Annotated in this window: 50 protein-coding genes, 1 tRNA gene and 1 pseudogene (1 of these 52 running past the window's edge); 27 read left to right on the forward strand and 25 right to left on the reverse strand. The window is 43.3% G+C overall.

The window, feature by feature from the left end; genetic code table 11:
* Nucleotides 1-216 precede the first annotated feature (216 nt).
* The 3 genes from G9Q97_RS19470 (at nucleotide 217) to G9Q97_RS19480 (ending at nucleotide 3863) form a co-directional block, all read left to right on the forward strand.
* Nucleotides 217-918 carry a hypothetical protein gene (locus tag G9Q97_RS19470; RefSeq protein ID WP_166149933.1) on the forward strand — a complete coding sequence of 234 codons (702 nt, stop codon included), beginning with the start codon at nucleotides 217-219 and terminating at the stop codon, nucleotides 916-918.
* Nucleotides 919-989: 71 nt separating this feature from the next.
* Nucleotides 990-2120: an FG-GAP repeat domain-containing protein gene (locus G9Q97_RS19475; RefSeq protein ID WP_166149935.1), complete on the forward strand. Its 1131-nt coding sequence runs from the start codon at nucleotides 990-992 to the stop codon at nucleotides 2118-2120.
* Between the two features lie 165 nt (nucleotides 2121-2285).
* Nucleotides 2286-3863 carry a calcineurin-like phosphoesterase C-terminal domain-containing protein gene (locus G9Q97_RS19480; protein ID WP_166149937.1) on the forward strand — a complete coding sequence of 526 codons (1578 nt, stop codon included), beginning with the start codon at nucleotides 2286-2288 and terminating at the stop codon, nucleotides 3861-3863.
* Between the two features lie 104 nt (nucleotides 3864-3967).
* Here the strand turns inward: G9Q97_RS19480 and G9Q97_RS19485 are convergent, their stop codons facing one another.
* From G9Q97_RS19485 to G9Q97_RS19495, 3 genes are all read right to left on the reverse strand, one after another.
* Nucleotides 3968-5128 (reverse strand): DUF922 domain-containing protein, encoded by a 1161-nt coding sequence (locus G9Q97_RS19485; protein WP_222852035.1) that lies wholly within the window; start codon nucleotides 5126-5128, stop codon nucleotides 3968-3970.
* 34 nt (nucleotides 5129-5162) lie between these two features.
* Nucleotides 5163-6251 (reverse strand): Ldh family oxidoreductase, encoded by a 1089-nt coding sequence (locus G9Q97_RS19490; protein WP_166149939.1) that lies wholly within the window; start codon nucleotides 6249-6251, stop codon nucleotides 5163-5165.
* 92 nt (nucleotides 6252-6343) lie between these two features.
* On the reverse strand, nucleotides 6344-6976 hold the full coding sequence (locus G9Q97_RS19495) for a 3-keto-disaccharide hydrolase (RefSeq protein ID WP_166149941.1): 633 nt from the start codon (nucleotides 6974-6976) through the stop codon (nucleotides 6344-6346).
* Nucleotides 6977-7273: 297 nt separating this feature from the next.
* Between G9Q97_RS19495 and G9Q97_RS19500 the strand changes: the two genes are divergently transcribed.
* The 7 genes from G9Q97_RS19500 to G9Q97_RS19530 all read left to right on the forward strand — a co-directional run bounded on the left by G9Q97_RS19500 (nucleotide 7274) and on the right by G9Q97_RS19530 (nucleotide 13012).
* A complete protein-coding gene (locus G9Q97_RS19500; protein WP_166149943.1) occupies nucleotides 7274-7657 on the forward strand; it encodes a TraR/DksA family transcriptional regulator in 384 nt (127 codons plus the stop codon).
* Between the two features lie 2 nt (nucleotides 7658-7659).
* Nucleotides 7660-8220, forward strand: coding sequence for an SMC-Scp complex subunit ScpB (gene scpB, locus G9Q97_RS19505; protein ID WP_166149945.1), 561 nt, complete (start codon nucleotides 7660-7662; stop codon nucleotides 8218-8220).
* Between the two features lie 129 nt (nucleotides 8221-8349).
* Entirely contained in the window at nucleotides 8350-9399 is a 1050-nt protein-coding gene (locus tag G9Q97_RS19510; protein WP_166149948.1) for a pseudouridine synthase, read from the forward strand.
* Between the two features lie 59 nt (nucleotides 9400-9458).
* Nucleotides 9459-9740: a DUF427 domain-containing protein gene (locus G9Q97_RS19515; protein WP_166149950.1), complete on the forward strand. Its 282-nt coding sequence runs from the start codon at nucleotides 9459-9461 to the stop codon at nucleotides 9738-9740.
* A gap of 6 nt (nucleotides 9741-9746) precedes the next feature.
* A complete protein-coding gene (locus G9Q97_RS19520; protein WP_166149952.1) occupies nucleotides 9747-11141 on the forward strand; it encodes a mercuric reductase in 1395 nt (464 codons plus the stop codon).
* Nucleotides 11142-11156: 15 nt separating this feature from the next.
* The gene (locus G9Q97_RS19525; protein WP_166149954.1) at nucleotides 11157-11615 is read left to right on the forward strand and encodes a YciI family protein; all 459 of its coding nucleotides are present in this window, start codon (nucleotides 11157-11159) and stop codon (nucleotides 11613-11615) included.
* A gap of 131 nt (nucleotides 11616-11746) precedes the next feature.
* Nucleotides 11747-13012, forward strand: coding sequence for a 6-bladed beta-propeller (locus tag G9Q97_RS19530; protein WP_166149956.1), 1266 nt, complete (start codon nucleotides 11747-11749; stop codon nucleotides 13010-13012).
* Nucleotides 13013-13825: 813 nt separating this feature from the next.
* Here the strand turns inward: G9Q97_RS19530 and G9Q97_RS19535 are convergent.
* Nucleotides 13826-14980, reverse strand: a complete 1155-nt coding sequence (locus tag G9Q97_RS19535) for a DUF4221 family protein (protein ID WP_166149958.1) — start codon at nucleotides 14978-14980, stop codon at nucleotides 13826-13828.
* A 190-nt stretch (nucleotides 14981-15170) separates the two neighbouring features.
* On the opposite strand from G9Q97_RS19535, the gene G9Q97_RS19540 reads away from it, so the two are divergent.
* Together G9Q97_RS19540 and G9Q97_RS19545 are read left to right on the forward strand one after the other, a co-directional pair.
* Nucleotides 15171-15380, forward strand: coding sequence for a hypothetical protein (locus tag G9Q97_RS19540; protein ID WP_166149960.1), 210 nt, complete (start codon nucleotides 15171-15173; stop codon nucleotides 15378-15380).
* Nucleotides 15352-15831 carry a nucleotidyltransferase gene (locus G9Q97_RS19545; RefSeq protein ID WP_166149962.1) on the forward strand — a complete coding sequence of 160 codons (480 nt, stop codon included), beginning with the start codon at nucleotides 15352-15354 and terminating at the stop codon, nucleotides 15829-15831. The genes G9Q97_RS19540 and G9Q97_RS19545 overlap by 29 nt, the downstream gene beginning before the upstream one ends.
* Nucleotide 15832: 1 nt before the next feature.
* On the opposite strand, the gene G9Q97_RS19550 is transcribed toward G9Q97_RS19545, so the two are convergent.
* The gene (locus G9Q97_RS19550) at nucleotides 15833-17032 is read right to left on the reverse strand and encodes a DUF4221 family protein (RefSeq protein WP_166149964.1); all 1200 of its coding nucleotides are present in this window, start codon (nucleotides 17030-17032) and stop codon (nucleotides 15833-15835) included.
* 380 nt (nucleotides 17033-17412) lie between these two features.
* On the opposite strand from G9Q97_RS19550, the gene G9Q97_RS19555 reads away from it, so the two are divergent.
* Complete coding sequence (locus G9Q97_RS19555) at nucleotides 17413-19857, forward strand: carboxylesterase family protein (RefSeq protein WP_246255790.1); 2445 nt, start codon at nucleotides 17413-17415, stop codon at nucleotides 19855-19857.
* 226 nt (nucleotides 19858-20083) lie between these two features.
* Here G9Q97_RS19555 and G9Q97_RS19560 read toward each other — a convergent pair whose 3' ends face one another.
* The 16 genes and pseudogenes from G9Q97_RS19560 to G9Q97_RS19640 all read right to left on the reverse strand — a co-directional run bounded on the left by G9Q97_RS19560 (nucleotide 20084) and on the right by G9Q97_RS19640 (nucleotide 35645).
* Nucleotides 20084-21211 carry an ATP-binding protein gene (locus tag G9Q97_RS19560; protein WP_166149966.1) on the reverse strand — a complete coding sequence of 376 codons (1128 nt, stop codon included), beginning with the start codon at nucleotides 21209-21211 and terminating at the stop codon, nucleotides 20084-20086.
* 459 nt (nucleotides 21212-21670) lie between these two features.
* Nucleotides 21671-22813, reverse strand: a pseudogene (locus G9Q97_RS25090) (DUF4221 family protein).
* Nucleotides 22814-22868: 55 nt separating this feature from the next.
* Nucleotides 22869-24044 (reverse strand): ATP-binding protein, encoded by a 1176-nt coding sequence (locus G9Q97_RS19575; RefSeq protein ID WP_166149972.1) that lies wholly within the window; start codon nucleotides 24042-24044, stop codon nucleotides 22869-22871.
* Between the two features lie 1188 nt (nucleotides 24045-25232).
* Nucleotides 25233-25835 (reverse strand): DUF6134 family protein, encoded by a 603-nt coding sequence (locus G9Q97_RS19580; protein WP_166149974.1) that lies wholly within the window; start codon nucleotides 25833-25835, stop codon nucleotides 25233-25235.
* A gap of 464 nt (nucleotides 25836-26299) precedes the next feature.
* On the reverse strand, nucleotides 26300-27445 hold the full coding sequence (locus G9Q97_RS19585) for a DUF4221 family protein (protein ID WP_166149976.1): 1146 nt from the start codon (nucleotides 27443-27445) through the stop codon (nucleotides 26300-26302).
* Nucleotides 27446-27562: 117 nt separating this feature from the next.
* Nucleotides 27563-28159, reverse strand: coding sequence for a DUF4870 domain-containing protein (locus G9Q97_RS19590; protein ID WP_166149978.1), 597 nt, complete (start codon nucleotides 28157-28159; stop codon nucleotides 27563-27565).
* A gap of 159 nt (nucleotides 28160-28318) precedes the next feature.
* Nucleotides 28319-29455 (reverse strand): DUF4221 family protein, encoded by a 1137-nt coding sequence (locus G9Q97_RS19595; protein ID WP_166149980.1) that lies wholly within the window; start codon nucleotides 29453-29455, stop codon nucleotides 28319-28321.
* A 99-nt stretch (nucleotides 29456-29554) separates the two neighbouring features.
* Nucleotides 29555-30700, reverse strand: a complete 1146-nt coding sequence (locus tag G9Q97_RS19600) for a DUF4221 family protein (RefSeq protein WP_166149982.1) — start codon at nucleotides 30698-30700, stop codon at nucleotides 29555-29557.
* A 362-nt stretch (nucleotides 30701-31062) separates the two neighbouring features.
* Nucleotides 31063-32217, reverse strand: coding sequence for a DUF4221 family protein (locus tag G9Q97_RS19605; protein WP_166149984.1), 1155 nt, complete (start codon nucleotides 32215-32217; stop codon nucleotides 31063-31065).
* Between the two features lie 431 nt (nucleotides 32218-32648).
* The gene (locus G9Q97_RS19610; protein WP_166149986.1) at nucleotides 32649-32900 is read right to left on the reverse strand and encodes a DUF2442 domain-containing protein; all 252 of its coding nucleotides are present in this window, start codon (nucleotides 32898-32900) and stop codon (nucleotides 32649-32651) included.
* A gap of 85 nt (nucleotides 32901-32985) precedes the next feature.
* Nucleotides 32986-33168 (reverse strand): DUF4160 domain-containing protein, encoded by a 183-nt coding sequence (locus tag G9Q97_RS25095; RefSeq protein ID WP_166149988.1) that lies wholly within the window; start codon nucleotides 33166-33168, stop codon nucleotides 32986-32988.
* 169 nt (nucleotides 33169-33337) lie between these two features.
* Entirely contained in the window at nucleotides 33338-33826 is a 489-nt protein-coding gene (locus tag G9Q97_RS19620; protein ID WP_166149990.1) for a DUF4252 domain-containing protein, read from the reverse strand.
* A 45-nt stretch (nucleotides 33827-33871) separates the two neighbouring features.
* A complete protein-coding gene (locus G9Q97_RS19625; RefSeq protein ID WP_166149992.1) occupies nucleotides 33872-34399 on the reverse strand; it encodes a DUF4252 domain-containing protein in 528 nt (175 codons plus the stop codon).
* Nucleotides 34396-34824: a hypothetical protein gene (locus G9Q97_RS19630; RefSeq protein ID WP_166149994.1), complete on the reverse strand. Its 429-nt coding sequence runs from the start codon at nucleotides 34822-34824 to the stop codon at nucleotides 34396-34398. Before G9Q97_RS19630 ends, G9Q97_RS19625 begins: the two co-directional genes overlap by 4 nt.
* Complete coding sequence (locus G9Q97_RS19635) at nucleotides 34805-35302, reverse strand: RNA polymerase sigma factor (RefSeq protein WP_166149996.1); 498 nt, start codon at nucleotides 35300-35302, stop codon at nucleotides 34805-34807. The genes G9Q97_RS19630 and G9Q97_RS19635 overlap by 20 nt, the downstream gene beginning before the upstream one ends.
* Nucleotides 35303-35572: 270 nt before the next feature.
* Nucleotides 35573-35645: transfer RNA gene (locus G9Q97_RS19640), tRNA-Phe, on the reverse strand.
* Between the two features lie 88 nt (nucleotides 35646-35733).
* Here G9Q97_RS19640 and G9Q97_RS19645 point away from each other — a divergent pair.
* The 6 genes from G9Q97_RS19645 to G9Q97_RS19670 all read left to right on the forward strand — a co-directional run bounded on the left by G9Q97_RS19645 (nucleotide 35734) and on the right by G9Q97_RS19670 (nucleotide 43075).
* The gene (locus tag G9Q97_RS19645; RefSeq protein ID WP_166149998.1) at nucleotides 35734-37071 is read left to right on the forward strand and encodes a 4Fe-4S dicluster domain-containing protein; all 1338 of its coding nucleotides are present in this window, start codon (nucleotides 35734-35736) and stop codon (nucleotides 37069-37071) included.
* A gap of 10 nt (nucleotides 37072-37081) precedes the next feature.
* Nucleotides 37082-37879: a (Fe-S)-binding protein gene (locus G9Q97_RS19650; RefSeq protein ID WP_187357739.1), complete on the forward strand. Its 798-nt coding sequence runs from the start codon at nucleotides 37082-37084 to the stop codon at nucleotides 37877-37879.
* A gap of 172 nt (nucleotides 37880-38051) precedes the next feature.
* On the forward strand, nucleotides 38052-38540 hold the full coding sequence (locus tag G9Q97_RS19655; protein WP_166150000.1) for a hypothetical protein: 489 nt from the start codon (nucleotides 38052-38054) through the stop codon (nucleotides 38538-38540).
* A 22-nt stretch (nucleotides 38541-38562) separates the two neighbouring features.
* Nucleotides 38563-40512 carry an OmpA family protein gene (locus G9Q97_RS19660; protein ID WP_166150001.1) on the forward strand — a complete coding sequence of 650 codons (1950 nt, stop codon included), beginning with the start codon at nucleotides 38563-38565 and terminating at the stop codon, nucleotides 40510-40512.
* Between the two features lie 45 nt (nucleotides 40513-40557).
* On the forward strand, nucleotides 40558-41727 hold the full coding sequence (locus tag G9Q97_RS19665) for an AIR synthase related protein (protein ID WP_166150003.1): 1170 nt from the start codon (nucleotides 40558-40560) through the stop codon (nucleotides 41725-41727).
* A gap of 16 nt (nucleotides 41728-41743) precedes the next feature.
* On the forward strand, nucleotides 41744-43075 hold the full coding sequence (locus tag G9Q97_RS19670) for an alkaline ceramidase (RefSeq protein ID WP_166150005.1): 1332 nt from the start codon (nucleotides 41744-41746) through the stop codon (nucleotides 43073-43075).
* Here the strand turns inward: G9Q97_RS19670 and G9Q97_RS19675 are convergent.
* Together G9Q97_RS19675 and G9Q97_RS19680 are read right to left on the reverse strand one after the other, a co-directional pair.
* Nucleotides 43030-43695: a class I SAM-dependent methyltransferase gene (locus G9Q97_RS19675; RefSeq protein WP_166150007.1), complete on the reverse strand. Its 666-nt coding sequence runs from the start codon at nucleotides 43693-43695 to the stop codon at nucleotides 43030-43032. The genes G9Q97_RS19670 and G9Q97_RS19675 overlap by 46 nt on opposite strands.
* A 3-nt stretch (nucleotides 43696-43698) precedes the next feature.
* The gene (locus G9Q97_RS19680; protein WP_166150009.1) at nucleotides 43699-44547 is read right to left on the reverse strand and encodes a UbiA prenyltransferase family protein; all 849 of its coding nucleotides are present in this window, start codon (nucleotides 44545-44547) and stop codon (nucleotides 43699-43701) included.
* 99 nt (nucleotides 44548-44646) lie between these two features.
* On the opposite strand from G9Q97_RS19680, the gene G9Q97_RS19685 reads away from it, so the two are divergent.
* The 4 genes from G9Q97_RS19685 to G9Q97_RS19700 all read left to right on the forward strand — a co-directional run bounded on the left by G9Q97_RS19685 (nucleotide 44647) and on the right by G9Q97_RS19700 (nucleotide 49357).
* A complete protein-coding gene (locus tag G9Q97_RS19685; RefSeq protein WP_166150011.1) occupies nucleotides 44647-45279 on the forward strand; it encodes a GDSL-type esterase/lipase family protein in 633 nt (210 codons plus the stop codon).
* 183 nt (nucleotides 45280-45462) lie between these two features.
* Nucleotides 45463-47352, forward strand: a complete 1890-nt coding sequence (locus tag G9Q97_RS19690) for a CBS domain-containing protein (protein ID WP_166150013.1) — start codon at nucleotides 45463-45465, stop codon at nucleotides 47350-47352.
* Nucleotides 47345-48502 carry a succinylglutamate desuccinylase/aspartoacylase family protein gene (locus G9Q97_RS19695; protein WP_166150015.1) on the forward strand — a complete coding sequence of 386 codons (1158 nt, stop codon included), beginning with the start codon at nucleotides 47345-47347 and terminating at the stop codon, nucleotides 48500-48502. Before G9Q97_RS19690 ends, G9Q97_RS19695 begins: the two co-directional genes overlap by 8 nt.
* Before the next feature lie 63 nt (nucleotides 48503-48565).
* Entirely contained in the window at nucleotides 48566-49357 is a 792-nt protein-coding gene (locus tag G9Q97_RS19700) for an alpha/beta fold hydrolase (RefSeq protein WP_317168785.1), read from the forward strand.
* A 409-nt stretch (nucleotides 49358-49766) separates the two neighbouring features.
* Here G9Q97_RS19700 and G9Q97_RS19705 read toward each other — a convergent pair whose 3' ends face one another.
* Nucleotides 49767-50501 (reverse strand): ZIP family metal transporter, encoded by a 735-nt coding sequence (locus G9Q97_RS19705; RefSeq protein ID WP_166150017.1) that lies wholly within the window; start codon nucleotides 50499-50501, stop codon nucleotides 49767-49769.
* Between the two features lie 22 nt (nucleotides 50502-50523).
* Nucleotides 50524-51582: an FAD:protein FMN transferase gene (locus G9Q97_RS19710; protein ID WP_166150019.1), complete on the reverse strand. Its 1059-nt coding sequence runs from the start codon at nucleotides 51580-51582 to the stop codon at nucleotides 50524-50526.
* A gap of 158 nt (nucleotides 51583-51740) precedes the next feature.
* Here G9Q97_RS19710 and ruvB point away from each other — a divergent pair, with 158 nt between their 5' ends.
* The 4 genes from ruvB to G9Q97_RS19730 all read left to right on the forward strand — a co-directional run.
* Nucleotides 51741-52778, forward strand: coding sequence for a Holliday junction branch migration DNA helicase RuvB (ruvB, locus tag G9Q97_RS19715; protein ID WP_166150021.1), 1038 nt, complete (start codon nucleotides 51741-51743; stop codon nucleotides 52776-52778).
* 30 nt (nucleotides 52779-52808) lie between these two features.
* The gene (queG, locus tag G9Q97_RS19720) at nucleotides 52809-53738 is read left to right on the forward strand and encodes a tRNA epoxyqueuosine(34) reductase QueG (protein ID WP_222852036.1); all 930 of its coding nucleotides are present in this window, start codon (nucleotides 52809-52811) and stop codon (nucleotides 53736-53738) included.
* 287 nt (nucleotides 53739-54025) lie between these two features.
* Nucleotides 54026-56995, forward strand: a complete 2970-nt coding sequence (locus tag G9Q97_RS19725; RefSeq protein ID WP_166150023.1) for a SusC/RagA family TonB-linked outer membrane protein — start codon at nucleotides 54026-54028, stop codon at nucleotides 56993-56995.
* Between the two features lie 19 nt (nucleotides 56996-57014).
* Nucleotides 57015-57671, forward strand: partial view of a RagB/SusD family nutrient uptake outer membrane protein gene (locus tag G9Q97_RS19730; RefSeq protein WP_166150024.1) — the 5' portion only. Its footprint extends 720 nt past the window's final position; only the first 657 of its 1377 coding nucleotides appear in the window; it begins with the start codon at nucleotides 57015-57017; its stop codon lies beyond the right edge, outside the window.

A 57671-nucleotide genomic window follows, 5' to 3' on the forward strand; every position in this document is an offset into this window, starting at 1 on the left:
ATGATTTTAACCAAAGGGTAAACCAATGGTTGATTGAAAATTAATGAACTTAAAAGTTTCTTTAAAAGAATAATTTCTTTACTTCAAACTGAAAAGTGCTGCATGGAGGGGTTGATACCGAATCATGCGGCATTTTTTATTTATAAATTGTTATTTTATTGAAAACAAATTGTTAATTAGGTAGCACTAAGGCTTAAAGTATTACACCTGACTAACATGAAATTCAAATTAAATTTAACATTTATACCAAAATTTTTTGGAGCCATTATCCTGTTCTTACTTGCCCTGAATATGGTCAGCCTTTGGATGCAACATACTGTTGAAGAAAAAAGACCCTTACACGATTTCTTTATCCGGCTTTTTGATTTCAATCAGGAAGCAAATGTTCCGGCATTTTTTTCCTCTCTCTTATTGTTGATGGCTTCTGGCCTTTTATTTCTAATCTATTTTAATAAAAAGAAAAAAAACAGAAAATCTATAGGCTGGCTGGGATTGGCACTTGTCTTTGTATTTTTATCACTGGATGAGGCCACACAAATCCATGAATTCCTTATCGGTCATTCCAGAGAATATTTTGATGCCTCAGGTTATTTATACTACGCCTGGATAATCCCATATTCAGCAGGCTTGCTGCTACTGGCCCTCATTTACATCCCGTTTTTCAGGCACTTGGATAAAAAAATGCTTATCCTGATGATCGTATCGGGAGTTATTTTTATTGCCGGAGCCATTGGCATGGAAATGATGGGGGGAAATGAAATAAATAATAGTGGGTTTGGATTGCGATATATGATTTATTATTCTGTCGAAGAAACACTCGAGATGATAGGAGTGTCCATTTTTATTTATAGTCTGATTTGGTACTTGTCTGTCAAAAAAAATAAAATAACCTTTAAAATAAATCCTACCTCTAGCTAAAAACCCATTCCCTACCTCCGAAACAGGACAGTGCAGGACACTTTTCTTTCCCAATGCCATAACTTTAAGGTATGAATGTATCTTTAATCGTTTTTATTCTATTGAGACTGCTCATCAGCGAACCCAAACCCCTTGTGTTTGAAAAGCAGCTGATTGCCATGGAAAGTGCCGAATCAGTGGGGGTATTTGATGTCAATGGAGATGGTAAACCAGATCTTGTCTCGGGAAGCTATTGGTATGAAGGGCCGGAATTTACCAAAAGACACCTTATCGGACAGGTAAAAAGAGTAAGTGAGTATTTTGATGATTTTTCTACCATTCCCATGGATGTTAACGGAGACGGAAATATGGATTATGTGACGGGGGGATGGTTTGGTAAAACCCTTTTTTGGGTGGAAAACCCGGGAAATAACGGAGAATGGCAACCACATGAAATCGCCAATACCGGAAACGTGGAAACTACCAGGGCCTGGGATGTAGATGGTGACGGACAGTTGGATATAGTGCCCAACACCCCTAATCAACCACTTGCCTATTACAGTTTGAAAAGGGGCGATGGCGGTAAGGGAACTGGAAGCTTTGAAAAATATCCGGTAACAGAAAAACATGGACATGGACTGGGATTCGGTGATATCAATGGGGATGGCAGAGGAGATTTTATCATTCCTGAAGGCTGGCTGGAAGCTCCTGAAGACCTGAAAAATGGCAAATGGCAACTCCATGAGGCTTTTCAACTGGGAGGGGCCAGTGTTCCGATTCTGGTGGTTGATGTAAATAAGAATGGTTTGAATGACCTGATCGTAGGACAGGGCCATGATTATGGTCTGCATTGGTATGAGCAAAAACGAAATGGAGCTGACATTTCCTTTACCCAACACCCCATTGATCCCTATCAGTCCCAATACCACACCATGGAATGGGCAGATTTAGACAACGATGGAAAAATGGAGTTGATCACTGGTAAAAGGTACCGTGCTCATAATGGGAACGATCCCGGAGCAAATGACCACCTTGGATTGTATTACTTCAAGTGGAACGGGGAATCTTTTTCCAAAAACATCATCAGTTATGGTCCCTTTGGAGAAGGCAAAGGGGCTGGATTGTATTTTTCGGTTGAAGACCTAAATGGTGACGGTATGCTGGATATCGTTGTGGCAGGAAAAGATGGCCTGGCAGTCTTTCACAATAAAGGGAGCAAATAAAAACTGGAAAGGAAATACCAGTCACATCTTCTTTTACATTTACTCCTTTAAAGACCGGGCATGAATCGTATTTGGAAAACCTTTAAGGTAACCAAAATTTAACCTTATCCTTACTTGAAAAATTTCCACAAGTCTTAACTTGGCTGCTCAAAAAATAGCAAAAACATGAAAAAAATAGTAATCATTTGCTGGGCATTTTGTTCCAGCTTCAGTCTTCATGCCCAGGATCTGGTAAAAGGGTACGTTTTTGAAGACCGCAATGAAAACGGGAGAAAAGAAAGAAGAGAAAAAGGACTGCCCGAAGTGGCCGTCAGCAATGGTGTCGAAGTAGTTTTAACAGATGAAAAAGGAGCTTATTCCCTGCCTGTAAGCGAAGATAATATCATATTCGTCATCAAGCCTGCTGGGTATGCCGTACCCGTGGGAGAGGATAATTTACCGCGGTATTACTACATTCACAAGCCTGAAGGTTCGCCCGAACTCCAATACAAAGGGGTTGAGCCTACCGGCCCTTTGCCCAGGTCGGTAGATTTTGCCCTATATCCCAGAGAAGAAACCAAAGAATTTACAGCGATGATTTTTGGGGACCCGCAGCCCTATACCGAAAAGGAACTGGAATTATTTGCCAAAGGAGTGGTAGAAAAAGCCAAAAAAGAGGAAGGAATCAGTTTCGGGATATCCCTGGGGGACCTGGCCGGAGATGACCTGGATTTACATCCCAAATATGTGGAGGTGATGCAGCAAACTTCCTGGCCCTGGTACAATGTACTTGGCAACCATGACATGAATTATGATGCCAGCAGCGATGCCCATTCGGACGAATCATTTGAAAAAACTTTCGGTCCTTCTGCCTATGCTTTTAACCATGGGGATGCACATTTTATCGTACTGGAAGACATACTCTACCCTGACCCAAGAGACGGTCAGGGCTACTGGGGAGGATTTAGAAAGGATCAACTGGATTTCGTAGAAAACAATTTAAAGCATGTGGATAAGAACCGATTGGTGGTATTGTCTTTTCACATACCCTTGTTGCATGAAAATGAAAATTCCTTTCGGGACAGTGACAGAAAGCGGCTGTTTGACTTGTTGAAGGACTATCCAAACAGATTGGCTATTTCAGCCCATACCCACCTCCAAAGACATAATTTCTATACAGCCGAAGACGGTTGGGAAGGAGCGTCCCGTTTTCACGAATACAATGCAGGGACTACTTCAGGAGACTGGTATTCTGGCCAGCTGAACGAAGAAGGCGTACCCATTTCTACCATGAGAGATGGCACACCCAAAGGGTATGCTTTATTAAGGGTTGATGGTAATCAATATCAAATCGATTACCAGGTGATAGGAAAACCACTGGAACACCAAATCAAAATCTTTAATCCCAAAGTGGTGGCCAATAACAGGGGCAGTTCTTCCGGAATCTTTGCAAATTTTTACATGGGTGATAAGGATGATATTGTGGAATACAAAATCGACAACGGCGATTGGAGACCGATGAACTGGACAGCTGCTCCGGATCCCTCTTTTATGGCAGATGTCATGGAATGGGACTTCATGGAAAAATTATCTCCGGGAAGAAGGCCCTCAAACCCGGTAAATTCAACGCACCTCTGGCGGGGAAGTATACCAACCAATCTACCTGTAGGAAAACACACCATAACCGTCCGGGCAATAGACATGTTTGGCAGGACCTTTACTGAAACCAGTGAATATACCATCGCCGAACCAGTACCCTTTTAAAACCACCGATCCATAAAAAAAAGCGGCTATATCCATACAGGAATAGTCGCTTTTTTTGTTTAGCAGTGGTGACTTATTTGCCTGCCCAAGTAATATACCTGAAATCATTTAACCCCAAAACCGGACAACTCTTCATCAATAAATTTATCCCATCTTGCCTGGGCTTTGGCATTCATTCCATGTGCCGTTTCCCTGTCGTATTGTTCCTGCATTTGGTTCATTTCCCTGAAAGCGTCCAGGTAATGGAAGGATACTTTTCTGTCATAATTATGTGGCTGAAGATCCAATTTCTCTACCTTTTCCTTTAACCGCTCCATGACAATTTTGGCGATATCAAAATGCCGCTGTTCGTGGTTGAGTCCATAACTGTTGTTGGTTCCCTTTACCCAGGAGGAACTTTTCAACATGAAGGTTTTGAAAACGATATCCACAATTACTTCTCCTTCTTCTATCCAGCTGTTGCCTTCATAGGCAATACTGGCAAAAATGGAGGCAGCATAATTACCAAACCTGGGCCTACCTGTAAAATCCTTCCAGCTAAGTGGCCTTTGTGGATTATAAAAAACCGTATCATCCTGATGATCTTCACGATAATCTCGGATTTTCACTTTCACATCTCTGGCCAGTTTGATATCCTCAGTGGACTCCTTTTCTATCCAATCGTTAAAATATTTCAGGGAATTGTTGATGGATTTCCGCAAAACAGGTTCAATCACAGAAACCTGGCGCACACCCCTTTTGTAGCTGACACCCCCCTGAAAATCGAGTAAGTGAACCAATTCATCACCCCTTTCCAGCTCAAACGAAAAATCCAGATAAACTTCCCCCTCCACCAGTCCACTTCTGGCATCTGCCAATTCTTCAATTATTTTCAGATCTCTGATTCTGATCTTGACGGGCCTCAGGTTCTGGTCCCTGGGCAAGGCACCGAAAACATAGTTTTCCACAGCGGGGATCGCCCCTCCTTCCAGGTCCACAATCTCCAATTGGCTGCCGCTACTGATGTTCCTTACTAAAAAAGCTACCGGTGAGCGGTCAGTCCGATCGTCTATCACACCCTTGATATGAAATTCTTTTGGCACAAAAACCTGGGAATAAACCCTGAGGGATATGGGATCGATATTTTGTGAAAATGGGAAAGCAAAAACCGGAATCAAAACAAAAACCAGACCTGCCACAAGCATGTATATAGTCATACTTTTCCTGAGCAACTGTCGCTTTATATAATCCCTGGTTTTCATCATGTACCCATCCTCATTTGGCATAACGCCAATTTTGGTCAAGTGGTTCTGGGAACTATCATGGCATGGGTATCCCTGTAGTTTGGGAGATGGCTTTCAGGTCCATGACCACCTCCATCTGAAGCGGAATACCACTTTTCATCCGCACTTCATATGCCCTCCACTCCGGGTCTCCGGGAATCAGCACTTCCTGGGCACCCTGAAGGGGAACAGCTGCCCTGAGCGTGCGGACCCACTCATCCATTTCTTCCTTAAATTCCTGAACTTCCCTGAATCCGTCCACATCCCAAACAGAAAAAAAATGTCCTATACCCTTGCCAACCTGTTTATCCGAACTTGCTGTGTTGATGGCAAATGGAATGGCAAAAGGTCCCCAATTGGCCCCACTCAAGACAGCACTTAAAATATCCACCATTCCGGCCAGGCAATATCCCTTATGGCCGGACCCATCGCGGCTGCTTCCCAAAGGCAATAGGGCACCTCCATTTATCATCCTTTCGGGATCCTCAGTGGCTTGTCCATTTTCATCAAGGCACCAGCCTATGGGTACTTTTTTCCCTGCTCTTTTGGCAATTTCCACCTTTCCATAGGCTACAGTGCTGCTTGCAAAGTCCATGAGTACCACTGGTTCCTTTAGAGTAGGAAATGCCATGGCCACCGGGTTGGTGCCCAGCATTTTCTCTTTACCGTTAAAGGCTGCCACCCCTTTACTGGTATTGGTCATGGACATACCTATAAAATCATGTTTTACCGCCATTAGCGGATAGTATCCTGCAGCCCCAAAATGGTTGGTGTGAGAAACGGCCACAGATCCGGTACCGTATTCCCTGGCTTTTTCGATGGCTATTTCCATACACTTTGGTCCGATGACCAAACCTAAGCCATTGTCTCCATCTACCGTTACCACAGCATGTTTCTCCCGGATCAGCTGCAACCTGGGTCTGGGATTGATTCTACCTGCCTGCAATAGCCCAAAGTAAGTTTTCAACCTGGCGATACCATGAGAATCTATTCCATGTTCATCGCTGTAGGCCAAAACATCAGTGGCCAGCAAGGCATCCTCCTCAGGGACATCAAAATACATGAATACCCCGTATATAAAATCCCTCAATGCTTGTGGTTCAAATAATTCCCTTTTATCCTCCATTGATGATTCCTGAAAAGAAAACATCCAGCAAACCCTTAAAAAGTAAGCTGGATGCGTTAAAACAAAACGACAAACTCCTGCTGCCTGGCTTATCAGGGAAGCGGTTTGATCATGATATCTTTGTAATAAATCACACTATTGGGGTCATGGGCCTGCAGCGCGATGGTCCCGCTACTCAGCTTTTTCGGGCTGTCCCCGATAGCTTCTCTGTCCTTGGATTCGGTATACTCATTGACTACCTCTCCATTGACTTTCACAGTCACCTGCTCTCCATTGACGATGATGTGTTTGGTGTACCATTCCTCATCAGATACATAAGTATCCCTCACATCTTTGAAGCTGTAAACACTTCCCGTTTTCCTCCAGTCACCATGACTCTGGTTCACCTGGATTTCATATCCCTTTTCAGGCCAACCTCCTTCTTGATAGGCAGTGTGGATAAATACTCCCGAATTGGCACCGGGCATGGTTTTGATTTGCATTTTCAGTTCAAAGTTCTTGAAATCATGGTTCTCCACCTTGCCCGTGTAAAACATATGGGCCCGGGGACCATCGATTTTAATCACACCATCCGATATACTAAAAGAGTCCGGGTTTTCGTTTATCGTCCAGCCTTTAAAAGATTTTCCATTGAATAATTTGATCCACCCGTCTTTATCCGCTTTCTGTGCAGAAACTGAAAAGGATACCAGGATACATAAGGCTACTATTAGGATTTTTTTCATTAGATTATTTTTTGTTTATTTAGCTATGTTGAAATTAATACAATTAAAGGAATAATTCAAAAAAGATATTGCAATACATTTTCGAATTAGCTCATAAAGAACAATCCCAAATATAATAGCAGTTCGGAATTAATAAAAAGATTAATCTTCCATCAAAACGAAAATTTCTGCTCATTTAAAAATTAAATCTCTTTCGGCCTTATCTCCCTGATTTCAAATAAAACAAATAAAAAAAATAAGATTTTTGATTTAAGAAATGTCACTGTATTTTAGGGAAATTTTTAAAAAGAACTGTATATGAGTCAGGGAGAAAAAACCAGTTATTCCAAGGAAGAGCTTCAGGAATTTGAAGTGCTGATCAATGATAAACTTGCCTTAGCCAAAGAAGAATTTCTGCAGCTAAAAAGATCTCTTAGCAAACAAAACGACAGCGGAACGGACAACACTGCTTCTACTTCCAAACTTCTGGAAGACGGTGCCGATACCCTGGAAAGGGAAAATTTAAGCCAATTGGCAGCAAGGCAACAAAAATTTATCATCAATCTCGAAAATGCGCTGAGAAGGATTAAGAACGGCACCTATGGTGTTTGCGTAGATACAGGAAAACTGATCAGCAAAGAAAGGCTGCGCGCTGTACCTCATACCATGCATAGCATTGAAGCAAAAATGGCAAAAAAATAGCATTGGATTTTTTACACCGGCATATTGAAGCTTTGGTATTTTGCTCCTCCGATCCTTTGGGACTGGAAGAGATACAGAAATGCCTGACCGAAATGTTTGAATCAGAGGTCCCGATGGAACATCTGGAATTTGCGGTAGCCGCCCTGCAGGAAAAATTCCAGGCGGATGAGCATGCATTCAGCCTGGAAAAATTAGCCGGAGGTTATCAGTTTCTGACCAAACCCGCCTACCAAAGCAGTATCTCTATCCTCCAAAAGCACCAATCCCAAAAAAGGTTGTCTACCGCACAGCTGGAAACCTTATCTATTATCGCCTATAAACAGCCTGTGACCAAATCTGAAATTGAACAGATCAGAGGAGTAAATTGCGACTATTCCGTCCAAAAATTATTGGAAAAATCATTGGTTGCCATCAAAGGAAAGTCAGAAGGCATAGGCAGACCCATACTTTACGGAACCAGCCCCAAATTTATGGAATACTTCGGCATAAATGACCTGAGCGAATTGCCCCAACCCAGGGATTTCAAAACAGAGGAAAATGAAATCGGCAATCAAAATGATTGATTTTTAATCGATTTTAAAATTAATTCATAAAAATAGTCTAATTTTGCAGCCGCATTGATTGAAGGCAATTCCTTCATTTCAAGCTTCTTACCAATTTATAGGCTAATACAGCAGAGATGCTGCAGATTTATGAAAAAATTTGATAAAAAAGACGGTGATTTCTCCAGGAAATCTTCCCGTACCAGCACCGGTAGCAAAGACCGGTTTTCCAAAGACAAATCCAAAGCTGGAGAAAAAAGTACCCAGGTAGAAAAGAGCGAATACAAAGGCCGGGGCAAAAATGAGAAACCTACCTATGGCTCCTTCCAGGAAAGGGACAATAAAAAGAAACCTTTCAAAAAACCCTTTTCTCCCATAACCAAAGCAAGAAAAGGCAAAAGTAAATCCGAAACCCAGCCGGAATACGACCTTACATCCATTCAAAAGCAAGCCCACAAAGATGCGGATGAAATCCGCCTCAATAAATTCATTGCCAATTCAGGCATATGTTCCAGAAGGGAAGCCGACAAGCTGATTGAAAAAGGGGAAATTGCAGTGAATGGAAAGATTGTTACCGAATTGGGCTATAAGGTCATCCGGAAAGACCGGGTAATGTATAAGGGGAAAGCCATTCGGCCTGAAAAACCCGTTTACCTGCTGCTTAATAAACCAAAGGATTTTATCACCACTACGGATGATCCCTTGGAACGAAAGACAGTCATGCACCTGGTAGATGGGGCCTGCGAAGAACGCTTGTTTCCTGTGGGCAGACTGGACAGAAATACCACTGGCCTTCTCTTGTTTACCAATGACGGTGAGTTATCGGCCAAGCTTACCCATCCCTCCTACGAAGTTAAAAAGATTTATCAGGTCACTCTGGACAAACCTTTGGCCAAAAATGACCTGGAGGCCATTTTGGAGGGTGTAACCCTGGAAGATGGACTCACGATGGTGGATGATTTACAGGTACTTTCCCTGGACAAAACCATTCTGGGCCTGGAAATTCATTCCGGAAAAAACCGGATTGTGCGCAGGATTTTCGCCCATTTCGGCTACGAGGTGACTGCACTTGACCGGGTGATGTTTGCCGGTTTGAGTAAAAAAGACATTGCCCGTGGCAAATACAGGTTCTTAAATGAAAAAGAGGTTATCAATCTCAAATTCATGAATAAAAGTAAAAACAAAAAGCGACCCAAATAGGTCGCTTTTTGTTTTTGGCAGGGATTTGGTTATCTTATTCTGAAATTATACCCATGCCTATGAAAGCCATTTGGAAAGATAAAATTTTAGCCCAGTCAGAGGAAACAAAATTTCTGGAAAACAACCATTACTTTCCCCACGATTCCCTAAACAGGGAGTTTTTTGAAATATCCAACACCACCTCCGATTGTCCCTGGAAGGGAAGGGCCAGTTATTACCATGTCCGGATCGGTGAAGACACCAACAGGGATGCTGCCTGGTTTTATCCCAGTCCAAAAGAAGCTGCTAAAGATATCAAGGACCATGTGGCCTTTTGGAAAGGCATCAAAGTAGAGGAATAAATAACTATGAAGAAATACCATGCCATAGTGATCGGAGCCGGCCAGTCGGGTATGCCTCTGGCAAAAAAAATAAGTGCCAAAGGCCTTTCTGTGGCATTGATAGAAAAAAGAGCTCTGGGAGGTACTTGTATCAATGACGGCTGTTCTCCAACCAAAACCATGGCTGCCTCTGCCAGAATCGCTCACCTGGTAGGCAGGGCAGGAGATTTTGGGGTAAATGTCAAAGACTTTAGTGTAGACCAAAAAGCGGTTCGGGACAGGAAAAACCATATCGTGGAATTGTTTCGCGGTGGGGCCACCAAGGGCTTACAAAAAGCCGAAAACCTGGACATCATCATGGGTGAGGGAGTATTCCAGGCCGATAAAACACTATTGGTCAAAAAACCAGGTCAGGAAGACCTTGCCCTGGAAGCTAAAAAATACTTTATCAATACCGGATCAGCCCCCAATATCCCTACGATTGAAGGGCTGAAGGATTGCCCTTACCTGGACAGTACCAGTATCATGGAATTGGAGGAAACTCCGAAACACCTGATCGTGCTGGGGGGAGGGTACATCGGCCTGGAGTTTGGCCAGATGTTCAAAAGGTTCGGCAGCAAGGTGACCATTATGGACATGGCCTCCCGGCTGGTGCCCAGGGAGGACAGCGATGTTTGCGAAGAAATTTCCGCCATCTTCAAAGAAGAACAAATCGATACCAAATTCAATATAGCGGTAGAAAAGGTCAGCTATGCCAATGGGAAGATTATGGTTAGCTATGATGATAAAGCAGGGAAAGGAAGCATCAGTGGTTCGCATCTGCTGGTAGCTACCGGCCGAAAGCCGAGCAGTGAAGGACTTGGCCTGGAAACCATTGGTGTGAAGTTGGCTGGTAGCGGTCATATAGTCGTGGACGACAACTTTGAAACATCCGTACCGGGTATCTATGCACTGGGAGACGTGGCAGGAAGCCCTCCATTTACCCATATGGCCTATCATGATGCCCATATTGCCTTTAACCGGATATTTGAAGGAAACAAGTCGCTCTCAGCGAAGGGTCGTTTGGTTCCCTATTGTGTTTTCATAGACCCCCAACTTGCCCGGGTTGGATGGAACGAGCAGCAGGCCAAAGAACGGGGCATTCCTTATGAAACCGGGAAATTTTGGATGAAACATTCAGGAAGGGCCCTTGAAACCGATGAAACCAGGGGCTTTTTTAAAGTGCTGGTAGACCCGGAAAGCAAGCAAATTCTCGGGGCCACCATACTCAGCATGGATGGAGGAGAGATCATGGCTGTCATACAAATGGCGATGGTGGGCGGAGTTCCCTATGATCAGATACAACACCTGCCCATCGCCCACCCTACCCTGGCCGAAAGCCTGAACAACCTGATGGGGCAGGTCAAGCGTACCAATAAATAGCGTTTCTACAAGCAAATGAAGTCCTTCTTTATCCTTTACTTCCTTACAGGAATTGGTTTTATCTCTTTCGCCCAGGGCACCAATCCTCAATACGACGCAGCACTGGCAGACAGCCTTGGTGCAGATGCTTACGGTATGAAAAGTTACGTACTGGCCATTCTTGAGACCGGAGGCACGGCCCCTGATGATAAAGCCAAGGTCAGCGAGGCATTTTCAGGCCATATGGCCAACATTCGCCGCTTAGTGGAAGAAGGGAAATTATTGATTGCCGGTCCGCTTGGACCAAATGATGACCGCTATCGGGGGATATTTATTTTTGACGTGGCAACAGTTGAGGGGGCCAGGGAGTTGGTGAGCAGCGATCCAGCCATTCAGGCTGGGTATTTAGCTGTCAAACTGTATCCCTGGTATGGTTCGGCGGCCCTACCCCTGTACCTGGATGCGGCGGACAAAATATGGAAGGAAAATCCCTGAGCATTTCAATACCGCATTTGCTTTTTTGGGAGTATTGGGTGAAGCAGACCTGGCTCATTTTCACCGGGAGGATATTAAATAGTCTAAGTTATCAATATTTTTAGTAACTTAACTATCTGATTCTTTTTACTATGAGCCTTTTACTTCAGCCATTACGTATCGCAACATCAGCAAAAATCCCTTTTCTGAAATTATGGGTATTTCTGAGGCAGCGGTTTTATCTTTTGTTGGCGGGAATTTTTATCGCCCTGCTTGGAGGATGTGATCAAAAACCCAAATTTGTCCCAGGCCTGGAAAGGATATCCGTGGATATTTCGCAGGCGCGTACCGGCAGGTTATCGGAGTTTTTCGAATCCAGTATTGAGTATATCTGGCTGGAAGACGATTCGGAAGAGGCCCAGCTCAATGCCGGATTACAAAAAGTCCTTTTTCATGAAGACAGGATATATACCCTGGATATTTACGGCTGCAAGTGCATTCACATTTTTGATAAATCAGGTAAGTACTTGTCAAAAATCGATGCCTATGGTGAGGGGCCAGGCCAATACCTGGACTTTGATGATCTCGCAGTCGTAGACGCAGAACTGGTCCTCCTCGGAGTATTCCCACGTAAGATCATGTGGTTTAGCCTGGAGGGTGAATTCTTACGAGAACATTTCTTTCAAGAGAGGGTTGGACCGGGTGTATTTTCAGATCTTGACCAGCGATTTTACCTGTATACGGAAACCCGGGATCCGGAAGATTATTTTGTAAAAAGCTTCAACAAATCATTTCAGGATACCATTAAGCATTTTCCTTACCATCCTGAGAGGCTGTATGGAAATTTTTCCGGTAGAAATTTTTTTCAGAAAAGTACAAAGAATCTTTATTTTGGAATGACCTATCTGGATACCATCTATCAGGTCGACAAAGGTAATCTTGTTCCAAAACTTGCTTTCGATTTTGGAAAATACGGGCAAGATCTTGATGAGATTAAAAGACTTGATGCTGGCATGGAAAGGCTGGATTTTATCAATAACAGAGCCGAGTTGTATTTCCGTGGTCAATACCTTATTTCCGAAAAGCACCTCTTTGCCCTGCTAGCTTATGAAAAAAAAGGAATCATTTTATTCTTTGATCGGGAACAAAATAAGACTCATCTCATTGAGAAACAGCTTACAAATGATATTGATGGAGGATACGATCCTCTTGGGATAATACATAGTTTTGAACCGGGAAAAGTAGGCGTAAAAGTTCCCGGCAGGGATCTCTATAAAACACTATTGGAGAAAAAAGCCAACATGGAAAAGGCCGAATTTGAAAACTGGGCAAAAAACAAGGGGAGGAATTTTGCAGAAACAGCCATGAAGGCAAGAGCATCCGAAAACCCGGTGTTGATAGTGTATACGCTGAAATAGCACAGTGCAGAAGCGAAATCATCGGGATCGACTTATAAGGTTACATTTTTGCGACATTTATCGGATACATGATTACAGGTCTATTTTTGGTGAATAGGGCATTTTCAATTTGATCAAATCATTGAATTCCTTGCCTTGTTTTCAAAATTTCCCCGACACCGAAGCCTGAAGGGCTTCAATTACAATAACCCCGGGCGAAACCCGGGGACTGCCAGAATCCACCCTTCACGCAACCCCGGGAGGGGTTAAACAAGGGCCTGCCTAGCACCTATCCTATGGATATACAGCCTCTACTGCTCTTCTCGGGTCTAAGGAAAGCCTTCAGCCCGAGAACAGTTGGTCTCGTGAAGACCACCACAACAGATTCAACCCCTACCGGGGTTGGTGATAATCGCTAGTCCATCAGCCGTGGGCTGCACCCACGGTTATTGGTGTTCAGGCCCTTCAGGCCTGGGATAAATTAGACAATCAGTCGGAGTTGTTTTGGAGGCGGAAACAATTTTACATGGTTCCAGTCAAATCATTTTCCTGGAAATTTCAAGGTATGTCCGAACCAGTAACTAGCCAAACGAATCATCGGCCTTCTCCCCTCTTCATCAAACTCTTCCTCGACTCCGAAGCCTGAAGGGCTTCAACAACAATAACCCCGGGCGAAACCCGGGGACTGCCAGAATCCACCCTTCACCCAACCCCGGAGCGGGTTGAACATAGGCCCGCCAACTTACTGGCCTACCCGGTTATTCAATCAATCAATTCTAATCCAAGAGGTTAAGCCCTCTGCATGCTAAAAATAAATGCGTTCAGATTGCAAAATCATAAATCTATACTGAGCCGAACAAATCCCAGCTCATCTTCCATATTCTCAAAAATCCAGATGGCACCGTCCTTTACAAAGTAGGTTTGGGGAATGTTCTTTAATTCGGGCACGATAGACTCCGCCAACATCTCCAAATTTTTGTCAAACACTGTCAGAAAAATAGTACTGCTGTTGACGGACCTGGAATAGTGACCATTTTCCTCAACTATTTCCATATCTGTCTGGTAGGAAAAACGGTAATAGTGTTTATTGATTTTATCCCAAAAAAGCCTTTCGAATTCAATCTCCGCTAATGAAGTTGCATAGATGCGGTAAAGGGCTTCATCACTATCTACCTGCTTGGGATAGTAAGGCGTTTTTTGGTTGGGCGTTAATCGACTTTCATAAGTCTTCAAAATCAAACTATCGCTATCGGGAAGGTATACGTACAATTCATTGAACACATTATTGCTGATTACAATGCTTTTTCCTCCTGTCTGAAGTAAAACCTGCGACCCTAAAAAACCAATAATTTCACTCCCATTGACTTGGGTTACACGGTATTCTTCCAGCTTATCAAATGCTAGAAGATCCAATTCGGTTAGTGTAGAATGGGAGGCATCCACCTTTATCAACTCCATGAACTTTGCGCTCCAATCTGTTAAAAACCCTAAATAGTGGTTATCAGAACCGGGAATTACCGATTTAATGCGAAATCGGTTTCCTCCATCCAAAATACCCGACTGTTCCAGTACCTGGTGTATAGTTACTTCACTCAATTTCTCCCCTTCTAAATTAAAAATCGCTGCATGCTTTAGAGAACCTGCTACTAAAACGCTGTCTTCCCCCAAAAGAAAAAACGGTGTAAAAAAAGGCCCGGTACCTCGAGGTCCTTCCCTTTCAAAGGGAATTTTTTCAACGAACTTTAATTCATCCAGGTCAATTTTTTCCAAGGCATGGTCCGTAGGATTGTAATTATATAGAAACCTTCCGTCTGCAGACAATTCAGCGTAGCCCAAACTTGCCCTGAGGTAAAGAATTTCATCTCCAGGATCCACCAAAACGGTATCCAAAGCAAAAGACAGTTGCCGTTCTTGCCCAAAATTTCCTTTTTCAGGATTTCCACAACCAGCTATTAAAAGAGGGATGATAAAAAAAATAAATTTGTTCATGATCAGGGATTAAGTAAGTAATATAAAAAAAAATATTTTTTAAAAGGGGATTTTAGTCTGCTTCTGTTCACTATTTTCTTTTTTAATGATTTCACAAAATTTCCGCAGGGAATAATTCAATAGATCCGCCTTGAAATTTCTTCAGTTTATCAATTAAACCTTATATTTAGGATATAAATAAGCTTCCAACATGGAAATCAAGTTTCAAACCAAAGAAGAAAGCAATCGGGAGCAACGGGAAGCATTTCTTCGATTGGAACCGAAAGACCGATTTTATCACTTTTTGGACCTTTGCGAAAACCTGAAGAATCTTCCCCTCAAAACACCCAGAAAAGCTCCTTCGGACAATTTTATAATTGAAATCAAAACCCATGACAAAAATCTGGAAGGAGAACATTGATTCCTTTTTAAGGGAAGCATCAAAGAAAGGGGTTAAAATGCTTTTGGTTGGGGGTGGTGCAGTCAATTTTCATGGCTATCAACGGCACTCTGCAGATGTGGATTTTTGGATAGATACGTCCGAAGAAAATTTCTCCAAGCTACTCCAGGTTTTTCAACGAATGGGATATGAGATCGACAGCTTTCCTGATAAAGTTAAAACCAAGCAACAAAATATCTCCGTTAAATTTTCTCCTGCTGATCTAAACCTGGAATTGATTACCAATTTTCAGATTGGAAAAAGCTTTGATGAGGCCTTTGCAGAAAGCGAAAAAGTAGAAATCAGGGATCATGGAGTATTTAAATGGAATGTCCTTAATTTAAATGACCTGCTTGAAAGCAAAAGAAGAGCCGCCAGACCCAAAGATTTGTTAGATATCTTAGAGCTGAAATCAATTCATGGCATGAAATGATTTAGTTTTCATTGAGCGTTACTCCCTCCGAAGGAAATGTTCGTCTCCCCAGGTCCATCGACAGTCTTGCAAAACCCACTTCGTCTTCCACATTTACAAACATCCAGATCTTTCCGTCCTTGACAAAGTGCTTCTGGGGCGGCATGCCGATGTCTGCCACCCTGGTCTCTGCCAGCATGTCCAGGTTTTCGTCAAACAGGGTCAGGAAGACCTCAGCAGAAGTGGCAGCCGGCCACTGAAAGCTTTCCGTATTCGGTTCTTCCAGAACTTCTTTGTGCGAAAACCGGTAGTACACCTTATTTTGTTCGTCCCAGACAGGAGCGGAAAAACTGATTTCCTCCCTCACCTGCCGGATGGCCTCCAGAAAACCTTCCTGGGTATCAAACTCCCTGGCCCCGGGAACCGACTTTTCATTTTCGGTAAGCTGGCTATCGTAAGTGAATACCCGCAGGCTATCCGTCACAGGCAGGTACTGGTAGAGTTCGTTCCTGAGATTACTTCCCAGCAAGATTTTGCCTCCCTCTCGAATCAGATAGGTTTGAGGGCCGGTTACCATATAGCCCTTTCCATCTGTAAATTGCAACTCAAAATTCTTGAGATTTTCGAATTGGAGAACGGACATTGTTTTGGTACTGCCTTTTTCTAAATCAACCCGCATGAGTTCTGTCGATTTTGCTTCAAAGCTTCTTAGAAAACCCAGGTACTGGTTATCGTGATTTGGAAGATTCATCTCAACCAGAAAGGCCTTTCTATCCTCGGTTTTACCCCCATCAGTGATTAATTCCTGAAATTTCAGTTCCTTCAATTTTTTACCACTCATCTCAAAAACACCTGGATTTGGAAAGCTGATGATCACCAAATGGTCATTGTCCAAAAGGAAAAAAGACTTAAAAAATTCTCCCGTACCATTGGGCCCTTCCTTCTCGAAAGGAAATTTCCGGACAAGCTTTTTTTCATCCAGATCAATCTGTTCGAAGCTATGATCGTGCTGGTTGTAATTGTACAAATACTTCCCGTCCGGAGAAAGGTCCGAATTGTACAACCTTCCCGCCACAAAAAGCAACTCCTCTCCGGGATCAATGAGTACCGTGTCCAGGGAATAATCCAGGGAGGTACTGCCACTCAGGTTTTCCATTTGGTTTTCGCTGGTACAGGCTATCTGAATTAGAAGGAATACAAATAAGGGAAAAACCTTTGCCATAACTTTATCCGTTTAGAACTATAAATTTAAAAAATATGCTTTAAAAACCTATTAAAAGATTAATTTAAAAGAAAGAAATTAAATCCACAATGATTCATCATACCCAAAATTCCGGACTAGAGTTGCGTTAATAACTGGCTATTCCGTCATTGCATTCCGAAAACAAATCTTTTTAAATCACTTTAGCCAATTCCGGGGAGCCGTGCTGTTCGATATTTGCAATGTCAAACCAAGGTAAATTGGATTTGCAATCCTGGAACCAGGCAGAAGCCAGGAGACGTTTTTATAAAAAAAGTCCAAACCCTCATAATTTTCAGATCAAAAAGGTTATTTTTGAAGCAATCCTTTAATCAATTATTTCCCTAAGATCAGTTAGTTTTATGAAATTTGTTTCTAACCATTACCTGAAAGTGTACTTTTTGATTAGCTGGGTGCTTTTGGGGATGTCCCCTGCCTATGCGCAGGACAGCACCACTTTTACCAGCGGTCTGTACCTGGAAAATATTCACCGGTATGGCAGGGAGGTGATCTTTACGGATCCTGTGGCGTTCCAGTTGGCCGAAGGGACTTTCCAAAAACCGGAAGAAGGACAGGGGATTTCAGCAGATGTGGATGCCGTTTGGAAGACCATACAGCCCGCAGAAGATGGTAAATTTAAGGGGCGTATAAGAAGTGGGTACCTCTACCTTACCTATGATTCGGATAAGAAACAAAATGCCCTGCTTAAGGTAAGTGGCAGCAGCATGATGTATGTCAATGGTGTTCCGAGAGCAGGAGATATCTATGGAGATGGATGGCTTTACCTGCCCATAGCCCTGGAAAAAGGAGAAAATGAGATTTTGGCCCGATTTAACGGACTTTGGTCAGGAATAGCCGCTGAACTCCTTCTGGATCAAAAACCGGTTCTTTTGAAAGTAGCGGATGCCACCCTTCCGGATATTGTATTGGGAGAGGACAATAGTGCACTTATGGGAGCCGTAGTGGTCATCAACAATACTTCCAAGCCCATCAGCAATGCCACAATGCAGGCAATTGTGGACGAAAAAACAGTAAGCACTGCGCTCCCCACCATTCCGCCCATGAGCATTCGGAAGGTAGGCTTTGAAATAAATGCCGGAAATATATCGGAAACGGGAGAACATACCTGTTCCCTAAACCTTTTCCTGGGAAACAAAGTAGTCGATAATCGAACCATAAGCCTGGATGCAAGAGAAGGCACTGAACATTACAAGCAAACGTTCATCAGCGAAATAGATGGTAGTGTGCAGTATTATGGTGTGGCACCCCAAACGGATGGTGAAAGTCCCGGCTCAGCCTTATTTTTATCCGTGCATGGTGCAGGCGTGGAAGCCATAGGGCAGGCAAGGGCCTACCAACAAAAAGACTGGGGAACATTGGTCGCCCCTACCAATCGCCGGCCCAGGGGATTCAACTGGGAAGACTGGGGCAGGATAGATGCCATGGAAGTCCTGGACCTGGCAGTAGAAAAGTTCAAACCTGATCCCTCCCGGATCTACCTGACCGGGCACTCCATGGGCGGACACGGCACCTGGTATTTGGGAGCCACCTTCGCCGGAAAATGGGCGGCAATCGCTCCCTGCGCCGGCTATCCCACGCTGATGGGTTATGGCTCTGCTGACGGAAAAATCCCGGAAAACCCCGAAAGCGAACTGGAAAAAACCTTGTTAAGGGCCAGCAACCCCAGTAACACCATAGAGCTGGCAAAAAACTATGCCTCGGGAGGGGTCTACATTCACCATGGAGACAATGACCGGGTCGTCTCTGTCAATTATGCCCGGCAAATGCGGGGCATTCTGGCTGCATTTCATCCGGACTTCAGCTATTATGAATACCCGGGAGGCAGCCATTGGTTTGGAAGCGAAAGTGTGGACTGGCCACCATTATTCGATTATTTCAAATGGCATGAGCGTAGCCCCGACAGCCTGACCCATTCCATCGATTTTGCCACCGCGAATACAGCTGTTTCCTCCAATAACAAATGGCTGCATATCCTGCAACAGGAACAATCCCTGGCCTACAGCCGGGCCAATCTACAACGTGACATGGAAGGGTTGAAAATCAGTGGGCAAACAGAAAATATAGCGGTGCTGGGCATTGATACCGGGGATTTTCAGCTCGGAGATAGCATTTCTCTGGACCTGGACGGGAAAGAGCTGGTATGGATAAAGGACCAAACACCTACCCTTTACCTGCACAAAAGCAATGAGGCCTGGACACCGGGACAAAAACCTGACCCTTCTGCCAAGGGCATCCATAGAAACGGAACTTTCAAAGAGCCCTTTAACCACCGGATGATTTTCGTGTACGGCACGGCCGGTAACAAAGCTGAAAATGAATGGGCTTACAATAAGGCGCGTTTTGATGCAGAAAGCTGGTATTACCGGGGTAATGGTGCCGTGGACCTGATTTCAGACCGGGAATTTGATCTGGAGGAATATGCGGACAGAGGGATCATTATTTATGGCAATTCCGATACCAACCGGGCTTGGAAAACGCTCCTGAGCGAAAGTCCCATTCAGGTCAGCAGGAATGAGATCAGCATGGGAGAGGAAGTTTTCCCTCAGGATAACCTGGGAACATATTTCATGGTCCCAAGAAGCGACAATGACATACTTAGTATTGCCGTTGTCAGCGGTACTGGGCTTAAGGGACTTCATACAGCCAATGCCAACCAGTATTTTGCAGGCGGAAGTGGATTCCCGGATTTCGTTATATTTTCCTCCGAGCTGCCGGTAAAGGGCATTGATGCCATCAAGGCTGCCGGGTTTTACGGGAATGACTGGAGTTTACATGGCAGGGAATAAAGAAATAGGAATAACATAAGCTCAATTCTCATGCCTTAGGGATTATAAAACTAAATTCCACTTTTCCAAAGGAAAAAATGTCTAGGATCACATTTTTTCGAAAGAAAAAATGTGATCCTAGACATTTTATTGAACCAAAAAATCATCGCGCTGACTGGTGAATGCATTACCTATCGGCTAATGGAGCTGTCAAAAGGAACAAAATCAGGCATTCAGGCTTAACTTGCTATTGTTCAACTGGTCCCACAAAATCCCTGAAATTCTCCTTTGAAATAACCTCAACACTGGTATTGTATGTGTTTACAAATATTGCCGGAATATTCACTCTGGCTTTTGGATTCCATTTGAATTCAAAAGCCGTAATCTTTCCATCTGACTCCTCCACGTAGTCAATTTCCTGTTGGTATCTGGTCCGCCAAAAATAGGTATTACAGTACCTTTTGTAATAATGGTTTCGCTTAAGCCTCTCAGACATTAGGAAATTTTCCCATAAAATGCCTGTATCATTTCGCAATCCAACCGGGTTGAAATTTTGAATGATTGCATTTCGGACGCCATTGTCGTAGAAATAAATCTTCCGGTTGGTTTTGATCTCGTTGCGAAGATTACGACTAAATGAAGTTATCGGAAAAACAATGTAGGACAGTTCCAGTAAATGAATATAGCTTGAAACCGTGTTCTTATCCACCCCAGTTAGCTGAGCCACTTCATTGTAGCTCACTTCACTACCGACCTGAAAGGCCAACGCCTGCAGAATTTTTTCCAGTACTTCTGGCTTTTTGATATGGCCCAAAGAGAGAATATCTTTAAACAAATAACTTTGGGTAATCTCATTAAGGATTTCCCTTTCCTCCCCTTTATTATTAAGGACATCGGGATAATATCCGTATATCAAGCGATTGTCCAGGTCTCTCAGGGCATCCAAATATCCGAGCGATTTCTCATATTCTTCGTAGGAGATTGGATACAGGAAAAATTCGAATTTTCGTCCTGTCAGCGGTTCATTGGTGTAATTTCGTAGCTCAAAAGCCGATGAACCGCTCACAATCAACTGAACGTTCTTGAATTGGTCGTGAATAATTTTTGCAGTAATTCCAATATGCTCTATCCGTTGTGCCTCATCTATAAAAATGATCCTTGAATCTCCTATTATTGTTTCAATCTCTTTGGTGTTTGGGTTGGTAAGCCTCTGCCTTACCAATGGGTCATCTCCATCCAGAAAAAGAAACTCTCTTTCCTGTAAAACTGCTCGGATAAGTGTCGTTTTGCCGACCTGTCTCGCACCGATCAGTATAATGGTTTTCCCCTTAAATAGCTTTTGGGATATCTGACTTTGCAGGCTTCTTTCGATCATAGCAATTTTTTGTATTCACCAAAATTACCGATTATTGGTGAATTAATTCACTAAAAATACCGATTTTTGGTGAATTAAAGAATTAATAGCCAAGCGAATTATTTGACTCCTTTCCGTATTATCAAACTCCTTCCCCATGCCGAAGCCTAAAGGGCTTCAACAACAATAACCCCGGGAGAAACCCGGGGTCTGCCAGAATCCATCCTGCACACAACCCCGACAGGGGTTGAACAAAGTCCTCCTAACCAACTGGCCTATCCTGAAATAAGGTCTCCACTTCCACCCTCAAAAGGAAGAAATGGTGTATTAACTATAACCCGATGTTCAAAATTTAAAATATGGAGTCTAAATAAACAGGGTTTGTAAGCCTACTGCTGTATCCTTTGTTAAAGCCATCAATTCTAATCCAGGATGATAATCCCTCCACATGCTAAAAATAATTGCGCTCAGATTCCGAAATCATAAATCTATTCTGAGCCGTACAAAGCCCAGTTCATCCTCCATATTCTCAAAAATCCAGATCGCTCCGTCTTTGACAAAATAGGTATCTGAAACCTTACTTAATTCCGGTATACCGGACTCCGCCAACATCTCCAAATTTTTGTCAAATACGGTCAGGTAAATATTGCTATTGTTGACGGATTCAAATTGCCGGCCATTTTCCATTTCCACTTCTAAATCTGTCTGGTAAGAAAACCGATAAAATCGTTCATTGACTTTATCCCAAATTAGTGGCTCAAAAGTTATTTCTGCCAATCCTTTTGCATAAATGCGGTACAGGGCCTCATCGCTATCCACTTGCTTGGGATAGTAAGGCGTTTTTTGGTCGGGCGTTAATCGACTTTCATAAGTTTTTAATATCAAACTATCGCTTTCAGGAAGGTACACGTACAATTCATTGAATGCATTATTGCTGATTATGATTTTCTCCCCTCCTGCCTTAACTAAAACCTGAGATCCTAAGCCCCCTCCATTGACATGTACCACATTGTATTCTTCCAACTTATCAAATGCCGGGAGATCCAATTCGGTAAGTTTAGAATTGGCCATATCCGCCTTCAACAACTGCTTAAACTTTGCACTCCAATCCGCTAAAAAACCTAAATACTGGTTACTTTAACCAGGAATTATGGACTTAAAGAGAAAACGGTTCCCTCCTTCCAAAATCAATAACTCATCTAGTAATTGCTGGATTTTTACTTCATTTAATTTCTCTCCTTCCAAATTAAAGGTTGCTGCATGCTTCAAAGAGCCGGCTACCAGGACGCTGTCTTCCCCCAAAAGAAAAAAAGGTGTGAAAGAGGGACCCGTACCTTGAGCTCCCTCCTTTTCAAATGGAATTTTTTTCACCAATTTCAATTCATCCAGGTCTATTTTTTCAAGTGCGTGGTCCGTTCGGTTGTAATTGTATAGAAATCTTCCGTCGGCTGACAATTCGGAATCTCCCAGATTTCTTCTGAGGAAAAGGATTTCATCTCCCGGATCGACCAGGACGGTATCCAAAGAAAAAACGAGTTTCCGTTCTTGCCCGATTTCCTGTTTTTCAGGACTTCCGCAGCCGGCTAATAAAAGAAGTAAGATAAAAAAAATAAATTTATACATGATCAGAGATTAAGCCTATAGTATAAAAATAAAATTGCTCTTTAGAAAGGGGCTTTTAGTTTCCTTCTGTTTCGTTATATTTTTTTTTAATGTCTTCACAAAACTCCAGCAGGGAATAATTCCTCACCCCTCCCTTTAGCGGATAACCTTCTTTAACCCGGGAAATAACCGCCCCATTAGCGGCCTTAGTATCCTCCATGCTAATTAAAAAGCCTTTACTGATTTTGGGGGAGAGGGTGTTTTTGATTTCAATGGCCCATTCCACTTTTCCGGATTTAACCAGTAATAGATCACACTCTGCTCCCTGATGGGTTCGGTAGAAATAATATTGGTAATCGGATCCAAGCAGATTGATTACCTGCTCGATGACAAAGGTCTCCCAGGAAGCGCCGATCAGCAACTGATTGATCAATTCGTCGTAGGACTTTACACCTGCCAAAGCGTGTAAAAGACCTGTATCCCGGATATATACCTTGGGGGATTTTACCAAACGCTTTTTCACATTTCGGTGATAGGGCTGCAGGATTCTGACCATAAACGATCCTTCCAGGAATTCCAGGTAACGGCTCACTGTGGGCCTCGTGACCCCCAGTGCCCGGGCGAAATTATCCCCGTTCCACAAGCTCCCCTGCACATGGGCCAACATCATCCAAAACCGTTCCACCAGCTTTGGATCTGTATTCAACCCCAATAGGCCAAGATCCCTTTCGATATAGGTTTTGATGAAATTTTCCCTCCACAAATTACTGACCCGCTCAGTAGATGCGAGGAATGACAGCGGATAACCACCCCGCATCCAAAGGCGCTCCATTTCCTCAATTAATATTTCTTTCATCGTAAAAGGAGTGAGCTCGATATATCCTATCCTCCCCGCCAAGGAATCCGCACTACTCCGAATAAGGTCGGGTGATGCTGAGCCCAAGAGGATAAACCTTCCCGGCCTTCTGTCTTCATCAATGGAACTGCGAAGTTCCTCAAATAGCTCAGGCATCAATTGAATTTCGTCCAGAATAACAGTACTATCCTGATGATTTGTAAAAAACAGTTCTACATCACTCAGCTTCGCCCTGTCGCTGGCCTTTTCAAGGTCCAGGTAAATTTTATTTTTTCCCCAGGAAAGATTCTTGACCAAGGTAGTTTTTCCAACCTGCCTTGGACCTACAATCCCTACTGCAGGGAATATTTCCATATATTCTTCAAACAGTGCCTGAATATACCTTTGCTTAACCATGGATTGAACTAAATTCCATGTAAATATAAATCAAAAAGTGGATCTTTGAAATTATTTTACCATGAAAATCGAAAATATGATTTTTGATTTTCATGGTAAATTCATACTTCATAAATCGAAATGATAGCGTAGGTACGAGAAAAGTTGATCGTCTAAAGGCAGATACGTCAAAGTTGATCGTCTAAAGGCAGATACGTCAAATTCAACCCCTACCGGGGTTGGTTATAATCGGTAGTCCGGGAGCCGTGGGCTGCACCCACGGTTATTGCTGTTCAGGCCCTTCAGGCCTGGGGTCAATGAGAGAAGTATAAAAAGCCGAGAAGGAATTCAGACCATTCCGGTCCTGTGGTCCGACATCACCAATCGAAATATTGATCTTATTGATTGCCCATGAAAAATACGGTAGAAACCGAAGCCTGAAGGGCTTCAACAACAATAACTCCGGGCGAAACCCGGGGGCTGCGAGAACCCAACCTTCACCCAACCCCGGCAGGAGTTGGACATAGTCCGGCCAATCATGAAATATGGTCTCCTCTGCAATCCTCAGATCGAAAATGACGCTGAATGTTAGGAGAATAGTCGTTTTTCTAAAGGCAGCTACGTAAGGTTCAACCCCTATCAGGGTTGGTGATGAGCGGTAGTCCGGTAGCCGTGGGCTGCACCCACGGTTATTGCTGTTCAGGCCCTTCAGGCCTGGGATACATTGGGAAGTCAGTAGGAGCAGAATAGGAAATCAAAAGTGTTTTATCTGATTCCAGCTCAATTATTCTGACTGAAAATCTAAAATTACTTTCGAATCAGGTTCTAGCTAGTGGATTCATTTGCGCTCTTACCCGATTATCGACGATCTTCTCGACGCCGAAGCCTGAAGGGCTTCAACAATAATAACCCCGGGCGAAACCCGGGGACTGCAAGAATCCAACCTTCACGCAACCCCGGTAGGGGTTGAACAGGGCGCTGCATACCAACTGTCCTATCCGGAAATAAGGGCTCCTCGCCAACCTCTGTGGGATATATAGTGTATTTACCATCACCCGCTTTCGATATTTGCAATGGCGAATTCAACTAAACAGCGTTTGTAACCTCACTATCGGGGATGCTTTAGGTATAGGATTAAATCAAAATACTACCAATCTATTCGGTCCGATGGCTATCAACCTATCCGTCATCGTGTAAAATCAGCAATCATCATTCCTTCCGCTGTATCACGTAATTCTTGATGGGACTGTGCATGCTGACCTCCTGCAATTTACCATTCTCGTATTGGTAGTTGTTTTCGTTACCTTCCACATAGGTATCGTAGGCCCCATTTCCTTTGGCGGTAATGCTGGCAAATTGGCCGTGGTTTTCAGTAATCATCCTTTTTTTACTTTTCGGTTCCTCAAAAAACAAACGAACCGCACTGTAGTCGATTTTTTCACTGACCTGATCATTGAATTCATATTTATAGGAATTGGCCCTGATCTCATAGACCCCATCTTCCAGCCAAATCCTGGATAGAAAATTTCCCCGGTTGGTCTTTTTTTCTACGGATGATTCGATAAACTGCCCCTGATGGTATTTTACCTCAGTGGTATAATCCAGGTTGATCCGCCCAAAAAACCAGAAGCTCACCTCACTTCTCAGCAAAAAATACGTGGTATCGGATTTGGTTTCTTTGGTGGCTACCATGTCACCAATGCTGATGCCCAGAATGCTAATCTCATATTCATGCCTTTCCTGAGCTTGGAGCAGCATGGGTGAAAAAGCTAAAATAAGGGCAGCAATTGGAACAAGGGGATTTTTTAACATGTAAATGCTTATTTATAAATTCTGGTTAGACCAATAGGTTTTATTTAGACAACAACGCATCAAATTCAAAATAAGCTTAAACTTACCAAAAAATACTTCAAAGATGGGATTTGGGATAGCAGATTTGTGATTTGGGGGTATTGAATCGCCCATACACCCAAAATCACATTTCCCCGCTTATATGTTCTTCTTATATGGTTTCTCTTTTTTTTTGAACCATATAAGAAATATAAGGGATTATAAGGGTGAAGTTTCCCGAATTACTTTACTCAATAAATATACATGCCTTCCGTCGGGATATGGGAAAGATCGCAAGTAAACCCTGAAATAAAAATAAACCCCTTATATGTCCTTCTATGCCTTATATGGTTTTTATTTTTTTACCATGTAAGTAATATAGGGGATTGTAAAGGGGATGGTTTACTATGAAGCTTTTTCAAATCCTACTAGAAGAAAATACGAAATCATAACTCAATATTTAGGCGCACAAACCCCATCTCATCCTCCAGATTGACAAAGATCCAAAGCATCCCATCCTTGATAAAATGCCGTAAAGGTTTCTCGGTTAAAAAGGGGAGTTTGGCCTCCCGGATCAGGTTCAACTCCTCGTCGTATAAGGCCAGGTAAACATTTACGCCGGAGGATTTTGGAAAAAGTCCTTCTGTTTTTTCGACGGTGAAATAATGTTCATAAAATAGCCTCCAATACCGCTTATTTTCGGCGTCGTAAACAGGCAAAAAGTAATGGGGTCCTTCCATGTACTGCTTGTAATATCGGGTGAATTCACCTGCTGCCCCAAAATCACCCCCTATAGCCCTATTTTCATCATCCAGCCACCTACTTTTAGAGGAAACGACCCGTATGGAATCTCCTACAGGATCGTAAAGGTACCATTCGCTCCCGGTTTCCGCTCCAAACAAGATGCCACTTTCCACCACTTCAAGGTACGTACTTACTTCGTGATAGGCTAAGTTCTCCCCCGTGTTCAATAAAGCAGTGTAAGTTTCCACTTTGTTTAATACAGGGACTGAATACCTGTAGATGTGCTTTTGATCCATGTCCACCCGTGCAAATTCTACTCCCTTGTTTTGGAATTCCTTTACAAGCCCATACAACCGACTATTGCGGATAGGGTCAATTTGCACGCCTATCAGGGATTCCTTCTCGCTGAGCACATCCCCGGAAAATCCCTTCGGATCCACATTCCAGGAATGTTCAAGCTGCCCATACTCTGAAAAAAGCAGCGGCCCCTTCCAGGTACTAAAAAATATGCGACCTCCATCCCAACCTTTGAGGGAATGAATACTATTTAGTCCATTTGGACCTTCTTTTTCAAAGGGAATTTTTCGGTCCAGAACCAGGCAATCCAGGTCGATTTTTTCGAGTTGGTGTTGCTCCAGATCAAAATTAAACAGGTAACGTTGGTCTTCGCTCAGACCGGAAAGCTCAAGCCCCCACTTGAGAAACAACAGTTCCTCTCCCGGATCAATCTGTACGGTATCCACCCTGATTGTGAGTTCCTGTATCTCCTTTTCCGCCGGAGAACCGCAAGACGTCAGCATAAAAATCAAACCAAATACAAAGCATAAAATGTCAAGTGGATTATTCATTTGAACTTAAATTGGAATTAGGGATTTAGATTTTCAGATGCAGGACTCTTGGAGCAAGGATTAAGTCACGAATAGGATAATCAGTCCAATAAGGAGTGGAGCCAAATTGTTAGTTGATTAGATAATAGTTAATTTAGGAAAGTATTTGACTTTCTTCTCTTTATCAATATTGATTGTATTTATTACGATTTGGATGAAATTATATGAATATAAAAACCCGAAAAATGAAAGCTTAATTACCGGATTCCCGAGTATGGCAGGTGATATATCACCGGCTTGGCTAATTCGATAATACATACTCCCAATGAAATAGATGTAAGTTACTATTACGATAATTGTCCAACTTATTTGAAAATTAAGGATTTCTTTACTGATGTGATTAAGATGCTTTATTTTCCCTTTTTTAGATATCCATAAAATCAATGGGATCAGTATTCCCAAAAGCGGAAATAGAATAAACCCAAGCGAAGAAAGATTCAAAGCCATGAGAAAACCTTTGTCTTCAGTAATAGTCCAATCAATTATTTCATCAGGACTTGAATCTAAGGCATTAGCCAATCGTCTAAGCGTGTCTCCACGTGGTTCTGTTTCTCCATTTTCAATTCGCTGAATAGTTCGGATGCCTAATCCTGAGTTTTCGGCTAACAATTCCTGCGAAAGCCCTCTGCGATTACGTAATTCCTTTACTCTTTTTGCTAAAATTAAATTTTCCATTTTTCCTATACTTTAGTTAGGGAGCAAAAGTATACTTTTCCAATTCACGTGATTACGCCCTTATAGCGTCATATTTACGCCATTTGTGTTTTAATGCGTCAAAGCTATGCCATTTATGTCCATCGTGGTTTTATGATTTAAGATTGGATAAATCCGAAATCATAAATCAAAATTCAATTGGACAATGCCCAACTCATCCTCCAGATTGACCAAGATCCAGATTTTATCGTCTTTGGCGAGAGAAAAGTGGGGTACATGGTCAAGCTGAGGCACGGAAGTTTCATGAAGTAAGTTAAGCTCATTATCCAATACCATCAGGTAGACGGCGGTGGAAACAGGTTTTGGAAATCCCCCCGGAGGATGCTCATCCGGATAGGAATACTCATAATAAAAACGAAAATAACGTCCATTTTCAACATCCCATATTAAAGGACCGAATGATACCTCCTCATACAATGCCACATATGCCCTTTGAAAAGCAGCCTTATCCTCGGTTGCTAGGCTGTAAACCCCCTTTTTCTCATTGGCTGTCAACGATAGGTTATATTTCTTCTTCGCTAATTGTTGGGTTTCGGGATCGAAAATAAACACAGTACTAGAAACCGTACTGCCGACTACCAGCTTATTCTGACCATAGGCCTGCATGACAAAGCCTGGCGCATACCGTCGCTGGGAGTTACCCTCCCTGTGTTCCAGGTTAAAGTCTCCATGCTTGAATTCCTTTGCCAAGGGGATATATGAAAATTCATCCCTGCTGAGGCTATAATACCCCAGTTCACTGGTATTGGCTGCATTGTCGACAATCTGTCCATAAATCTGGTCTCCTACTACCTTTACGGGCTGAAAAGCCTTCCTGTCTACATGCATTAATGAGGCTCCCTCAAGCAAAGGGTCAAATTCCCCGAGTTTATTCCCCTCCCAATCAAAAATACCTGCCTGATTACTGGTCTGTATGAGCAATTTTCCGGAGTCAAGCGGTACCAGGTAATCCACATATTCCCCGGTGCCGCTCGGGCCTTCCTTTTCAAAGGGATACTTTCCAGCCAACTCAAGTTTTTCCAGGTCAATTTTTTCTACCGCATGGTCAAAATCATTGAAGTTAAACAGAAAGTGGTTATTATCCGTAAAAAAACTCCTTGAAGCAGCTAAATAGGGAAAAACAAGCTGTTCTCCTCCATCTATCAAGACTGTATCCAGGCTAAAATCCAGTTGGACTTGGCCTGTTTTCTCCAGATTATCACTGCCCCCACAGCCTAAAAGTAGTCCAAATAATAAAAGGAGAATTAAAAGTTTCATGTATTAAAAGTATTATCGAAACTAATTTTTTTAAATTTTAAAGCAATTAAAATTAATTGGTGTTAAAACAAAGATAAATTAACTCATTAAACCATCAGATCATAAATCAAAACCAAATTGTACAAACCCCATCTCATCCTCTATGTTCTCAAACACCCAGAGCTTGCCATCTTTGGCAAAATGAAAAGGCGGGCGTTGGGTCAATTGGGGAATGGCGGATTCGGCCAACATGTTCAAATCTTTGTCATAAACCGTCAAAAACACCTTAGCTCCGGAAGGCTGTTGAAAGGGGCTGCCCTCAGGTTTTTCGGCATTGTCATCAAATTCCATGATAAAGGAAAATCTGTAATACACCTCATTGACTTCATCCCAGACCGGTGGCAAAAAACCTACTTCCTCATATATTCTCCTATAAATACCGGCAAACTCCTCAATGCCTCCAACTTGTGATGGATAGTTTCCCTTCTTCTCCGTAGCCGTGAGTTCGCTGGAATATTCATGATGCTGCGCCGCACCGGTATCCTTGTCCAACTCATACATTTCATTGGTTCCCTCTACCCCTACTATCAGTTTGTCTCCAGCATAGGTGATATACTTGGCCATGGTAAATCTCCCTCCATCAGTGATCTGTATGTCAAGTTTTCTGGCCTTTTCGAAAATGGGAATATCAAACCGTTGAATCTTATCTTCGTCAACAAGGATTTTGGCAACCTCCGTATTGCCGTCTTCCCAGCTGGAAATTAAACCATAGTATACGTCAGTTTCCTCCGGGATCAGCACCGCAGAAATCAGGTTCTCCGAATCCGAAAGCCTTTCCGTTTCATTTCCCACTTTCTTAAAGTCAATTTGACTTTTTTTCTTCCCATTTAAGTCAACTATATTGTCTTGATTATAGCACCGGACCAAAAGGGAATTTTCATCTTTGAGCAGGAACCCGAAAAAATACTGCCCCACCCCATCTGGGCCCTCCTTTGACAGCATAATTTTTCCTTTGTAGGCCAACTCATCCAGATTGATTTTTTCGATGGCAAACTCGGTATTGTTAAAATTATACAGGTGTGTTTTTTCCGGGCTAAGTTGGGCCTGGGACAAGCTGGAATTCACATACAAAATTTCCTGGCCCGGATGGACCATCACGGTATCTATGGAATAATTTAAACGAACCTGATCCTCGTTTTCTCCCCCATCACCACTCCCGCAGGCAAGCATCATTCCACAAAGCAAGACAAAAATTAACTGTTTCATAAGAGAGCTTTTTATTGAGACTAAAAAATTAGGAATTTTATATGGCAATAAAAATAAATTATTGTTAAAAATTAATAATTTAACTAAAATTAGCTGTTTGGATAAATAATTAGCGGGCCAAGCTACAGCAGTGGTAAAGCTTTCAGGACAAGACAGTTCCTCCTTTTGGTGAACCATATAAGAAATATAAGGGATTATAAGGGTAAGGGCTCATTTTGGTGTTTTCTTCTGAAAACCGATCATTAACTATTATTTAAAGAACAATTTAAGAAACTGCCCTGACCTAAAAAATCACTTATATGTTCTTCTATGCCTTATATGGTTCAGATTCCTTTTTTTAACAACCTACAAACCCTCCGACATCACAAATCAAAACTCAACCTTACAAAACCCATCTCATCCTCCATATTCTCAAAAATCCAGATTTTACCGTCTTTGGCAAAGTGGTAAGGCGGTGGCTGGTCCAATTCAGGAACGGCAGATTCCCGCAACAAATTAAAATCGGCATCGTAGATCGTCAGGTACACGCTGGCACCGGTGGGTTTGGGAAAAAGACTATCTGAAGGACTGCTGTTCGCAACGTTGTATTTCTGTTGGTGTGAAAACCGGAAATAAACCTTTCGGCTTTCGTCCCAAATGGGCTTTTGATAGGAAATTTCTTCCGTAGCTTTCTTATACAGTTCTTGAAATAAGGCCCTATCGTTTATTTTTTCAGGAAAGACGGTCTCCTTTTCCCGGGGAATCCAGCCGTTTTCGAAGGTCTTTTTATAAAATCCCTCTTGTCCCGGTTCACGTATATAAAGATCTGAACTTCCGTTTAGGCCCAGCAAAACCCTATCATTTTCCACTTCCAGGTATTCTCCACCACTAATAAATAAGGCCGTGGTCCCATCGTCAAAGTCCGTCTGGTACTGCATTGATTTTTTCAGCAGGGGGTTCCTTACTTTCCGATACGTTTGTTCTTCCGTATCCCAGAACAAAAGCTGTGTCTCCCGCACGCCCGGAATGATGTACACCCCCGCATAGGCCGAAGGGTTCTCCGGCAATTGTACCGGAAACAGCACGTTTCCTTCTTCCGTTTCCGATGCAAAGGCAGGGACTGTTTCAGGCCCCACATCTGCCAATTTCTTGCCACTACTATCAAAAAGGGCATGATTGCCATATCCGGACATCAGGAATTTATCTTCCTCTACCAATCTCATTCCGAACATATATGGCCCTATGCCATCAGGCCCTTCTTTTTCGAAAGGAAGCAAAGCCTGCAGTGCCAATTTATCCAGATCGATTTGTTCGATGGTGTGGGTTTGACTGTTTAAATTATACAGGTATTTTTTGTCCGTACTCAGGGCAGCAAAACGCAGGCTATTGTTCAAAAAAAGGATTTCCCCTTTGGCATCGACCTGTACGGTATCCAAAGTAAAATCCAAATCCGGTGCTTGCCTGTTTTCATCGGAGGAACCGCCAGTTCCGCAGGCTGCCAAAAACAGGAAAACCAAGCCGCATAGCAATTGCTTCATGAGTAATGATTTGATTGAAAAAGTAAAATACGGAAAAAATCATGCGCTTGAAAATTCTTTTCAAATCCATTGCCCTAAGGGTTTTCCCAACTCCTAGGGTCTTTTTGCGGAGCGTGTACGAAGAAAACAGTCGAGGTCTAAAAAGAGCACAGACCTTTGGGGTTTTCCCAACCCCGAAGGTCTTTTCGCGGAGCGTACACGAAAAAAACCGTCGAGGTCGCAAAGACCTCAACGGTTATAGTAGCATCCTGACCTTTGGGGTTTTCGAAACCCCGTATTCTTTCCGGAAGCCTGCACGAAAAAACCCTCGAGGTCTCAAAGACCTCAAGGGTGACGGGGATGCAGTTTCTAAAAACCCCAAAACTTATCACGATTAAGGACCATAAAAAAGAACCGTTTGCAATCCACAACTTTTTATGTCATGATTTAACTCATTTGGGCACATGCTCCTCTTCACCTGCTAATTCTTTTAAATAATTTGGGCAAAAATCATATCCATTTTGCCACGCAATCCCTCCCCCGGATTCAATAAAGGCCTGATTGAATTTCTCATAATCTAGCAATTCTGCTGTGAATCCTTTTCCTATATAGGGACGAAAATTAATGATTTTCTTTTCCCCATCTTTGAATTTGACCCAAATTCGATAATCTTCTAATATTTTTATTTCAATTACTTCGTTCATACCAGCACTAATCTAAAGGTTTGATTCTATTCAATGAAGTAGGGACAATTGCTTTTTCCCAATTTCTAATCAATTCATCCCTATGTTAGGAAGACCACTCCAGCACCATTGCATGGGCTCTCTTAGGTAGTTTACCTGCCAAAATTTTTAATGTGGCAATATCATATTCTGCTTTCATTCCTTGATATTCGGCATGGAAGTGAGGTGGATTGTGGTCTTGAAAGTACATCCGAATGACAATTCCATAGAATCTTGAAATTTCAGGCATTTTTATTCAAAGATAAAAATTTTCATTAGTTCGCCCTATAGATTTTGACTAAGTTAAAAAAATGGATAAAAATCCAAAACCCTTTTATATGGATCCAAGTGAAGGCCCGATACTTTCAAACATTTCGGAACTATGCGAATGTTTATACCGTCCAGGATTCACTAAGGAATCAAATCCCCTTCCCCACTTTAGCCAGCGCTTTTTGGTCAAACTGCCCTTCCAGCTCGATTACCATATATTCTTCATCCTCGTTAGAACGAATCAACAGCACCAGGCCTTTCATACTTCGCTCGCCCAGGGAGTAGATGGAAATCCCGCTGTCTTTTTCTTCCGCTTCCATCATCAGTTCGTAGTTTTCCCGCTCAAGTCCCTGCGCCAGCTTTCTGAAATCCAATCGTGCCTGATTTCCACTCACCGGAAGCTTAAACAGCTTGACCCTGTCGATACTTTCGGTGATGGCGGACAGGTTGGCTTCTTCGATATCGATATCCCAGCCCTTGGCAAAATCGAGGAAATTGCCAGCCAGATCCAGGTGGAAAAAGGATTCATCTCCTTTGTATTGATTGTAAAGCCGGTCTACGCTTTTGCTCTGTCCAAAGAGGCTTAACGGTTGGCAAAAGAAAAGGGAAAGGAAAACAATGTTTAGTGCATTTTTCATGATTGTCTGATTGAATGTGTAATCGATACGTAAATTTTTCAAAACTTATTCTTTGTTGCCCTGCCCGTATTCCTTCATACCCGGCAGGTTGGTTTTTTCGGATAGCATGTTCAGGTCTTGATAGGTAAAATCTCCCAGCATGCTCATCAGGGTGAATTCGGTATTTGCTCCCGAAACCATCAGCAGCTCTTTTATCCTGCCCCCTTCCTCTCTCACCATAAATTTCAGCGAACTTCCCTTATCCTTGATGTCCATCAGATCTTCGTATTTGTTGCGATTGAGCAGTCCAATGGCCTCATCAAACATGTTCAGCCCACTTACCTGTTCACCGGAAAGGATACGGATGCCCTTCACCTTGGAGATAAGAGAGAACAATTCCTCGGCATCCTCATCCCCCTCTACACTATTGGAATTCAGAAAGCCTCCTGCCATCTGCATCATTTTGGGGCTGATATACACCCGGGAAAAGCGCTCATCCTCCATGTATTTGGCATAGAAGCGCTCAATGGCATCTTCCTGCGCTTGTACCAGTACAGGTAAAAGCAAAACGACCAATACTACTAATTTTTTCATCTTTGGTGTTGATTATTGATTTCATACCAATCTGTACCTGCATTCAGGTATTTCAGATTTTCCACATTTTCCAGTTGGCGGGTACCTTTATGGAGTTGCTCCTGTAAGATCTCCATGGCCTCCACCACCTGCAGATAGGCCTGCTTTTGTTGCTGCTCCCGATAGCTGGCATAACCCCACCAGCAGGCCATAAGGGTAAAGAGCAGGGCTATCCCGGCTACCATCCTTTGCCAGGGAAAAGCTGTAGCTGGTTTTGGAAAAGCATTGGGCTTTTCGTCTCTCAAAGCGGCCATGCCTTTTCTAAAGGCGGACTGAGGCTGATTTTCAGTCAATTCTTCCTGCTCCCCAAAAAGCAAACTTTCTTCTTCCAGGCTGCTTTCCCCCTTCCAATATTTTTCCCACAATTCAGATTTGTCCGTTCCCATTGTTTTCCAGATAGGTTTTTAACTTTTTCCTTGCCCGGTGCAGGTTTACTTTGACCTGTTTTTCGGGCAATTCCATGTAGCTTGCTATTTCCTGATGTCTCAATCCTTCCACCTCCCGGAGGTAGAAAATCTCCCTTTGTTTGGCCGGTAACAGGTCCAAAAACCTGTAAACCATTTTCACCTCCCGGGAAAAGTCCTGTTTCTCGCTCTCATCCACCATCAGTTGGGAATCAGCTTCATCCAGTACTTCATGTTTTCCATCCCTCCTGATTTGCATCAGCGACTCATTTTTCAATGTTTTCACCATCCAGCCCACAGGATTATTCAATTGCTCCAGCTGATTACTGTGCAGGAATCCCTTGGTCATGGTCTCCTGTACGGCATCCTGCGCTTTATCTCTGTCCTTTAACCAAAGCAAGGCAAAACGGTAAAGCCGGTTTTTAAGGGGCCAGATCTCGGTTTCAAAAAAGGACTTCATACAAGTAGATGATGATTGAAAAACCGAAAGGTTACACTTTTCGGAAAAAAAATTTTATTGTTTAAGAGTTTTTATGTTTTGGCCAGGCGATCCGGTCGAAAATTTGAACAAGAAATCTACCTCAGGGTTTAAACGTAAATTAAAATAGTATGCCTCCTGACTATTTATTAATTTGCCGACACAAAATAATCTTGAGCAAAATGAGGAAAAACTTTGGAAATCCAGAAAAGGAGAGCAAAAAAAAAGCCCTGACAATGTCAGGGCCAGGGGTGGTGATGAGTGGGCTCGAACCACCGACTCACGGATTTTCAGTCCGATGCTCTACCAACTGAGCTACATCACCGCCGAAAGTGATGCAAAGGTAGGTAATTGTTACTTTTGTACAAATGATTTGGCTAAAAAAATAGAAGTCTTAGAATAATCAATTCAATATGAGCAGCTTACCACAAATCCTTTTTTTATTGGTCCTGGGCGGGGCAGGTTACCTGTTATACAGACGGGTCAGTTACCTCCGGCAGACCATGATGCTGGGAAAACCGGCTTCCCGCACAGATAATCCGAAAGAAAGATGGAAATCCATGGCATTGGTCGCCTTTGGGCAGAAAAAAATGTTCAAAAGATTGGGTCCTGCCTTACTTCATTTGGTCATTTACATTTCTTTTGTGGTTATCAACCTGGAGGTTTTGGAATTCATGATCGATGGACTGGCTGGCACCCATAGGATTTTTGCTCCGGTTTTGGCGGGTTTTTACACCACAGCCATGAATATATTTGAAATCCTGGCACTGGGTGTTTTGGTCTCCTGTCTGTTTTTCCTTGTCCGTAGAAATATTACCAAAGTTCCCCGTCTGAGCTCAGCTGAATTAAAGGGCTGGCCAAAATTGGATGCCAATCTGATACTATGGATTGAAATTTTATTGATGCTGGCCATCCTGACCATGAATGCCACAGATCAGTTATTGGCTTACCGGGGTGTGGAAAAATATATTCCCCTGGGTGGCTTATGGATCAGCGGCAGCCTCCAGTGGCTTTTTGACGGGATGAGCAATGCCTCCCTTTTATTCTGGGAGAGGTTTGCCTGGTGGTTTCACATCATCGGTATTCTGGGCTTTGCCGTATATGTGACCTATTCCAAACACCTCCATATTTTTCTGGCTTTCCCAAACACCTGGTATGCTAACCTGGAACCCAAAGGAAAAATGCCTAACATGGATGTGGTCACCAGGGAAGTACAGCTGATGCTGGGCTTGCAGACCGCTCCATCAGCAAATGAAACAGCACCGGCCGAAGTGGGTAGGTTTGGGGCGAAAGACATCAATGACCTTTCCTGGGTTAATCTCATGAATGCATTCTCTTGTACAGAATGTGGCAGGTGCACGGCGGAATGCCCGGCCAATATCACTGGCAAGAAGCTTTCTCCCAGAAAAATCATGATGGACACCAGAGACCGGGCGGAAGAAGTTAGTCAAAATATAAAAGCAGGCAAAAAAGGCCTGGATGACGGCAAATCCCTGCTGGGGAATTATATCAGTCAGGAAGAAATCAACGCCTGTACCAGTTGCAATGCCTGTGTAGAAGCCTGCCCCATCAACATAGACCCCTTGTCCATCATTCTGGAGATGAGAAGGTATACAGCCATGGAGGAAAGCGGCAGTCCTGCACAGTGGAACGCCATGTTCCAGAATGTGGAAACCAGTTTTGCCCCCTGGAAATTCGCTCCATCGGATCGTTTCAACTGGGCATCAGAAATCAATAAAGAAGCTAAGTAACCCAATGAACATGAACAATACTACCTATAAAGTCCCCACCATGGCGGAAAAAACCGCGGCCGGTGAAAGTCCGGAGGTCCTCTTCTGGGTGGGATGTGCCGGATCTTTTGATGAGCGCTATAAGGCCGTCACCCTGGCTTTTGTGAAAATATTGAATAAAGTCGGAATCAACTTTGCCGTATTAGGTGAAGAGGAAACCTGTACCGGCGACCCTGCCAGACGGGCCGGCAATGAATTCCTGTTTCAGATGCAGGCCATGAGCAATATTCAGGTGCTGGACGGCTACCAGGTGAAAAAAATTGTCACGGCCTGTCCCCACTGCTTCAATACCCTGAAAAACGAATACCCCGCCCTAGGGGGAAATTATGAAGTGATGCACCATTCCCAGTTTTTACAAGGACTCATCAATGAAGGCAAAATTATCATGAAGGGTGGAGGTTCATTTAAGGGTAAAAAAATCACTTTTCACGATAGCTGTTTCCTGGGTCGGGCCAATAATGTCTACGAGGCACCCAGGGATGTGATCACAGCTCTGGACATGGAACTGGTGGAAATGAAGCGGTGCCGCTCCAAAGGACTGTGCTGTGGCGCAGGTGGTGCCCAGATGTTTAAGGAGCCCGAAAAAGGTAAAAAAGATATCAATATAGAAAGAACCGAAGAGGCATTGAAGACCGGTGCCCAAACAGTAGCTGTAGGCTGTCCTTTCTGTTTGACCATGATGGCAGATGGTATAAAAAACAAGGAAAAAGAAAAGGAAGTCAATGTGCTGGACCTGGCCGAACTGATAGCCAAAGACCAGAATTTATAGGATAAACTGATACAGGCCAACCTGCTTGTGTTTCGGTATTTTGGTTTTTTTAAACGATCTTAAAGTATATTTTGTATCATTATAAAATCAATTTACGTTTAACCTGTAATTGGTGATTAACGGATGACAAAACCAGTAACAATTTATTCATTAAAAACAAAGGAGCCAAAGCATGTATTTACCTTTTGAAGATATGCCCAATGAGGCAAGAATTTGGGTGTATCAGGCAGACAGACCATTTGATGAAAAGGAAAAAACCTGGATCATCTCCAAATTAGTGACTTTCTGTAACCAGTGGAACACCCATGGCAGCCTGATGCCCAGTTCTTTTGATATCAAATACGACCAATTCATTATCCTCGCAGTGGATGAAAGTAAACTGGGCGCAAGTGGTTGCTCCATCGACAGTTCGGTAAAGATTCTTAGGGAAATTGAAACCGAATTGGAAATCAATCTCCTGGATAGCGGTAAGGTTTCTTACATGGATGCTCATGGGGTTAAAGTAGCCTTTCTTCCTGAAATCAGGAAACATATCAATGAAGGATCACTACAAGCCCAAAGTAAAGTATTCAATCCGGGCGTTAACAAAATAGCAGATTTGGAAAACCAATGGTTGATACCGGCAGATCATAGCTGGTTAAAAAAGTATTTCGCCAAATAAATCTGTAAGGGAAGCTATTCACATGAAAAAAGCAACGCATTCCAGTCTAATCAGTTCATTCTTACTCCTGTGGGGATTTCTATTACTGCAGGTGTCCTGTACCAGTCTGCAACAAAAAGCCCAAAACCAATTCAGTGCGGGAGAGTATCAGGTAGCCATCAACTCCTATTCGAAATTGCTGGAAAAAGAACCTGACAATAGTAAGGCCAACTTGTATATAGCAGAAAGTTACCGGCTTTCCAACAGGGTGGAAAAAGCAGCTGATTTTTATGAAAAAGTTTCCGAAGAAGATGCCACCTTCGAAAGCCATTACTATCAAGGGAAAAGCTTGAAAGGGCAAGGCCAATACGAAGAAGCAACTGCAGCTTTTGAGGCGGCCAAAAAATTGACCATGGACGATGAAAGAATTGCACTGGCTGAAAAAGAAATCCAAAATATTGAGGCCATTTCGTCCATAGAGCCAATATGGCCCAACCACGAACTGGAAAACTATGAGCTTTTAAACACCTCCGGAATAGATTATGCTCCTGTATTAAGTGAAAATTACCTTTATTTCACCAGTTCCCGGGGAGCCGGAGATATTTATCCGGCTACAGGACAAGGTTATACCCGTTTGTTCAGGGCCCGTGCTGAAGGGGTTAATGTAGATGCTCAGAATGTTCAGACCCTACCTGAATTTCCAAATGAAGGAGGATTGAATCAGGGAGCAATTGCGATCAGTCCCGATGGCAATACCATCATTTACGCACGAGGTAACGCTGGCACTAAAAACGACCTCCCCGATGTAAGCTTGTTTGCCTCCTATTTCAGAGGTGGAGGTTTTACAGAACCCATTTTCATGCCGGTAAATGGGGAACCGGAATACTGGAACTCTACTCCTGCATTCAGCCCTGATGGAGAAGTCCTGTATTTTGCTTCCAACAGACCGGGAGGATTTGGAGGATCCGACCTCTACAAATCCACTAAATTGGCCAATGGAGATTTTGGAAATGTGGTCAATATGGGTCCTGAGATCAACACCCCAGGCAATGAAATGTTTCCGCGTCCCATGCCTAACAGGGAATTTTATTTTTCCTCTGATGGTCATCCAGGATATGGCAAGCTGGACCTGTTCGTCTATAAAGAAGAAGAGGGAAAGGCTGTTGTCCGTAACCTTGGTCCCAATTTTAATTCATTGGCAGATGATTTTGGGATCTTTTTTACCGATTATCCCAAAGAAGGCTTCATTACTTCCAACCGCGAAGGAGGAAAGGGGGATGACGACATTTATTATTTCAAAGATATGACCCCTCCACCAAAAGTGGTCAATGTATTGCTGAACGTGGAGACCAGGGAAAGACTGGAGACCGGCGAGGAGAAAATACTGCCCCAAACCCGGGTAGTTTTGTACGATGAAAACAACCAGACCATCGACGGAAATTTCTCCAGCCAAAACGGCAGGTTAAGATTCCCGCTGGAGCCGGAGAAAAATTACTCCATGATCGCTTCCAAAAATGGTTATTTCACCAAAAGCATCCCTTACAGTACCGTAGGCAAAACGCCTTCCCAGGATGAACTTATCGAGCAGGTTACAAACATTGCCCTGGATACCACCATTGTTCTGGAACAATTGGTTTTGGAACGGGCCATCGTACTTGAAAATATTTATTATGATTTGGATAAAGCTGAAATACGACCTGATGCAGCCGAAGAATTGGATAAACTTGTCCAAATCCTGAAAGACAATCCCGGAATCAGGATAGAACTCAGCAGCCATACCGATGCCCGGGCCAGTGATGCCTATAATGACGACCTTTCACAGCGAAGGGCAGAGTCTGCTGTAGAATACATCGTCTCTCAGGGAATTGACAGTGACCGGCTGGAAGCCAGGGGATACGGAGAGAGACAGCTGATCATAGAGAATGCCCAAACCGAGGAAGAGCATCAAACCAACAGAAGAACAGAGTTTAAGGTAATAGAAATCACGGACTAAAATCCTTACCTTTGCGGCTTATCTGTTTTTTTCAAAGCCAGGATTATGAACGAAAGGTATATGCAACGTGGTGTATCGGCCTCCAAAGAAGACGTACACAGTGCCATCTCTAATTTGGACAAAGGGCTGTTCCCCAAAGCATTTTGTAAAATTGTGGAGGATCTTTTGGGAAATGATCCGGAATACTGCAATATCATGCATGCCGATGGAGCAGGTACCAAATCCTCCCTTGCTTATCTTTATTGGAAAGAAACAGGAGACCTAAGTGTCTGGAAAGGTATTGCTCAAGATGCTATCATCATGAACATTGACGACCTGCTCTGTGTAGGGGCCGTCAACAATATATTGGTTTCTTCTACTATTGGAAGAAACAAAAACCTGATTCCCGGAGAAGTCATTGCGGCGTTGATCAATGGTACAGATGAGGTGTTGCAGATGTTAAGGGATCATGGAGTTAATGCCATACTTACTGGAGGAGAAACAGCTGATGTCGGAGACCTGGTCCGAACCATTATTGTAGACAGTACGGTAACGTGCAGGATGAAAAGAGCGGATGTCATTTCCAATGACCGGATAAAGGCAGGGGATGTGGTAGTGGGACTGGCATCTTTTGGCCAGGCTGCTTATGAATCCGAATACAATGGCGGAATGGGCAGCAACGGATTAACCTCAGCCCGTCATGATGTCTTCAAAAAAAGCCTTATGGCCTCCTATCCCGAAAGTTTTGACCCCTCTGTGCCAGAGGATTTGGTCTATTCCGGCAGTTATGGCTTGACAGACAAGGCGCCAGGTACTCCTCTGGACATGGGAAAATTAGTCCTTTCACCCACCAGAACTTATGCCCCGGTAATCGCTGCCATCCTGAAAGAATACCGCGCTGCTCTCCATGGTCTGGTCCACTGTAGTGGTGGAGCACAGACCAAAGTGCTGCATTTTATCGATGGCCTGCATGTGATCAAAGATCAGCTTTTTGACACCCCTCCCCTCTTTTCCATCATCCAAAAAGAAAGTGGAACAGACTGGAAAGAAATGTACAAGGTTTTTAATATGGGGCACCGAATGGAGATTTACCTGGAAGAAAAATGGGCAGATGAGATCATCCGGATGGCTGAAACTTTTGGGGTATCTGCAAAAATAATCGGAAGGGTAGTCCCCCACAAAGGAAAAAAAGTTACTATTGATGGCCGTCATGGGGTGTTTACTTATGAGGATTAATCTTGTTCGATAGTTGATGCGGGTTTTTTTTAAGGTACTCATCGGTCTTGTTGTTTTTTTGATACTTTTGGCCGCAGGCAGCATTACCAGCGTAGACTGGACGCCCTATCAGGAAAAGCCATACTACAAAGAAACCATGGGTTTTTTGGATACCCTGAGCCTGTCAGGCAGTGACCAGGGCTATTTACTGGGGGGATGGGCAAGGGCCAACATCACCCCGGATGATCCTGTACCCCTGGTAGCTTACCGACCCAGGGGAAATTATGAATTTGTTCAGGACAGCAGCTTTGTCAAAACCATCATACTGGGCAACCATGATTTTAAGGTGGCCTTTATCAATTACGAATTGTTGATTGTTCACCCTGAAATGGCAAAAACCATCACGGAGGCAATCCAACAAAAAGATGTCCCCATAGATCATCTCTACTTTACTGCCACGCATACCCACAGTGGGATGGGCGGAACCATTCCCGGTCCTGTAGGTAATTTCGCTTTGGGAGGTTGGAATGATACGCTGGTAGATCAAATTGCCGAAAACACCGTACTGGCTTTGAAACAAGCCCTCGTGGGGATGGATACTGTAAAAATAGATTTTAAGAAAAGCCACGCTGGAGATTTTGTCACCAACCGGTTAATAGCCAATGATCCTGTGGATCCTTATATGCGGCAAATCAACCTTGCCCAGCCAAATGGAATAACTGCCAGTCTGCTCACCTACAGTGCGCATGCCACCTGTCTGAGCAGCCGCTTTATGGGCTTGTCCGGTGATTATCCCTTTTACTTGTCAAAAAAAATGGAAAAGGAGCAGGACCTGGTCATTTTTGCCGCCGGAGCAGTGGGAAGCCACCGTCCAAAAGCCCCGGGAAACGATATTGAAGGTATACGTCAATATGCTTTTCAATTGGATTCTGTATTGAATCGTGATACCACCTCCACAAAACCTTTGGTAGGTCATGCGGTTTTGGCAGGGAAGCTTCCCATCAAACTACGGGAGCCCCATTTCCGGATCAGCGATAACTGGAGAATCAGGCCCTGGCTCTTTGACTGGGCCATTGGCGATTATCCTGCTCATTTTGACCTCGTTCGGATAGGCAATACACTTTTCATTTCCTCATCAGGTGAAGTTTCGGGAGTTTTTTACGAAGACTGGGAAAAACAAGCCACAGCTATGGGTTTAAACCTGATCGTCACCACTTTCAATGGCGGCTATATAGGCTACATTACACCGGATAAGTACTACCAGGAAGATTTGTACGAAGTAAGAGACATGAATTTTTATGGCCCCTATAATGGGGCTTATTTTCAGGAACTGGTTTCCGGGTTAATTGAGTTGGGGGCCAAACCATAAATTCTGGCCTGGTAAAAACCCTGGCAATAAATCATGCTTTCCATTTCCTGCCAGCCCCATTTGTTAAAATAACCCTCATATTCCGGAAGGTCCTTTCGGGCATGCCTGGTGAGCAATCTGAAGGCATTGATCATGGCTTTCAGCAGCCTCATTTTGCTTGCCAAAGCATAAAAATCCGCAAAAATCCAAACCGTATGTTTATCCACTTTTGATTGAATGGTTTCAAATAAAAGGTCAATTTTATTATCCGGCAAAACGTCCAAAAAATACTGAGTGATCACCACATCAAATTTCAAATCCGGCAGGGCATCAAAAGTGGAGGCATGAATGAATACAACCTGTTCTAATAAATCCCTGTCCAATCCTGTACGGCACAGCCGGATCATGGAAGCGGAAGCTTCCATATAAACAACTTTTCCCTTTTTTCCGCACCGTCGCAGCAGCTCAGGCATGTTCGCTCCTGCTCCTCCTCCCAATACCAGCACCCGGTCACCTTTTTCAATGGTATGTAAAAAGGCGGTTTTACTAGCCTGGAATTGATTTCCCAACAGCAAGCGGCCCAGGCTTTCGTAAAAAGGGGCCAGTAAACGGTAATGATCAGGAGATGCCACATTTATCATGGTCTATTCAAATAAAATCAGGAGTATTGGTAGTGAGAAAGAGAGTTCCAGCCGCCTTCTTGCACTGCTTATATTACTGGGATGCTCCATGAAACTTATGGCATGAATTAATATCATCATCCCCCAGATCAGGGTGTAGCGGTGATAAAAAGAGGGCAAGATGATAAAAAGGATCAACATATACATCAGGGAAAAGGCAACTAGTCCCCAAAGCAATTGGCGGGTCCTCTTTTTACCCAAAACTGTCATGATGGAATGATGGCCCTGAGCTTTGTCCAAAGCAGCATCCATATAAGACAAAAACACCAGATTAAACCAGGCCAAAGCAAAATAGCCAGCAGCATAAAATAACCAATTCCAGGACTCAAACCCAAAATCCTGTTGCCAAAAGGGCACTAAGACAATACCACAAACATACAACAAAGCAATGGCAGCTTCCTTAAAAACAGCCAATTTTACATATGCAAAGCGCAAACCTATGATCACAATCATAATCAGAGTAATCAATAGCAGACCAGCGCCCAATAATCCATCCCAGGATAGCCATTTTAAAGCAAGTACTATTCCCAGGATTGAAATAAAGGCTGTAATCAGGCTAAGCTTGTTAAAATGCTTTTGATGATAACGATGTCGTCTGGACAGGGCCTTTTGAGGTATTTTTTTTGCGTCTAAAAGATGGTCAAAAGTATATATGGTCCAAACAGCCATTCCCAGCAAGATGTAAAGAAAGAGAGGCAAGGACAACCCCATCATGTCCCCGAAAAAGAACAAGCCAGCACATGCCCCAGCCACCACATCCAGCGATAGCATATTGGCTTTATCGATAAATCTTAAAGAAATTTTTTGAATCAAACTCACTCATTTATTTATTTGAAGGCAATTTAAATAATTGATCCTTCCAAATCATTCAAAAATTTCCGTAATTTCCCTTTTAGCAGAACCATCACCTTTATGAGAAAAATCATCTATGCCCTTTTTTTGCTTTTGGGCCACGGGGCTTTTGCGCAACAGCCTGTAAAAGTAGCCTGCGTAGGCAATAGCATAACGGAGGGGCCAGGCAGAAACCACCCGGACAGTTACCCTTTACAATTACAAAAAAAGCTGGGTAAAGCTTACCTGGTAAAAAACTTTGGAGTAAGCGCAAGAACCCTGATGAAAAAAGGAGATTTCCCTTTCTGGAATGAGCCTCAATTTGAACAGGTAAAGGAATTTGAACCTGACATCCTGGTCGTCAAGCTGGGAACAAATGACTCCAAACCCCATAACTGGATCCACAAGGAATCATTTATAGAAGACTATGTAGCAATGATTGAAACCTATAAAGAACACATGCCGCCTGATGGAAAGATCTACATTTGTCTTCCTGTTCCGGTCTTTGAAGACAACTATGGCATCACCGAAAAAATCATTGTAGAGGAAATGGTTCCTCTGATTAAGGAAGTAGCCATGAAAACAGGATCTATGGTCATCGATTTGCATTCGGCATTGGCGCCCCATGCCGAACTATTCCCGGATGGCGTACATCCAAATAAAAAGGGGGCAAAAATCCTCGCTCATACTGTGGCACAAAACATAAAACCATAAATTTGAAAGTGATGACTATGCCACCAGAAAATTAATGTTACAAAACATTTGGATATGTTCTCAGTGGCTGTAAAAATAGTTTGGTAGAAAGGGTTTCCCGGTAATGATTTTTATCAGTTGACCTTTGGATTCTTTGCCTGTTGTTTTCTAATTACCTGTCCCTTGCATAAATTGATGCCACAGATGGGAGAACAAAAAGTAAATACCGATAAAAAGGCCTCCGAGAGAAAAAAATTTCTCAAAAACCTGATTCATGATATCGAAGCGCTGGATCAAATGATCCGGCAAGGAATGATTGAAAAAGAGGTACAAAGGATAGGGGCAGAGCAGGAATTCGCCCTGATCAACAAGCATTACAAACCTTCGAAAAACGGCCCCTTAATCCTTGGGAAACTGGATAACAGTCACTTTACTTCGGAACTGGCCATGTACAACCTGGAGCTAAACCTTGATCCCCAGGAGCTGAAAGAAGGCTGTCTTTTCAAAATGGAAAAGCAACTGCGAAAATACCTTAAAAACGCTGAAGGGGTGGCATCCGGTTTTGGTGACTCCGTGATCCTTACAGGTATTTTGCCTTCCATAGACCTGAGATCGGGACAGATGGACTTCATGACGCCAAATCCCCGCTACCAGGCCCTGGATGAAATCATCAAACAATTGAGGGGTCAGGATTTTGAACTAAATATATCAGGAGTAGACGAGCTCATTTTGGCGCATACCAATATCCTCTTCGAAGCCTGCAATACCAGCTTTCAATGTCACCTGCAGGTAAGCGAAGAAGAATTTGTGGACCAATACAACTGGGCCCAAATGATTTCTGGTCCTGTGTTATCGGTTTGTACCAATTCCCCATTGCTGTTTGGCAGGGAATTGTGGTCCGAAACCAGAATACCCCTCTTTCAGCAGAGCATCGATATCCGTAGCAAAGGTTATCACCTGAAGGAAAGAGAACAAAGGGTATCCTTCGGAAATCAGTGGATCCGGGAAACCACGGAAATCTATAAAGAAAACATTGCCCGGTTTCCCCTGATCCTTACCCATAAGTCAACGGATAATTCCTTAAACGTGCTGGAAGAGGGAGGCATACCCAAATTGCAGGCATTACAGCTGCATAATGGTACAATCTGGCGGTGGAACAGGCCTTGCTACGGAACGACCGATGGACGCCCTCATTTAAGAATAGAAAACAGATACCTTCCTTCCGGACCCACCATCATAGACGAAATGGCCAATTTGGCACTCTGGGTGGGCCTGATGAAGGCCATGCCTAAACAATACAAGGGATCCTGGCAAAGGAAATCATTTGAAGATACCAAAGGTAATTTTTACCGGGCAGCTACTTCCGGTATATTCAGCAGTATGGTCTGGAATGGCCGGATGGTGCCTGTCCAAAAACTCATGCTTGACCAACTTCTGCCTTTGGCAAAAAAAGGGCTATCCGCAACAGGCATTCCTGAAGAAGAATCAAACAGATACCTGGATATCATTCAAAAAAGAATTAAATCAGGTCAAACAGGTAGCAGTTGGCTCATAAAAAGCTATCGGAATATCAAAAAACACATGAGCAGGGATGAAGCCATGGTCACCCTTACAGCAGCCATGCAACAGCGCAGGAAAGCGGATCAACCGGTAAGTGAGTGGCTGGCTGCAGCGTCAGCAGAACTGAAAGCCATCCCCATACAGTATGACTGGATCGGCAATATCATGACCACAAACCTCATTACTGTTCAGGAGGATGACCTGGTCACCCTGGTGGAAAAAATCATGGAATGGAATAACATCCATCACATTCCTGTAGAGGACAAACAAGGTAAATTAAAAGGTTTAATCACCACATCTACCCTTAAAAAGAACAGGGAAAAAATGGATGGAATGGAGATTGCGAGAGATATCATGATTAAGGATGTTATCACCACCGGTCCGGAAACCGACATCAAATATGCCATGCTATTAATGGTCAATAAAAAAATAAGCAGCCTGCCAGTGGTGGATGGGGACAGGCTTATCGGATTGGTAACCGATAAGGACGCCAAAGGAGTTTGGGAAAAGCTTTATCAGAAGAACAATGACTGAAACACTGCTGACGACAGATAACTCAAGGATCATTTTTGCCAACCATCAGGGAAGAACATTGCCTACACTGGTAATCATTGTGGGCATTCATGGCAATGAGCCTGCCTCTGTTAATGCGATGAAAACCCTTTTCCAGGATAAAAATCCTGGAAAATTTAAATTGGAGGGAAATATTTTTGTGCTCAAGGGAAACGCTGAAGCCCTGAAATCCCATCAAAGATATATTACCAAAGACCTCAACCGGATCTGGACCAGCGAAAATTTGAACCTTGTGCGAATGAAAGACCAGGAAGAGCCAGGTTTTAGCTATCCAGAACTTAAAGAACTTGCACTGTTGGACCAATTGATCAATTCCATAATAGCAGTTTATGGGGCCGGAAAAATTTTATTTACCGATCTCCATACTACTTCCTCGGAGAGTTGCGCCTTTTTACCTTTCAATGATACCCTCTCCAATCGCTCCATGGCCAAACATTTTCCCGTGCCTCTGGTGCTCGGAATAGAAGAATACCTCGAAGGACCTCTGATGAGTCATATCAATGATCTCGGCTATCCAGCTTTGGGTTTTGAAGCAGGGAAACATGACGATCCTCAAAGTGAAAGGAGACATGAAGCATTTATCAAACTTTGCATGGTCCATCTGGGGATAATCGACATGTCTTCCAATGATATCGAACGAGAGGAGATGTTTTTAAAAAATAAATTGGGAATAAAAAGCGGATTTTATGAAATATTATGCCGTTACCCGATAAGCCCGGACCAAAGGTTTGAAATGAAACCCGGTTTTTCAAATTTCAATCCCATAAAAAAAGGGCATGAACTGGCAAAAAACAATGGCCTTCCAGTAATTAGCCGGTACAGAGGCATGGTATTCCTTCCTTTGTACCAAAATAAGGGTCAGGACGGCTTTTTTATCGTGAAACCTGTTTCTTCATTCTGGCTTGGATTGTCCAAATGGCTCAGAAAAACCTTTTTGCCAGATTTGCTGCCTTTACTTCCCGGAGTATCCAAAGTAGCCCGTTCCGAAAACAGGTATTTGGTCAATCCGGCCATTGCACGCTGGCTTAATAAGGAAATTTTTCACTTATTGGGTTTTAGAATACGCTATAAAGCGCCCAAAAGCCATTGGGAAATCATTAAACGAGATTAATGTATATTCTCCTAATTTATTTTCCACCGACAAATTGCTCTGGGTTAAACCTTAGCGGTCAATTTGCAGTTTAGAATCTACATGCTTCATTATACCACATATTTTCTTGATAAAGATGCCCCCTGGGTAACTTTTGTGCATGGAGCGGGTGGCAGTAGTGCCATTTGGTTCAGGCAAATCCGGGATTTTAAAAAATCTTTCAACGTATTGCTGGTAGATTTACGTGGACACGGAAAATCCAAAAACCACGTTTATGAAAAGTTGAAGCAATATTCGTTTGACGTTATTGGCGACGAAGTCATTGAGGTGCTGGACCACCTGAGGATCATTCAATCTCATTTCGTTGGCATATCATTGGGAACCATCATTATCAGGGAGATTACAGAAAGGCATCCGGACAGGGTGAGCAGCATGATTTTGGCAGGAGCCATCATGAAATTGAATATCCGGGGTCAGATCCTGATGCGGCTGGGAATTTTGCTAAAGTCCGTCCTCCCTTATTTGCTGTTGTATAAATTGTTTGCCTTTATTATCATGCCTAAGAAGAACCACAAAGCATCCAGGAATCTTTTTGTGCAGGAGGCCAAAAAGCTTTATCAGAAAGAGTTTATCCGCTGGTTTACCCTGGCCGCAAAAGTCAATCCATTATTGGCATTTTTCAGAATCAAAGAAACCCCAATCCCCACGCTTTATGTCATGGGTGAGGAGGATTACATGTTTTTGCCCTCCATTACCAAACTGGTGAAAAACCACAGCTCTGCAAAACTGGAGGTTGTTCCTGCCTGCGGACATGTGGTCAATGTGGAAAAACCTGAAGCATTCAATCAAATTGCCCTGAATTTCCTTAAAGGATAGCCACTTGCACCTTAGCAATTTTTTAAAACCTTTCAGTAAGCCCTTGAAAAAAAACAATCTTTTTTCAAGAATTATTGGATATAACGTAGCTAATATACTGAAAAAGAGCCTATTGAATTTTACTAACGGAATTTTTTTCAGGGCCAAAAACAATATTATCAGTTTGAAATTTTTCCACAGCTAAAATAATGTATTTCAGAATAAATAAAATATTATGTACATTTTTACCATAATTTATTTGTTAAATTATTGGTTTTATAATTTTTTACGCACTAATTTTCGAATGTTAAAGAAATGAAGAACGGATAAGGAAGCTAAGGGAAGTTGGAAATCCGTAAGGGAAGTTGGTTATTTTTTAATGTAGGGTTTGTCCGGGGTCTTATGGCAACATAAGGCTCCGGCATTTTTTTTATATGATGAACTCGGTCAGAATGGCTATACCGGAGGCCAGCAAAATAATCAGCAACTTGTGCAAATTAAAGCGGTGTTGTGGGGAGCTTTCAAAGAAAATAATGGTAGAAATGTGAAGAAAGCCCCCGGCTACCAAACCAAACAAAATATTTAAGGTTCCCCTTCCGATCAGCTGCTGATCAAAAAGAAAATCGGTAGAAATCATTCCCAAAGGAGAGGCCAGGGCGAAAAGAACAAGCAGTGAAAGAACCCCTGGTTTATTCATCCGGGTCATCAATACCGCAACCAAAGCAAAAGCTTCCGGCATTTTATGTAGAATCATCCCAATCAAAAGGGTTTCACTGCCATGATGGTGCCCGGCAAGCATGGGTTGCTTGGAAAGCAAAGTACCTTCCAGAAAAGCATGCAAAAACAAACCGATCATCAGGGTCCATACGCTGTTGCCCATACCATGTCCGCTGTGGTCGTGGATATGTCCGTGCTCAATTCCTGATGACATAACGTCCAAAACCTGCTGCAGCAAAAATCCCAGCAGGATGTATAAACCCATATAATAGGCAGATTGCTGATCAGCAAATAGTTCCGGCAAAATATGCAATATGGTAATGGCAAATAGGTAGGCTCCCGCAAATATCAAGCCCAGCTTAAAACTCTTTTCCTTCCATTCCGGAATAATCAATGCCAATAAGCTCGCACCTAAGGCAGCAACAAAAAGTAAAATAAAATGCACCATAATGTAATCAGGGTTATTGGGATTATTCCTTATCCACAGCAGTAATATAAGGAATCAGGCCTTCACTTACAAAGGATTGCATCTGACCCCGGTCATTATTATAGATAAGAAATACTTCCAAACCATCCGTTGACGCATAAATTTCCTTGGCTTTTTCGATACCCAACACCATAAAAGCCGTAGCAAAGGCATCTGCGGTCATACAATCCTCAGCTACTACAGTAGCACTCAAAAGGGAATGTTCAACTGGATATCCGGTATATGGGCTGATGGTATGGGAATATTTTACGGAATCCTTAATGTAAAAATTTCGGTAATTCCCAGAGGTAGCCATACCCTTGTTGTCTAGCGCAAGGATACTGAAAAGTTCATTGGCCAGACCTTCCTCGTCCGGACGGGAAATGCCCACTTTCCACAATTCACCTTTGTCATTTACACCCTTGCTGACCAACTCTCCTCCCACCTCCACCAGGTAGTTCTGAACACCTTTATTGCTCAAATATTCTGCCAGCTTATCCACCCCGTACCCTTTGGCGATAGCACTAAGGTCCAGGTAAACATCCGTATTGGTCTTTCTAATGCTCTTTTGATCAAAAACCAACTGATCAAAACCCACCTGACGCAGAATCTGTTGCACTCCTGCACTGTCTTTGAAAGTAGCTCCTTCAGGGCCGAAACCCCATGCATTCACCAGGGGGCCTACCGTAGGGTCAAAAGCCCCATTGGTGGTTTCATATATGGCCTTACTTTTTTCCAATACCGGAAAAAAGTGGGGCGAATCAAAAATCAGGGAATCCACTCTGTTGAACCTGCTGATTTCAGACTCGGGGATATAGGTAGACAAAGCCTGGTTAATCTCGGCCAGCAATGCATCAATTTCCTCCTTAAAATCTCTTCTCCCTTCATCCAGGTAGACAATCCGGTAAGTGGTTCCCATGGTTGGACCTGAAATCACCATTTTTGGATCATCCTGTTTGGGTTGCTCCGGACTGTCTTTACTTTGTCGGTATAGGTAAACCATGAACACCACCAACAACAACAAAATGCTGTAAATGATATTTTTCTTGGCTGATTTTCGCATAAAACAAGGCTTGTTTTAATTTCCCGAAAGTTAATTCTTATTTTTTAATTGCTCATCGTTTTTACCCATTATCCTGATTTACAATTCCCCGGCAGGCTTATCTTTGGTCTGCAAAGCTGGGATGAATTTTCTATATTTGTACTTCTTAGGAAGATTATATGAGAGAAGATTATCTGCGTGGAGACCAGGAGGGCATGGCTCCCGGTGACAAGGAAATTGAAAAAGCGTTAAGGCCATTAAGCTTTGATGATTTCACTGGTCAGCAAAAGACCGTGGAGAACATAAAGATATTTGTGTTGGCGGCAAAAAAACGTGGGGAATCACTGGATCACGTATTGTTGCATGGCCCCCCTGGACTGGGGAAAACCACCCTCAGCCATATCATTGCCAATGAACTGGAATCCAGCCTGAAGATTACCTCCGGACCGGTACTGGACAAACCTTCAGACCTGGCAGGACTGCTCACCAATCTGGAGGATGGTGATGTGCTTTTCATTGATGAAATCCACCGTTTAAATCCAATTGTGGAAGAATACCTCTATTCGGCCATGGAAGATTTCCGTATTGACATCATGCTGGATTCAGGGCCCAATGCCCGCTCTGTGCAGATCAGCCTTAGCCCCTTTACCCTGGTGGGAGCCACCACAAGATCGGGACTGCTTACATCTCCCCTCAGGGCTCGTTTTGGCATCAATGCCAGACTGGAGTATTACGATGCGGAATTGCTTTGCACCATTGTCAAAAGATCAGCTTCCATACTTGGCACTCCGCTGGATGAAGAAGCCGCCTATGAAATTGCCAGAAGAAGCAGGGGCACACCAAGAATTGCAAATACGCTGCTCCGGAGAACACGGGACTTTGCAGAGATCAAAGGAGATGGACGCATCAATCTGGGCATCGCTAAAATTGCTCTGAATGCCCTGAATGTGGATGAAAATGGGCTTGATGAAATGGATAACCGTATTCTTCTGACGATTATCAAGAAGTTTAGCGGAGGTCCGGTAGGTCTTTCCACCATCGCCACAGCCTGTGGAGAAGAGGCAGAAACCATTGAAGAAGTCTATGAACCTTTCCTGATCCAGGAAGGCTATCTGAAAAGAACCAGCAGGGGAAGGACCGCCACTGAATTGGCCTACAAACACCTTAAACTGAAGCCGGATTTTGGGGGTCAATCCGGGAGTCTATTTGATTTATAGATTCGGACTGGAAGGACCCCATTTATTTTGATGATGCAACAACAGGAGAAAAACACACTTTTGATCAAAAACACTGCTCGTAATTTGGGTTTTGATTATTGCGGAATTGCCAAAGCGGAATACCTGGAAGAAGAAGCTCCAAAACTGGATGCCTGGCTGGCAAAAAATTACCATGGAAAAATGGCCTACATGGCCAATCATTTTGACAAAAGGCTGGATCCCAGAAAACTGGTGGATAATGCACAATCGGTGATCAGCCTGATGTACAATTACTATCCCCCAAAAAAGCTACCTGAAGGGAAAGAAGACCTGAAAATTGCCAAATATGCCTATGGCAAGGATTACCACTTTGTCGTCAAAGATAAACTCAAAAGCTTTCTGGAAATCCTCAGGGAGGAAATTGGTGAGATCAATGGCAGGGTTTTCGTAGATAGTGCACCTGTCATGGAAAGGCAGTGGGCCCAAAAAGCTGGCCTGGGCTGGACGGGCAAAAATAGCCTGCTTCTCAATAAAAACAGTGGAAGTTTTTTTTTCCTTGCAGAGTTGATCATCGACCTTCCACTTAAGTATGACAACCCCGTTACCAAAGACTATTGCGGCACCTGTACACGCTGTATCGATGCCTGCCCTACCGATGCCATTGTTCAGGACAACCTGGTGGATGCCTCCAAATGCATTTCCTACCTTACCATTGAATTGAAGGAAGAAATTCCCACTGAATTTAAGGGGGAAATGGAAAATTGGGCCTTCGGTTGTGACATATGTCAGGATGTTTGCCCCTGGAACCGCTTTTCAAGACCTCATCAGGAACCTGAATTTTTACCCACGCCAGAGCTGGAATCCCTGGAATGGCAGGAAATGACCAAAGAAACCTTTAACCGGGTTTTTAAAAAGTCGGCCTTAAAACGCAGCAAATGGGAAGGATTAAAGCGGAATATTCAATTTATCAGACAAACTTGATTCATAATGTGACCTTTGCTACTTAATGTAGGCTGGAATTTTCGTTTTTTTGATCTACTTTTTCACGCTGAATGCGGATTACAGTCAACTTTAAAAAAAATTAAACCCTTTCCTAAACAAAATAAGGCATAAAAGGCTTTTATAGGTTTAAATTATACGGTCTGCAAAATAAAAATTAAAGATAAAATTCATATAATTGTAAAATCCATTGAAATAATTAAAAAAAACAAAATTATGCCTTAAAATTTAAAAATTAGTAACCTAATCCTTAATCTAAACTTATTTCTATGACTAAAATTTACCAATTTTCATTGGTCATGATCTTGTCTACCCTTATTGTAGGGTGGAGTCATGCACAGTACAGTGTTTCGGGGGTTATCTCCGACGAACGGACGGGTGAACCCATGATAGGGGCCAGTATTCTGGTCAGCAACACCTCCAGAGGTACCGTTACCGACCTGGATGGAAAATTTAACCTGAATTTTGACAACAATGATCCCGCCAAATTGGTCATTTCATCCCTTGGCTACCTCAGTCAGACCATTGAGGTAGGACCAAACAACAACAGCAACCTGAATATCTCCCTGAAAGAAGATGCCACCAACCTTGAGGAAGTGGTGGTAACAGGCTTGGCTTCTTCTGTAAAAAGGTCAAACCTGGCCAATGCCGTCTCCTCGGTTTCTTCCAGGGAATTAACAGGAACTACCACCATACAGACCACAGATGGGGCACTTTATGGGAAAATTGCCGGTGCGAATATCCGGTCAAACGGCGGAGCGCCGGGAGGAGGACTTTCTATTCAGTTGAGGGGCATCTCCAGCCTTACAGGAGCTTCACAGCCTCTGATTATTTTGGATGGGGTTTATATCAACAATTCCTTTCAGCGAACTGGCCGTGCTACAGTAACCGGGGCCGGTGCTGAGAGCCAGGATGATGGATCCAACAGACTAGCTGATCTAAATCCGGCCGACATTGCGACTATCGAGGTGCTTAAAGGTCCTTCTGCTGCTGCCATCTATGGGACCAGGGCCAATGCCGGGGTAATTATCATCACCACTAAGCGGGGTGCTGAGGGAAAGACCAAAGTATCTCTTTCTCAGGATACCGGCTTTGCTCAACCCTTAAGGCTTTTGGGAGTAGATGGCTGGAGTGAGGAAAAAATCAATACATTTTTCCCTGAAAACAGGAGGCCCATTGAACTGGAACGCTTCAGGGGAGGGACCAGAATTGACTATGAGGATTACTTCTACAACAATACGGCCTTACTCAGCAATACCCGCCTAACGGTATCCGGGGGTAATGAAAAAACAAAATTTTACGTTTCCGGAAACATCAATTCAGAGGATGGCACTGTGAAAAACACCGGTTTTGACCGCTTTTCCGTCAGGGCCAATCTGGATCATAAAATCACCGACAAAATCAAATTGGGAGTCTCTTCCAATTACATCAAGTCTACTTCAGACAGGGGTTTTACAGGTAATCAGAATAATTCAGGTGCAAGTATCGGCTACAGCATTGCCTATATTCCAAATTATTTTGACATCCGACCTGATGAAAATGGAAATTACCCCACCAATCCCTATTTTAGTGAGAATCCGGCTGCAGTCACAGATAATGCGGAGAATAGATCAGATGTACAACGTTTTGTTCAGGCCTTTACACTGGACATCGACCTGTTCAGCAACAGCAACAGCTTCCTGAAAGCCAATGTGGCCGGTGGTCTTGATTTTCTTCAAAACTCAACATTGATTTATTTGCCGGAATCTCTTCAGTACCAGAGAGGACAAGCCAATCCGGGAGATGTTTTCTGGGGAAAGCAGGAAAGTTTCAATACCAATTTCCAGGCAGCCCTGGTATATAATTTCAATCTGGGTAGCGTCAATATGAACTCTCAGGCAGGTTTGGTCAGGCTGGATTTTAATAATAGTCAGCTATTCAACAGGGGACGGGGTCTGGTACCTGGTCAAACGAACCTGCAACAGGCCTCTGTACAGGAAATTGTAGAGCAGTTTACCAGTGAAGTACAGGAAGCGGGTATATTCCTTCAACAGGAAGCCAACTTTGAGGATAAAATTATCGGTACGGTAGGCGTGCGATGGGACAAATCCACCTTAAATGGTGATCCTTCCCAATTTTATGCCTTCCCAAGAGCTTCTGTAGCCTTTAATCTTGGGAATTTCGATTTCTGGAATTCCAGTTTCATGAATCAACTGAAACCCAGGATAGCCTATGGGGAAACGGCTGGACCTGTGGCCTTCGGAAATACTTTTTCCAGACTGGAGGGAGCCAATATAGGTGGGCTTTTGGGTTCGGTAGTAGGTACTCAGATTGGAAACACCCAAATCAAACCAGAAACAGCTACTGAACTGGAGTTTGGAGTGGACCTTGGGTTTTTAAACAACCGATTTGCTTTAGAGGCGACCTACTACATTAAAAATACCCAAAACAATATTCAGGACCTAAACCTTGCGCCATCTACAGGTGTAAATACCATACCCAGCAATGAGGCAGAACTTCAGAACAAGGGATTGGAATTGAGCCTTTCCGGAACTGTCGTAGATCAGGCCAACTTCAACTGGTTCTCAAGAATCATGTATTGGCAAAACAGGGTAAACATGACAAGATTGGGGATTCCACAATATACTCAAGGTGCTTTCGGTCCTGCTTTGGGAACTTTCTATTATGCGGAAGGCTTTGCGCCAACTACCATCGTGGGAACACCTGCAAATCCTGATCACCCCAGTGGGTTTACTGTTTGGGGAAATGCCCAACCCAAATTCAATACTTCCTTCTACAATACCATGAGAATTTACAACAATCTGGAATTGTCTTTCCTGGTGGAATGGAGACAAGGAGGTGAAAATATCAACCTGACCTCCTTTCTTTCAGATTCCGGTGGAACGACAAACGGATGGTTTGACGATGATAATGGAGATGGGATTCCCAATGGAAGACAACGACCACCGGAGCCCTACAACAACGCCGGAAGATGGGTGCAGGATGCCTCATTTGTAAAGGTAAGGGAAATCGGCCTGTACTATACCCTGCCCAAAGCCACTGTAACCAATACCTTTGGCAATGCCCTGGAAAGTATCCGTTTTGGTCTATCGGTTAACAACGCTTTCCTTTTCACCGACTATGAAGGATACGATCCGGAAACATCCACTTTTGGTGCCAGGTCTGTGGACAATAACGTAGACATTGCTCCTTATCCAACCCCAAGAAGGGTTTTCTTTCACGTAAATCTTGATTTTTAACCCCAAAACGATGAAAGTTATGAAAAAGATAAAATCATATATCGGATATACAGCAATAGCCGCACTATTTGTGGCGAGCTGTAACCCATTGCAATTGGATCAAATAGATGATCCGAACAACCCTTCGGTAGGAAGTGTAAGTGAAAATGCCAGCCGGTCCCAAATCCAATTTCTGGTGACAGGTCTGGAGTCCCGTCACAGGGACTATGTCACCAATGTATCCCGTGCCTGGAATACCTTTGGAAGAGAAATATGGTATTTGAATGGATCGGACCCCCGCTTTCAAACCGATTGGCTTGGACAGGCCGGCCGGGAACCTGACCGGATCTATTTTGGTTTTGGCACCACAGGAGGAGGATCCTGGGCAGATCCTTACCAGGCTATCCGGCAGGCAGAGGTACTGATTTCTGCTGTGGAAAACACTACTGTGCTGTCATCTGCAGAGCAAGCGGCACTTTCAGGTTTCGGGCGCATGATCCAGGGATATCAATTCATGATACCCGCAAATTTTGTATACGACAATGGTATCAGGATTGACGTGGAAGACCCTTTAAATCCTGGACCTTATGTCAGCTATGAGGAAGCCATGCAGCATTCCCGCTCCTTGCTGAACGAAGCGGATCAATTGTTTGCCTCAGCAAGTGGCGATTTTCCCTTTACGCTGACTCCGGGCTTT

The organism is Cyclobacterium plantarum (assembly GCF_011290685.1).
GTDB classification, from domain to species: Bacteria; Bacteroidota; Bacteroidia; order Cytophagales; family Cyclobacteriaceae; genus Cyclobacterium; species Cyclobacterium plantarum.

Excerpts from the sequence above, each read along its gene's own strand:
- G9Q97_RS19470 (WP_166149933.1), top strand. The coding sequence starts at position 217 with ATGAAATTCAAATTAAATTTAACATTTATACCAAAATTTTTTGGAGCC.
- G9Q97_RS19475 (WP_166149935.1), top strand. The coding sequence starts at position 990 with ATGAATGTATCTTTAATCGTTTTTATTCTATTGAGACTGCTCATCAGC.
- G9Q97_RS19480 (WP_166149937.1), top strand. The coding sequence starts at position 2,286 with ATGAAAAAAATAGTAATCATTTGCTGGGCATTTTGTTCCAGCTTCAGT.
- G9Q97_RS19485 (WP_222852035.1), bottom strand. The coding sequence starts at position 5,128 with ATGCCAAATGAGGATGGGTACATGATGAAAACCAGGGATTATATAAAG.
- G9Q97_RS19490 (WP_166149939.1), bottom strand. The coding sequence starts at position 6,251 with ATGGAGGATAAAAGGGAATTATTTGAACCACAAGCATTGAGGGATTTT.
- G9Q97_RS19495 (WP_166149941.1), bottom strand. The coding sequence starts at position 6,976 with ATGAAAAAAATCCTAATAGTAGCCTTATGTATCCTGGTATCCTTTTCA.
- G9Q97_RS19500 (WP_166149943.1), top strand. The coding sequence starts at position 7,274 with ATGAGTCAGGGAGAAAAAACCAGTTATTCCAAGGAAGAGCTTCAGGAA.
- G9Q97_RS19510 (WP_166149948.1), top strand. The coding sequence starts at position 8,350 with ATGAAAAAATTTGATAAAAAAGACGGTGATTTCTCCAGGAAATCTTCC.
- G9Q97_RS19515 (WP_166149950.1), top strand. The coding sequence starts at position 9,459 with ATGAAAGCCATTTGGAAAGATAAAATTTTAGCCCAGTCAGAGGAAACA.
- G9Q97_RS19520 (WP_166149952.1), top strand. The coding sequence starts at position 9,747 with ATGAAGAAATACCATGCCATAGTGATCGGAGCCGGCCAGTCGGGTATG.
- G9Q97_RS19525 (WP_166149954.1), top strand. The coding sequence starts at position 11,157 with ATGAAGTCCTTCTTTATCCTTTACTTCCTTACAGGAATTGGTTTTATC.
- G9Q97_RS19530 (WP_166149956.1), top strand. The coding sequence starts at position 11,747 with ATGAGCCTTTTACTTCAGCCATTACGTATCGCAACATCAGCAAAAATC.
- G9Q97_RS19535 (WP_166149958.1), bottom strand. The coding sequence starts at position 14,980 with ATGAACAAATTTATTTTTTTTATCATCCCTCTTTTAATAGCTGGTTGT.
- G9Q97_RS19540 (WP_166149960.1), top strand. The coding sequence starts at position 15,171 with ATGGAAATCAAGTTTCAAACCAAAGAAGAAAGCAATCGGGAGCAACGG.
- G9Q97_RS19545 (WP_166149962.1), top strand. The coding sequence starts at position 15,352 with ATGACAAAAATCTGGAAGGAGAACATTGATTCCTTTTTAAGGGAAGCA.
- G9Q97_RS19550 (WP_166149964.1), bottom strand. The coding sequence starts at position 17,032 with ATGGCAAAGGTTTTTCCCTTATTTGTATTCCTTCTAATTCAGATAGCC.
- G9Q97_RS19555 (WP_246255790.1), top strand. The coding sequence starts at position 17,413 with ATGAAATTTGTTTCTAACCATTACCTGAAAGTGTACTTTTTGATTAGC.
- G9Q97_RS19560 (WP_166149966.1), bottom strand. The coding sequence starts at position 21,211 with ATGATCGAAAGAAGCCTGCAAAGTCAGATATCCCAAAAGCTATTTAAG.
- G9Q97_RS19575 (WP_166149972.1), bottom strand. The coding sequence starts at position 24,044 with ATGGTTAAGCAAAGGTATATTCAGGCACTGTTTGAAGAATATATGGAA.
- G9Q97_RS19580 (WP_166149974.1), bottom strand. The coding sequence starts at position 25,835 with ATGTTAAAAAATCCCCTTGTTCCAATTGCTGCCCTTATTTTAGCTTTT.
- G9Q97_RS19585 (WP_166149976.1), bottom strand. The coding sequence starts at position 27,445 with ATGAATAATCCACTTGACATTTTATGCTTTGTATTTGGTTTGATTTTT.
- G9Q97_RS19590 (WP_166149978.1), bottom strand. The coding sequence starts at position 28,159 with ATGGAAAATTTAATTTTAGCAAAAAGAGTAAAGGAATTACGTAATCGC.
- G9Q97_RS19595 (WP_166149980.1), bottom strand. The coding sequence starts at position 29,455 with ATGAAACTTTTAATTCTCCTTTTATTATTTGGACTACTTTTAGGCTGT.
- G9Q97_RS19600 (WP_166149982.1), bottom strand. The coding sequence starts at position 30,700 with ATGAAACAGTTAATTTTTGTCTTGCTTTGTGGAATGATGCTTGCCTGC.
- G9Q97_RS19605 (WP_166149984.1), bottom strand. The coding sequence starts at position 32,217 with ATGAAGCAATTGCTATGCGGCTTGGTTTTCCTGTTTTTGGCAGCCTGC.
- G9Q97_RS19610 (WP_166149986.1), bottom strand. The coding sequence starts at position 32,900 with ATGAACGAAGTAATTGAAATAAAAATATTAGAAGATTATCGAATTTGG.
- G9Q97_RS25095 (WP_166149988.1), bottom strand. The coding sequence starts at position 33,168 with ATGCCTGAAATTTCAAGATTCTATGGAATTGTCATTCGGATGTACTTT.
- G9Q97_RS19620 (WP_166149990.1), bottom strand. The coding sequence starts at position 33,826 with ATGAAAAATGCACTAAACATTGTTTTCCTTTCCCTTTTCTTTTGCCAA.
- G9Q97_RS19625 (WP_166149992.1), bottom strand. The coding sequence starts at position 34,399 with ATGAAAAAATTAGTAGTATTGGTCGTTTTGCTTTTACCTGTACTGGTA.
- G9Q97_RS19630 (WP_166149994.1), bottom strand. The coding sequence starts at position 34,824 with ATGGGAACGGACAAATCTGAATTGTGGGAAAAATATTGGAAGGGGGAA.
- G9Q97_RS19635 (WP_166149996.1), bottom strand. The coding sequence starts at position 35,302 with ATGAAGTCCTTTTTTGAAACCGAGATCTGGCCCCTTAAAAACCGGCTT.
- G9Q97_RS19645 (WP_166149998.1), top strand. The coding sequence starts at position 35,734 with ATGAGCAGCTTACCACAAATCCTTTTTTTATTGGTCCTGGGCGGGGCA.
- G9Q97_RS19650 (WP_187357739.1), top strand. The coding sequence starts at position 37,082 with ATGAACAATACTACCTATAAAGTCCCCACCATGGCGGAAAAAACCGCG.
- G9Q97_RS19655 (WP_166150000.1), top strand. The coding sequence starts at position 38,052 with ATGTATTTACCTTTTGAAGATATGCCCAATGAGGCAAGAATTTGGGTG.
- G9Q97_RS19660 (WP_166150001.1), top strand. The coding sequence starts at position 38,563 with ATGAAAAAAGCAACGCATTCCAGTCTAATCAGTTCATTCTTACTCCTG.
- G9Q97_RS19665 (WP_166150003.1), top strand. The coding sequence starts at position 40,558 with ATGAACGAAAGGTATATGCAACGTGGTGTATCGGCCTCCAAAGAAGAC.
- G9Q97_RS19670 (WP_166150005.1), top strand. The coding sequence starts at position 41,744 with ATGCGGGTTTTTTTTAAGGTACTCATCGGTCTTGTTGTTTTTTTGATA.
- G9Q97_RS19675 (WP_166150007.1), bottom strand. The coding sequence starts at position 43,695 with ATGATAAATGTGGCATCTCCTGATCATTACCGTTTACTGGCCCCTTTT.
- G9Q97_RS19685 (WP_166150011.1), top strand. The coding sequence starts at position 44,647 with ATGAGAAAAATCATCTATGCCCTTTTTTTGCTTTTGGGCCACGGGGCT.
- G9Q97_RS19690 (WP_166150013.1), top strand. The coding sequence starts at position 45,463 with ATGGGAGAACAAAAAGTAAATACCGATAAAAAGGCCTCCGAGAGAAAA.
- G9Q97_RS19695 (WP_166150015.1), top strand. The coding sequence starts at position 47,345 with ATGACTGAAACACTGCTGACGACAGATAACTCAAGGATCATTTTTGCC.
- G9Q97_RS19705 (WP_166150017.1), bottom strand. The coding sequence starts at position 50,501 with ATGGTGCATTTTATTTTACTTTTTGTTGCTGCCTTAGGTGCGAGCTTA.
- G9Q97_RS19710 (WP_166150019.1), bottom strand. The coding sequence starts at position 51,582 with ATGCGAAAATCAGCCAAGAAAAATATCATTTACAGCATTTTGTTGTTG.
- ruvB (WP_166150021.1), top strand. The coding sequence starts at position 51,741 with ATGAGAGAAGATTATCTGCGTGGAGACCAGGAGGGCATGGCTCCCGGT.
- queG (WP_222852036.1), top strand. The coding sequence starts at position 52,809 with ATGATGCAACAACAGGAGAAAAACACACTTTTGATCAAAAACACTGCT.
- G9Q97_RS19725 (WP_166150023.1), top strand. The coding sequence starts at position 54,026 with ATGACTAAAATTTACCAATTTTCATTGGTCATGATCTTGTCTACCCTT.